54 protein-coding genes and 2 pseudogenes (2 of these 56 cut by a window edge) are annotated in these 57,671 nt (G+C 35.6%); 46 read left to right on the top strand and 10 right to left on the bottom strand.

Features of this window, described 5'->3' with window-relative positions; genetic code table 11:
- The 3 genes from ACPUVN_RS07375 to ACPUVN_RS07365 all read right to left on the bottom strand — a co-directional run.
- A protein-coding gene (locus ACPUVN_RS07375; protein WP_426358621.1) for an IS5 family transposase crosses the window boundary here: on the bottom strand, positions 1–655 show its 5' portion. The gene continues 95 nt to the left of window position 1, outside the view; 655 of the gene's 750 nt are visible here — the first part of the coding sequence; the start codon lies at positions 653–655; its stop codon lies off the left edge, out of view.
- 270 nt (positions 656–925) lie between these two features.
- Positions 926–2,044 carry a CobW family GTP-binding protein gene (locus tag ACPUVN_RS07370; protein ID WP_426370339.1) on the bottom strand — a complete coding sequence of 373 codons (1,119 nt, stop codon included), beginning with the start codon at positions 2,042–2,044 and terminating at the stop codon, positions 926–928.
- A gap of 53 nt (positions 2,045–2,097) precedes the next feature.
- On the bottom strand, positions 2,098–2,499 hold the full coding sequence (locus tag ACPUVN_RS07365) for a MerC domain-containing protein (protein ID WP_426370338.1): 402 nt from the start codon (positions 2,497–2,499) through the stop codon (positions 2,098–2,100).
- Between the two features lie 242 nt (positions 2,500–2,741).
- Here ACPUVN_RS07365 and ACPUVN_RS07360 point away from each other — a divergent pair, with 242 nt between their 5' ends.
- The 15 genes from ACPUVN_RS07360 (at position 2,742) to ACPUVN_RS07290 (ending at position 17,897) form a co-directional block, all read left to right on the top strand.
- On the top strand, positions 2,742–3,191 hold the full coding sequence (locus tag ACPUVN_RS07360) for a hypothetical protein (RefSeq protein WP_426370337.1): 450 nt from the start codon (positions 2,742–2,744) through the stop codon (positions 3,189–3,191).
- A gap of 288 nt (positions 3,192–3,479) precedes the next feature.
- Positions 3,480–5,309: a protein translocase subunit SecD gene (gene secD / locus ACPUVN_RS07355; protein WP_426370559.1), complete on the top strand. Its 1,830-nt coding sequence runs from the start codon at positions 3,480–3,482 to the stop codon at positions 5,307–5,309.
- Positions 5,306–6,226, top strand: a complete 921-nt coding sequence (gene secF, locus ACPUVN_RS07350) for a protein translocase subunit SecF (RefSeq protein WP_426370336.1) — start codon at positions 5,306–5,308, stop codon at positions 6,224–6,226. Before secD ends, secF begins: the two co-directional genes overlap by 4 nt.
- 809 nt (positions 6,227–7,035) lie before the next feature.
- Positions 7,036–10,068, top strand: a complete 3,033-nt coding sequence (locus ACPUVN_RS07345) for a chondroitinase-B domain-containing protein (protein ID WP_426370335.1) — start codon at positions 7,036–7,038, stop codon at positions 10,066–10,068.
- 319 nt (positions 10,069–10,387) lie between these two features.
- Complete coding sequence (locus ACPUVN_RS07340; protein ID WP_426357247.1) at positions 10,388–10,744, top strand: hypothetical protein; 357 nt, start codon at positions 10,388–10,390, stop codon at positions 10,742–10,744.
- A gap of 42 nt (positions 10,745–10,786) precedes the next feature.
- Entirely contained in the window at positions 10,787–11,344 is a 558-nt protein-coding gene (locus ACPUVN_RS07335; RefSeq protein ID WP_426357248.1) for a GNAT family N-acetyltransferase, read from the top strand.
- Between the two features lie 99 nt (positions 11,345–11,443).
- Positions 11,444–12,487 carry a patatin-like phospholipase family protein gene (locus ACPUVN_RS07330; RefSeq protein ID WP_426370334.1) on the top strand — a complete coding sequence of 348 codons (1,044 nt, stop codon included), beginning with the start codon at positions 11,444–11,446 and terminating at the stop codon, positions 12,485–12,487.
- Between the two features lie 237 nt (positions 12,488–12,724).
- Entirely contained in the window at positions 12,725–13,183 is a 459-nt protein-coding gene (locus ACPUVN_RS07325; protein WP_426370333.1) for a GNAT family N-acetyltransferase, read from the top strand.
- 249 nt (positions 13,184–13,432) lie between these two features.
- A complete protein-coding gene (nrtS, locus tag ACPUVN_RS07320) occupies positions 13,433–13,675 on the top strand; it encodes a nitrate/nitrite transporter NrtS (protein WP_426357250.1) in 243 nt (80 codons plus the stop codon).
- A 137-nt stretch (positions 13,676–13,812) separates the two neighbouring features.
- Positions 13,813–15,012: an alpha/beta fold hydrolase gene (locus tag ACPUVN_RS07315; protein WP_426357251.1), complete on the top strand. Its 1,200-nt coding sequence runs from the start codon at positions 13,813–13,815 to the stop codon at positions 15,010–15,012.
- A gap of 81 nt (positions 15,013–15,093) precedes the next feature.
- Complete coding sequence (locus tag ACPUVN_RS07310; RefSeq protein ID WP_426357252.1) at positions 15,094–15,441, top strand: DUF6176 family protein; 348 nt, start codon at positions 15,094–15,096, stop codon at positions 15,439–15,441.
- A 29-nt stretch (positions 15,442–15,470) separates the two neighbouring features.
- A complete protein-coding gene (locus tag ACPUVN_RS07305; RefSeq protein WP_426357253.1) occupies positions 15,471–15,833 on the top strand; it encodes a lactoylglutathione lyase in 363 nt (120 codons plus the stop codon).
- Positions 15,834–15,972: 139 nt separating this feature from the next.
- Positions 15,973–16,479, top strand: a complete 507-nt coding sequence (locus tag ACPUVN_RS07300; RefSeq protein WP_426357254.1) for a CreA family protein — start codon at positions 15,973–15,975, stop codon at positions 16,477–16,479.
- A 36-nt stretch (positions 16,480–16,515) separates the two neighbouring features.
- On the top strand, positions 16,516–17,376 hold the full coding sequence (locus tag ACPUVN_RS07295; protein WP_426357255.1) for a hypothetical protein: 861 nt from the start codon (positions 16,516–16,518) through the stop codon (positions 17,374–17,376).
- A gap of 80 nt (positions 17,377–17,456) precedes the next feature.
- Positions 17,457–17,897 carry a CBS domain-containing protein gene (locus ACPUVN_RS07290; protein ID WP_426357256.1) on the top strand — a complete coding sequence of 147 codons (441 nt, stop codon included), beginning with the start codon at positions 17,457–17,459 and terminating at the stop codon, positions 17,895–17,897.
- Between the two features lie 129 nt (positions 17,898–18,026).
- Here ACPUVN_RS07290 and nfsA read toward each other — a convergent pair whose 3' ends face one another.
- Positions 18,027–18,764, bottom strand: coding sequence for an oxygen-insensitive NADPH nitroreductase (nfsA, locus tag ACPUVN_RS07285; protein WP_426370332.1), 738 nt, complete (start codon positions 18,762–18,764; stop codon positions 18,027–18,029).
- A gap of 451 nt (positions 18,765–19,215) precedes the next feature.
- Between nfsA and hrpA the strand changes: the two genes are divergently transcribed.
- From hrpA to ACPUVN_RS07265, 4 genes are all read left to right on the top strand, one after another.
- The gene (gene hrpA / locus ACPUVN_RS07280) at positions 19,216–23,175 is read left to right on the top strand and encodes an ATP-dependent RNA helicase HrpA (protein ID WP_426370558.1); all 3,960 of its coding nucleotides are present in this window, start codon (positions 19,216–19,218) and stop codon (positions 23,173–23,175) included.
- Positions 23,176–23,260: 85 nt separating this feature from the next.
- The gene (locus tag ACPUVN_RS07275; protein ID WP_426370331.1) at positions 23,261–23,809 is read left to right on the top strand and encodes an NAD(P)H nitroreductase; all 549 of its coding nucleotides are present in this window, start codon (positions 23,261–23,263) and stop codon (positions 23,807–23,809) included.
- A gap of 422 nt (positions 23,810–24,231) precedes the next feature.
- Positions 24,232–28,266: an ExeM/NucH family extracellular endonuclease gene (locus ACPUVN_RS07270; protein ID WP_426370330.1), complete on the top strand. Its 4,035-nt coding sequence runs from the start codon at positions 24,232–24,234 to the stop codon at positions 28,264–28,266.
- A 70-nt stretch (positions 28,267–28,336) separates the two neighbouring features.
- On the top strand, positions 28,337–28,933 hold the full coding sequence (locus ACPUVN_RS07265) for a cohesin domain-containing protein (RefSeq protein WP_426357260.1): 597 nt from the start codon (positions 28,337–28,339) through the stop codon (positions 28,931–28,933).
- A gap of 202 nt (positions 28,934–29,135) precedes the next feature.
- Here the strand turns inward: ACPUVN_RS07265 and htpX are convergent, their stop codons facing one another.
- Together htpX and asnS are read right to left on the bottom strand one after the other, a co-directional pair.
- Entirely contained in the window at positions 29,136–29,975 is an 840-nt protein-coding gene (gene htpX, locus ACPUVN_RS07260; RefSeq protein WP_426370329.1) for a protease HtpX, read from the bottom strand.
- 419 nt (positions 29,976–30,394) lie between these two features.
- Positions 30,395–31,795 carry an asparagine--tRNA ligase gene (gene asnS, locus ACPUVN_RS07255; protein WP_426357262.1) on the bottom strand — a complete coding sequence of 467 codons (1,401 nt, stop codon included), beginning with the start codon at positions 31,793–31,795 and terminating at the stop codon, positions 30,395–30,397.
- A gap of 154 nt (positions 31,796–31,949) precedes the next feature.
- On the opposite strand from asnS, the gene ACPUVN_RS07250 reads away from it, so the two are divergent.
- Entirely contained in the window at positions 31,950–32,312 is a 363-nt protein-coding gene (locus ACPUVN_RS07250; protein ID WP_426357263.1) for a hypothetical protein, read from the top strand.
- A gap of 101 nt (positions 32,313–32,413) precedes the next feature.
- Here the strand turns inward: ACPUVN_RS07250 and bioA are convergent, their stop codons facing one another.
- Positions 32,414–33,724 (bottom strand): adenosylmethionine--8-amino-7-oxononanoate transaminase, encoded by a 1,311-nt coding sequence (gene bioA / locus ACPUVN_RS07245; protein ID WP_426357264.1) that lies wholly within the window; start codon positions 33,722–33,724, stop codon positions 32,414–32,416.
- 142 nt (positions 33,725–33,866) lie between these two features.
- Between bioA and bioB the strand changes: the two genes are divergently transcribed.
- The 10 genes and pseudogenes from bioB to ACPUVN_RS07195 form a co-directional block, all read left to right on the top strand.
- Positions 33,867–34,946 (top strand): biotin synthase BioB, encoded by a 1,080-nt coding sequence (bioB, locus tag ACPUVN_RS07240; protein ID WP_426357265.1) that lies wholly within the window; start codon positions 33,867–33,869, stop codon positions 34,944–34,946.
- 19 nt (positions 34,947–34,965) lie between these two features.
- Positions 34,966–36,114, top strand: coding sequence for an aminotransferase class I/II-fold pyridoxal phosphate-dependent enzyme (locus ACPUVN_RS07235; protein ID WP_426357266.1), 1,149 nt, complete (start codon positions 34,966–34,968; stop codon positions 36,112–36,114).
- Complete coding sequence (gene bioC / locus ACPUVN_RS07230; protein WP_426357267.1) at positions 36,104–36,889, top strand: malonyl-ACP O-methyltransferase BioC; 786 nt, start codon at positions 36,104–36,106, stop codon at positions 36,887–36,889. Before ACPUVN_RS07235 ends, bioC begins: the two co-directional genes overlap by 11 nt.
- Positions 36,882–37,553 carry a dethiobiotin synthase gene (gene bioD / locus ACPUVN_RS07225; protein ID WP_426357268.1) on the top strand — a complete coding sequence of 224 codons (672 nt, stop codon included), beginning with the start codon at positions 36,882–36,884 and terminating at the stop codon, positions 37,551–37,553. The genes bioC and bioD overlap by 8 nt, the downstream gene beginning before the upstream one ends.
- A 119-nt stretch (positions 37,554–37,672) precedes the next feature.
- Complete coding sequence (locus ACPUVN_RS07220; RefSeq protein ID WP_426357269.1) at positions 37,673–37,945, top strand: TMEM165/GDT1 family protein; 273 nt, start codon at positions 37,673–37,675, stop codon at positions 37,943–37,945.
- Positions 37,946–40,070: 2,125 nt separating this feature from the next.
- Positions 40,071–42,488, top strand: coding sequence for an N-6 DNA methylase (locus tag ACPUVN_RS07215; protein WP_426370328.1), 2,418 nt, complete (start codon positions 40,071–40,073; stop codon positions 42,486–42,488).
- A gap of 116 nt (positions 42,489–42,604) precedes the next feature.
- Positions 42,605–42,925: an immunity protein Imm33 domain-containing protein gene (locus ACPUVN_RS07210; protein WP_426357406.1), complete on the top strand. Its 321-nt coding sequence runs from the start codon at positions 42,605–42,607 to the stop codon at positions 42,923–42,925.
- A 232-nt stretch (positions 42,926–43,157) separates the two neighbouring features.
- Positions 43,158–44,737, top strand: a pseudogene (locus tag ACPUVN_RS07205) (transposase).
- A gap of 235 nt (positions 44,738–44,972) precedes the next feature.
- Entirely contained in the window at positions 44,973–45,536 is a 564-nt protein-coding gene (locus tag ACPUVN_RS07200) for a sugar O-acetyltransferase (protein WP_426357396.1), read from the top strand.
- Between the two features lie 232 nt (positions 45,537–45,768).
- A pseudogene (locus ACPUVN_RS07195) lies at positions 45,769–46,065 on the top strand (transposase); the annotation flags it as partial.
- Positions 46,066–46,126: 61 nt separating this feature from the next.
- Here ACPUVN_RS07195 and ACPUVN_RS07190 read toward each other — a convergent pair.
- Complete coding sequence (locus ACPUVN_RS07190) at positions 46,127–46,876, bottom strand: IS5 family transposase (protein ID WP_426358621.1); 750 nt, start codon at positions 46,874–46,876, stop codon at positions 46,127–46,129.
- A 184-nt stretch (positions 46,877–47,060) separates the two neighbouring features.
- On the opposite strand from ACPUVN_RS07190, the gene ACPUVN_RS07185 reads away from it, so the two are divergent.
- From ACPUVN_RS07185 to ACPUVN_RS07150, 8 genes are all read left to right on the top strand, one after another.
- Positions 47,061–47,432: a hypothetical protein gene (locus ACPUVN_RS07185; protein WP_426370327.1), complete on the top strand. Its 372-nt coding sequence runs from the start codon at positions 47,061–47,063 to the stop codon at positions 47,430–47,432.
- 321 nt (positions 47,433–47,753) lie between these two features.
- Positions 47,754–48,647 (top strand): DUF2608 domain-containing protein, encoded by an 894-nt coding sequence (locus ACPUVN_RS07180; RefSeq protein WP_426357394.1) that lies wholly within the window; start codon positions 47,754–47,756, stop codon positions 48,645–48,647.
- A gap of 137 nt (positions 48,648–48,784) precedes the next feature.
- Entirely contained in the window at positions 48,785–49,084 is a 300-nt protein-coding gene (locus ACPUVN_RS07175) for a hypothetical protein (RefSeq protein WP_426357393.1), read from the top strand.
- A gap of 112 nt (positions 49,085–49,196) precedes the next feature.
- Complete coding sequence (locus ACPUVN_RS07170; protein WP_426357392.1) at positions 49,197–49,538, top strand: hypothetical protein; 342 nt, start codon at positions 49,197–49,199, stop codon at positions 49,536–49,538.
- Between the two features lie 95 nt (positions 49,539–49,633).
- Positions 49,634–49,984, top strand: a complete 351-nt coding sequence (locus ACPUVN_RS07165; RefSeq protein ID WP_426357391.1) for a DUF5329 family protein — start codon at positions 49,634–49,636, stop codon at positions 49,982–49,984.
- A 116-nt stretch (positions 49,985–50,100) separates the two neighbouring features.
- The gene (locus ACPUVN_RS07160; protein WP_426370326.1) at positions 50,101–50,460 is read left to right on the top strand and encodes a DUF2306 domain-containing protein; all 360 of its coding nucleotides are present in this window, start codon (positions 50,101–50,103) and stop codon (positions 50,458–50,460) included.
- A 131-nt stretch (positions 50,461–50,591) separates the two neighbouring features.
- Positions 50,592–51,308: a L,D-transpeptidase family protein gene (locus tag ACPUVN_RS07155; RefSeq protein WP_426357389.1), complete on the top strand. Its 717-nt coding sequence runs from the start codon at positions 50,592–50,594 to the stop codon at positions 51,306–51,308.
- 19 nt (positions 51,309–51,327) lie between these two features.
- Positions 51,328–51,666, top strand: a complete 339-nt coding sequence (locus tag ACPUVN_RS07150) for a hypothetical protein (protein ID WP_426370325.1) — start codon at positions 51,328–51,330, stop codon at positions 51,664–51,666.
- A gap of 216 nt (positions 51,667–51,882) precedes the next feature.
- On the opposite strand, the gene ACPUVN_RS07145 is transcribed toward ACPUVN_RS07150, so the two are convergent.
- Both ACPUVN_RS07145 and ACPUVN_RS07140 read right to left on the bottom strand, forming a co-directional pair.
- Entirely contained in the window at positions 51,883–52,308 is a 426-nt protein-coding gene (locus ACPUVN_RS07145) for a putative porin (RefSeq protein ID WP_426370324.1), read from the bottom strand.
- Positions 52,271–52,582 (bottom strand): hypothetical protein, encoded by a 312-nt coding sequence (locus ACPUVN_RS07140; protein ID WP_426370323.1) that lies wholly within the window; start codon positions 52,580–52,582, stop codon positions 52,271–52,273. Before ACPUVN_RS07140 ends, ACPUVN_RS07145 begins: the two co-directional genes overlap by 38 nt.
- Before the next feature lie 305 nt (positions 52,583–52,887).
- Here ACPUVN_RS07140 and ACPUVN_RS07135 point away from each other — a divergent pair, with 305 nt between their 5' ends.
- The 8 genes from ACPUVN_RS07135 to ACPUVN_RS07100 form a co-directional block, all read left to right on the top strand.
- A complete protein-coding gene (locus tag ACPUVN_RS07135; protein WP_426357385.1) occupies positions 52,888–53,427 on the top strand; it encodes a hydrolase in 540 nt (179 codons plus the stop codon).
- Between the two features lie 62 nt (positions 53,428–53,489).
- The gene (locus tag ACPUVN_RS07130; protein WP_426357384.1) at positions 53,490–53,900 is read left to right on the top strand and encodes a hypothetical protein; all 411 of its coding nucleotides are present in this window, start codon (positions 53,490–53,492) and stop codon (positions 53,898–53,900) included.
- Positions 53,901–54,240: 340 nt separating this feature from the next.
- A complete protein-coding gene (locus ACPUVN_RS07125; RefSeq protein WP_426357383.1) occupies positions 54,241–54,588 on the top strand; it encodes a DUF2282 domain-containing protein in 348 nt (115 codons plus the stop codon).
- 4 nt (positions 54,589–54,592) lie between these two features.
- Entirely contained in the window at positions 54,593–55,498 is a 906-nt protein-coding gene (locus ACPUVN_RS07120) for a DUF692 domain-containing protein (RefSeq protein ID WP_426370322.1), read from the top strand.
- Positions 55,498–56,268, top strand: coding sequence for a putative DNA-binding domain-containing protein (locus tag ACPUVN_RS07115; protein ID WP_426370321.1), 771 nt, complete (start codon positions 55,498–55,500; stop codon positions 56,266–56,268). The genes ACPUVN_RS07120 and ACPUVN_RS07115 overlap by 1 nt, the downstream gene beginning before the upstream one ends.
- 32 nt (positions 56,269–56,300) lie before the next feature.
- Positions 56,301–56,849 (top strand): DoxX family protein, encoded by a 549-nt coding sequence (locus ACPUVN_RS07110; RefSeq protein WP_426357379.1) that lies wholly within the window; start codon positions 56,301–56,303, stop codon positions 56,847–56,849.
- Between the two features lie 165 nt (positions 56,850–57,014).
- Positions 57,015–57,227 carry a hypothetical protein gene (locus ACPUVN_RS07105; protein ID WP_426357378.1) on the top strand — a complete coding sequence of 71 codons (213 nt, stop codon included), beginning with the start codon at positions 57,015–57,017 and terminating at the stop codon, positions 57,225–57,227.
- Positions 57,228–57,249: 22 nt separating this feature from the next.
- Positions 57,250–57,671, top strand: partial view of a YgjV family protein gene (locus ACPUVN_RS07100; protein WP_426357377.1) — the 5' portion only. 88 nt of this gene lie beyond the right edge of the window; 422 of the gene's 510 nt are visible here — the first part of the coding sequence; the start codon lies at positions 57,250–57,252; its stop codon lies off the right edge, out of view.

The following is a 57,671-nucleotide window of genomic DNA, read 5'->3' as shown; positions in this document are numbered from 1 at the left end:
GTTTTAGCCTTGCAAATGCATTTTCAACTAAGTGCCTATATTTATACAAGCACCAATCAATATCACCATTACCTGTTTTTGAATTTTGCTTTCTCGGTATTATAGGGATTGAGTTGCGCTCTCGAACTTTATTTCTTATAGCTTCACTATCATAGCCTTTGTCTGCGATAACAAAATCACCTTGAGGTAATAATTCAATCAGCTCATTTGCCACTTTACTATCATGAACATCACCACCTGTAATAATAAATTCGATAGGCAAACCATAACTATCAACAGCTAAGTGAATTTTACTCGTATTACCCCCTCGACTTAACGCTATCGCTTGCTCTTGTTTAGATGCAGCACCTGTACTGTGTTGGTGTGCTTTAATATAGCTACCATCAATGAACTCCCACTCTACATCACTATTAGCGGATAACGATTTGAATAACCTCATCAATATTCCCTTTCTCGACCAAAGAAGGAACCTGCGATAAATGGTATTCCATAAACCAAAACACTCTGGTAAGTCACGCCATGGGCAGCCGACACGCAAGCGATATAAAATTCCTTCCATCGTTTGTCTGTGTTCAAGCTTGTTATAAACTCTATCTTCAAGCAAAATAGCTTTTAGCTTCGACCACAACTCATCAGTGAGCATTAATCGGGGCATGGTGATCTCGTAAGGTTTGTTTTTGGCGAAGTAAATTATACGAGATTACCGCTTACGTATAAAATTAAAACAAAGATCAACACCCCCTAGTAATAGTTTTAAAATCAAAGTTTTGTAATATTTATAATAACTTAAACCTGCACTGACAATTATTATTCAAACTATGAGTGATTAATAGGTAAAGTACGTGTCAGTTAGTACTCTTAGAATATGAACCATTGATGAATGATGGTTTCCAAATGAACGGGCTGACAATAACGGAAAGACAATCTATTTACTTAAACAACTTAGCAACTTTTCTTGCCAAATATCGTCAATTTTAGAACATATGATTTCTATACGGCTTTCATTACATTCAGTTAATTTACTTCCAACATTTATCTTGCTTTCAGTATCGTTTTTAAAAGCGATTAAGTCTATTTCAGTCAAGTTATATGCAAAGTTACCTTCGTTTGTTATAAAAACAGCTTTTAGGCGAGTAACATTTAAACTGGCGATAAAGTTATTTAACTTAGCACGGTCAAATATTTTATCCGCAGAAAAACGCCAGCCAATGCTTTGGAAACCTTCACCTTTATTGATCGCTTTAATAACACCTGATTTAGGTAGCGATTTTTCATTTAAGCTTTGATCATTTACAGTTTTTTCATTTAGAGGTGTAGTTACTATATCTTTAGCTAAATGGTCATTTCTATGCGAATTAGTGTGGTTATGAAGGTGTGTTTTGGCTTGGTTAATTCGAGAGTTAAGTTGACGTGTATATTGAGTTTTACCCGCAAGCAAACATATAGGTAATTCGCCATTCTCTATAAAAACAATATCTTCGAATTCTCTTGCTTCAGTATTTCCATAATCGATTAAGGCTTGCTTATCTTCAGCACGGTAAAGATCTGTTTTGCTTCCAACAATGGTATCGGCAATCAGTAGTTGCTGATTAAATATAACATGTTCGGTATAACGTTTATCTGCAAGGTTTCTGGCGTCAACTAAAGTGATGGTTTTCTCTAAGCTAAGCACATCTTGGTAATATTGGTTTGAAAGTACTTTTAGTACTTCGATTGGATGACCTAAACCTGTTGGCTCTATCAATAATCTATCGGGCTTGGCTGCTTTCAATAACTTATTTAGTGCTATTGGCATGGTGATACCAGACGAACAACACATGTAGCCGCCTGATACCTCTTGAATAAATACATTTTTACTATTTAAGGTCTGCGCTTCAAGCAAACTTCCGTCTACTCCTATCTCTCCAAACTCATTAACGAGTATTGCCCAGCGTTCATTTTCTGGTTTTTGCTTTAATAGATGCAAAATTGCAGATGTTTTACCCGCACCTAGAAAGCCAGTAATTATGTTAGTAGGTATTGAAGAGAGTTTTTTATTATTCATTTGATAAGTTTAACAGCAAGATAGCTTTAATCGTTACTTATTAACCATTATTGTTAATGGTGACACTTACAGTCGTCCGCTTTCTGACACAATTTAAAGTTTTTTACATGAGAGATAGCAATGATTATTGCGCCAATAACAGTAAGAGCCTTTTCACCTGTTTCTCCAAGTATACTGCCACCTAATGCAAAGGCTAGTAGTAAACAGCTTAATCCTAGAGCACCAATTAAAAATACAGAAATTTTAGCATGTTTCTTACAGCCTAATGCTAAAGAATAAATACTGCTTGGAATAACGGTAATTATCATCCAAAAGTGCATACTTTCAGACTCTAGACCTAAGGTAATAAAGCTAGGAATTAATACTGCCAAAATAGGAAATATTAAACAATGTGCAACACATAAGCTTGATATGGCAATGGCAAATTTATCAACAAGTTGTGAGTTTACGTTCATGGATTTAACCTGTGTTTTTTGTTAATGGCTGTTCGAACAAGTGGTAAGCATACGTTTGTGTATTTGTTGCTTTCTTTTCCGTTGGCTCAAGATTTTCAAGAGGTGTGATAATATAACACATAAGATTGTGATAATATAACACTTGTTGTGTTTTTCTTTATTTTTCATTTAATTGAATAAATAACTTGTATCGTAAAAGATGAGGAATATAATACCGCCAATCTTAGAGTGGGTTTATCTTCATGTGGCGTAAATTAACAATCTTATTGTTTTTATTAGTTCTAGCTAAAACAGCTAGTGCTTTGCCGATCTCTAAATTTTCTCATGACGATTGTTCAATCGCTCACAGTTCATCGCAAATAGAGTTTCAAACAAATCTTGCTTCTGATTTAGATATTGATTTCGACTCTAGTTTAGATACGGATGAACCTGAAGTTTTATATAACTTGCCAAGAACAACCAGACTTAACGCTTCGTTATTTTCTGTTGAAGTACAAAACACACCTGAATATGTATTAATTGTTGAGTTTTTCAAAATTAAACTTAACGCAGGTGTATTTAAGCATTTATCAAGCCCTCCTGTAATCACTCCATGGTTCGAGCAATTAAGCCATAGCAGTAATTCATCTCGACTTTCCGGTTGGAAAGACGGCAACTCTTTATATTCTTCTAGAACTACTTACCACAGTTAATTCATAAAATTTCGTTTATGCAAGTACACAGCTGTACTTTATAAACGTTCAAAATCAATGATGTAATTTTTTCCATACTGATGTTTACCATCAGTGACTTATCGTATTTTCGATCTATAAATCTAGCGTTTTAGCTGGGTTTTAATCGAGTTAAAGCTAGGCTCACGCTAATAAGTGAAGAGCTTTAGTTTCATATTTACAAAATACGGTGACATTTGATTTATACCAATTCCATTTCCTTATGATTTATTAAGGTGAATTGATGGGATTGAGATTAGAGATTTTATGATGAATTCACGTAACAAAAAGCACGTAAAACACACAAAATGGCAAAATATTGTCATTATATTCATATTGTTATTTATGATAGTTAGCGCTTTACCTAACTTATACTCTGATAAGTTAACGGTTAATTTAGTTAACAACAACAGCCAAGCTGAACAGGTATCTGCACAAGAAATTAATACCTTGCTAGCAAAGAACAACCTAGTGATTGACGAGATAAGAACATCTGCATCTACAACGTCTATCACGCTATCAAACGAAGCGGATCAAAAAGCCATTGAAAAGCTTTTAAGCACAGAGCTTAGCGATAGTTTTTCTATTGAAAGCGTTACTGAAAACACAGCGCCTACATGGTTGAAAATGTTACACGGACAACCAATAAAACTAGGTTTAGATTTAAGTGGTGGTGTGTTATTTGTACTTGATGTAGATACAGAACGCGCGCTATTCGATAAGTTAACAGGCATCGCTTTAGACGTTAAAACCTTAGCTATAGACAGTCGTATTCGTTTAAGCAAAGTAGCTCAGCCAGACAACAATTCCATCGTGATTAACTTCTCTTCTGCTAAGCAGTTAAGTGAAGGCACGTTATTGACTGAAATTAACAAAATGTACCCTGAATTAAATCAAAAGAAGCTTGATGATAACCAAGTTGTTTTAACGTATTCAGAAAAAGAACAAGTACTGTTTCGTCAAGAAACCATGAACCAAACCCTTAAAACCATGCGCGGTAGAATTGAAGAGTTAGGTATTACCGAAGCGGTAACTCAAAAGCAGGGTAAAAACAGAATTCGCATTGAATTACCCGGTGTACATGATCCTGAAGAAGCAAAAAGAATCATTGGTGCAACGGCTTCTTTAGACTTCTACCAACTAGCTGAAAACTCTAAAGCGGCTGGTATTATTCAAATGACAGATAAAAATGGGCAACGACTGCGCATGAACAGCCAAGTGGTGTTTTCTGGTAGCCACATTAAAAATGCACGTTCAGGCGTTGGCGAAATGGGTATGCCATTAGTTAATTTGACCTTAGATGATGTTGGCGGCAAGCAAATGTCTAACTTTTCTAAGAAGAATATTGGCATGCCAATGGTAACTGTTTTCTCTGAGTTTTATCGTGATGCTAACGATGTGATGGTAAAGAAAAGCAAGGTGATTAACGTTGCAACGATTCAGCAACACTTAGGTTCACAATTCAGCATTACTAATATGTCGAGCCCACAAGAAGCGCAAGAGTTAGCATTATTACTTCGCGCGGGTTCATTAACGGCTCCTGTAACAATTGTTGAGCAACGCAGTATTGAAGCTACTTTAGGTGCCGACAACATAGACAACGGTATTAAAGCATTAAGCATAGGCATAGGCATTACTTTAGTATTTATGTTTGTTTGGTATCGCAGTTTAGGTTTGATTGCTAACGTAGCTTTAGCTTTAAATTTGGTGAGTTTACTTGGGTTAATGTCTTTATTACCTGGCACAGTTTTAACACTTCCTGGGATTGCTGGTTTGGTGTTAACAGTCGGTATGGCGGTTGATACTAACGTACTTATTTTTGAAAGGATAAAAGAAGAGTTGAAACGCGGTCGTAAAGTACTTTCGGCTATCGAATACGGTTATAACAATGCTTTTTCAACGATTTTAGATGCAAACATTACCACTATGATCACAGGCATTATTTTATATGCCATTGGTTATGGAGCGGTAAAAGGTTTCGCCATTATTTTATGTTTAGGCATTTTAACCAGCATGTTTACAGGCGTATTTGTATCTAAAGCATTAACTAACTTTTCTATTCGTGAAAACAAGTCTCAGTTACTTGGAGTAAAACTATGAACAACTTCCTTTTAAAGCAAACAGAAACATTAAGTAAATTTCGTGTTATCAGCTTATATTTTGCCGCAGCGTTAGTTATTTTTTCTCTAGCAGGTGTATTTAGCAAAGGTTTGAATTTAGGTTTAGATTTTACTGGTGGCTACCTTACAGAGTTCACCACTCAAGAATCTTTAACTAAAGCAAACATGGAAACCTTATTAACTGACTATTTACCCGATACATTTGGCTTAGCTTCAGCCGAAAATGGTACCCATTGGAGCGTACAACAAGCCGATAACGATATTAGTTTAAAAGGTAAAACTTGGTTAACTGACTTTTCACAACAAAGTGGTTTAAACATTACACCGCAAGATTCTATCTACATTGGTAGCCAAGTAGGTGATGAGTTAATTGATCAAGGTGGGCTAGCTTTAATAACAGCTGTAATAGTTATATTACTTTATTTGTCGTTCAGGTTTGAATGGCGTTTAGCAGCAGGGTCGGTTATTGCTCTGTGTCATGATGTGATCGTAGTTCTAGGGTTATTCGCTTGGCTTGGTATTGAGTTTGATTTAACTATTGTCGCTAGTTTACTTGCGATTATTGGTTATTCATTAAATGACTCGATTATTGTTGGCGATAAAATTCGTGAAATTATGAAACGTAATTCAGGCGCTAGTATTGAACGTATTGTTAACTTAGCGATTAAGTCGACTATTGTAAGAACATTGATCACATCAGGTACAACTCTTGCGACTGTTATGGCGATATGGATATTTGCAGGGGAGTCGTTGTCAGGTTTTGCAATTTCATTGTTTACTGGGATTTTGATTGGTACTTTTTCATCAATTACCATTTCAGCAACCGTACCTCAATTAATCGGATTGTCTGCTGATTATTACAATAAAAAAGACGAAGAAATTTGTGCCTTACCTTAATCTGTTTGTCTTTTTTGTTGAATGGAGTGAATGGCGCGAGGGAAGTGAATGATAAATTTACGCTGGATTCAAATAATCGGTAAAAAATTTCTTTAATAAATAACTGGGCTTTTCTTTTTGATTAGCTCAGTAATTTATCTCTGTTTTTTCTCATATCTATTCTCATATCTACACTTACTTCTTACTCATACTTCAATTTTTACTCTGTTCAGATACGTCATATATCCCATATCCACTTTAAGATAAAAGCTTATTGCCTTGATAGATATGCTTATATCATAAGATTAACATTATTGTATTAATCACCAAGGTCATTATAAGTTTTGGTAAATCGAATTGGTAATGGCTTATTGAGTTGATCAGACCGAATTTGTTGTAAAGACTGATTGATTTTTTACTCTTTTATTTTGAAGTATTTAATCGACTCATTATCCTATCAAGGTATTACTCAATAAAACTCAAGTTATCGACATAATACTTTTATTATTATCACTTCAATTGCTGGTATTTTATTTTAATTACAAGCTGCTGATTATAAATACTAAAAATTAATTTGTTTAATTATTTATCATAGACTTTATGGTAACGGGTAACTTTTTTAAATTGTTTGATACATATAAAAAACTATTAAAGTCTAAATTAAATTCCATATCTGACTCTTGCATACAATTTTACCAATATTATTTATTTGGTAAATTTTATTTGATCTTTATTGTAAAGGTGCTAAGTTTTAAATGTTCGTTTTATCAACAAAAATAAAGTAATTGGTTAACCAATCGATAAGTTTTTATCATAAATGGATAACAATAATGCAAAAAAATAAGCAAACATTAACTAAAAAATTAGCATTGGGGATTTTAGTCGGCTCGTTAAGTGCCTGTGGTGGCGGTGGAGATGACGCAGTTGACCCTGTTGTTGATCCAGTAGTAGACCCAATTGTTCCAGCTGAGGTTACTAATGTAGCTGCAGTTATTTCAGGTGGTATGTCCGGAACAGCAACTGAAGATGTGATGATTGATACATCAGGTACATTATCTGTTGTAGACCCCGATTCAGGTGAAGATGCCTTTGTTGTTCAAACCGATATTCAAGGTGATTATGGTACTTTCTCAATAGATGCTTCTGGCGCATGGACTTATTCTTTAGATCATACCGATACAAATGTTCAGGCGTTAACAGCGGCTGATACTGTTACCGACACTTTCACAGTAACTACTGTAGATACAACTTCAGCCACAGTTACTATAACTATTACAGGTGCCGATGAAGTCGTAGTGGTTGTTCCGCCTCCAAGTAATAATGCAAATGGCTATTCTCAAGAGCAAGGTGGTAATAGCATAGATGGTTATACTGATGCTGTACCTGTTGTAAATTGTGATACGACTTATGATTCAATTAGCGCGCTAACAAGTGCTGCTTCAAACTCATTAGCTGCAGGTACAACTTTATGTTTAGCTGATGGTAATTACGATGATGATTTTGAGTTAGATTTTGGTGGTGTAGGGACTGCTGAAGCTAAAATTACTATTGCTGCAGAAAACCCTGGTCAAGCTGTTATCTCTAATAGCCAAGTAGACATAGTAATGAGTGGTGAGCATGTTGTGCTACAAGGTTTTGTATTTAGAGACGGAAGTGTCGACTTTAACTTAATTAAAACTTTTGGTAACAGCGTTCCATGTAACTTCTGTCGTATTACTGAAAATACTATTGTTGATATGGATGACGGTGTTAACGATACAGATGATTCTAAAAAGTGGTTTGAAATTTACGGTGCACATACACGATTCGATCATAACTGGATTTCAGGTAAAACATCTCGAGGTGCTTTACTTGTTGTAGACCGTTATTCAGATGGATGGAGTACGAGCATAGAAGCAGACTTTGAAGTAGATTACGCACAAATAGATTACAACTACTTTGGTGATCGTCCGCCAATTGAAGGTAAAGCTTATGCTGCTAGCTCAGACAATGAATATGAAGGTATTCGCATTGGTTTAAGTACTTCACATTCAGGTGATTCATTCTCTGTTGTAGAAAATAACTACTTTGAACGCATTCAAGGTGAAGCTGAAGTTATCTCTAACAAAGCAACCAACAACACTATTCGTAACAACACCGTACGCGATAGCTATGGCTCTATTGTAACTCGTCATGGTAACACTGCGACTATCAGTAATAACTTTGTATTAGGTGATGACCATCCATTTTCTGGTGGTATTCGTATTGTTGATGACAGTCATATAGTGACGAATAACTACATTCAGGGAGCTCGCTATTTAGCGTCTAACTGGAATGGTGGCATTGTGCTAACCACAGGTGATGGTTCTGGCGATAGTGAGAATGGTTATCAAGATGTTTCTAATGTTTTAGTTGCTAACAATACAATTGTTGATAGCGTAAATAGCTTGAATGTTTATGGTGGTAATGAAAATACAGCTCCAGACAGTGTTTATTTTATCAATAACATTATTGCAGATGCTGTTGGAGCGATTATTCGTAATGCCGATGAAATGCCAACCAACTCTATTTATGCAGGTAACTATGTAGATGGATTGGTGTTATCAGACGATGACGACGATGCAACAATATCTGGCTTCAATATGGTTGACGCTATGTTAGTTGCAGATAGCGATGGTATTTTTAGACCTAGCGCTTCAAGCCCATCATTAACTGCTGAAAGTAATGTGGCTATAGGAAGTTTCACTTTACCCACTATCGATATCGATGGACAAACACGTTCTGACACAACCACTTCAGGTGCTGATGAAGTATTAACAACAGACGCGACTCTAGCTTTATTAAGCTCTGCAGATGTTGGACCTAAAACGTATACAGCAACACCTGGTGAAGTTCATGTCGCTGTAGTTCCATTAGCAAACCATGACTTTGATTCAGGCGACTTTACTGGTTGGACTAATAATGGTGGTGTTATAGAAACGGATGCTGAAGAGATATTCTCTCGCGGAGCAAGCTTGAAATTAGACAGCAATGCAGCGAATGTAAGTCAATCAGTAAGTGTGACAGCTAACACGAACTACACCTTGTCTGCTTTTGTTAAAGGTACAGCAAAACTGTCTGCACTTGTGGGCGGTGTAACTTACTATAGCGATCAAGACTCAAGCAGCTATAAGTTTACCTCAGTAACATTTAACTCAGGTAGTGCAACCACTGCAGTTATAAGCGGTTCAGTAGATGATTTTGTACTTAACGAAGCGGTTTCAGATTCTGATTTAGTAGAATTTAAAGCGGGTGATGGAGAGTGGCAAACAATTGAAGGTACTAATGAAGGTGACGTTGGAGGGTCTAGTAACTCAGCTTCAGGCGCTGATGGTTCGGCTAAATTAGGTTACAACAAAGCAACGCACGACAATACTTCACCTGTACTATTTCAAGAAGTTGATGTTGATTTAAATACTAACTACGATTTTGAATTAGCTATGTTAGTTAAAAATGGTTCAAGCTCTTCAGTTACAGTTCGTATAGAAGGTGACTCAAGCATTATTCTAAACGACACGGTAGTGACTACCGCTGACCTAGTGGATACTGATTTAGACGATAGCTTTGAGTTGTTCTCGCTAAGCGGCTTGAATTCAGGTTCAAATGATTCAGCCACTATTTATATCACTTACAATGCACATACTATTATCGGAGATACTACGGTAGATTCAGATGGTAAGCTTTCAAGTGATGTTCAAAAAGCCAATGAATTGCGAATTGATAATGTTTCGTTCACATCGCAAGGTGCGCCTGCTAATGGTACCGAAGCTTACTTTGATAGTTTCCGTTTAGTATCACATGCGGATGCTCCAGACGGTTATTCAAGTAATGATCAACCTCAGTAAAAGCTCATCAATAATTAAAGCTTAACTTTTTAACTATATAAAGTTAGAGAAGAAGAGGAACCTACGGGTTCCTTTTTTATTTGTGTTGAAACCGTTTTGTAATTTTATATCTCAAATACATACCTTGTTATTTAAATGGCTTTCAAATAACAAAAAAAACTCAGTTAGCATAATAGATAATGAAATCTGTAACTTAATCACTTATATTGTCAGGCATTCATTGTTGCTTTCTTTATATAGATAAAAGACTAACAGCAATATTAGATACTATATTAGAGACAATATTTTAACGTTTTAAAGCACTTTATAAGGAAATAACATGTCATATTTACAAAATGCCTTCAGAGATTTAAGGATTGGGAAAACTGAGATAGAAGGTGACCAAACTAAAATCCGAGCGCATCAGAATGAAAGTCACCTTGATGTGTTATCTGAAAAGATTGATCAACTTTACGTGATGAATTTAGCTGCTTTAGAGCTGTTAGGTGATTTAGGTGTCAGTCAAACAGAAATCATGAGCAAAATTGAAGAAATAGATTTAAGAGATGGTAAAGCTGATGGCAAACTCGCATTACCAACAGAATGTTCAGATTGCGGACATAGAATAGCAAAACGTCGTACCCATTGTTTTTACTGTGGCTCGAAAGTGAATCAAATAGGTTTTAAAAAGGTTTAGTTTTAATATAAAAGTAATATGACTTAGTTCAAGGACGTATAAATGGAATTCCCACAACTTGAGACTCCGCGACTCATTATTAATCAAATGTCTGATGAAGATACACAAGCTGTTTTCAATATATTCACTGATCCTGATGTAGTTAAGTATTATGATCTTGCTGCTTTTACAGAGTTAGACCAAGCAACTAAGATCATCGGGTTTTTTAATAATAGGTTTCAAGAAAGTAACGGTATTCGTTGGGCAATACGCTTAAAAGATACAAAGCAATTGATAGGAACCTGTGGTTTTAATTCATGGAATATCAAGATGAAAAATGCCGTTATTGGTTATGATTTAAATCCAAAGTTTTGGGGCAAAGGATATTCAACTGAAGCTATTCACGCCATTGTAAGCTCAGCGTTTAAAGGAACTTTGGCTTGTGGTGTTATCAATCGTATACAAGCAGACACAGTATTAGGGAATGTCGCATCTGAATCTTTATTGCTGAAAGTTGGATTTAAAGAAGAAGGGGTTCGACGCCAAAGTGGTTTCTGGAAAGATAAATTTCATGATCTCAAATGTTTTGGTTTAATAAAATCCGATTACAGTGCTTCATAATTAATGACTAAGTTTTGATAAGTTTTATTCCAACTTAAATACAGTTTGTTCTACACAATACACCCAAAACATAATTACACAAACGAGAATACAAGTTAAATGATAGAAATATATGCAGGTAAAACGGCTTTAAAAACAATAAAAGAACAAGGCTTTAAGCAAGAGTTGTTTACTTCATTTTTAGGTGCGTCTGGTGGTCCAAAATGGTTTGTATTGTACTGTTTGGATAGATATTTATTTGGAGAATTTTTTAAAAGCAGAACAGAGCCTTTAAACTTAATAGGTTCAAGTGCTGGGAGCTTCAGAAGCTCTTGTTTTGCACAAAACGATCCTTTAGCTGCTATTGAACGATTAGCCACATCGTATTCAGAAACAACGTATTCGGCTAACGCTAATACCGCTGAAATTACTCGAAAAGCACGTGAGCTTTTAGATGGTGTTTTTGGTAGTACGGGCGGACAAGAAATTATTGATAATCCTATATTCAAAGCACACTTTATTGTTGCCAAATCTAAAGGTTTAACAGCAAGTGAAAATAAGCTGATTCAAGGTGCAGGCTTGCTGAGTAGTTATTTATTAAACCGCATTGATAGGAAATTATTAAAATCTCAATACGAGCGTTTTATTTATCAACCTGCAAGTAGCTCATTAACCATTAATGATAGCTACGGATTTAAAACTACGACTATACCTTTTACCCCTGATAATATTAAAGATGCGTTACTCGCTTCAGGTTCAATTCCTATGGTAATGCAGGGTATTAAAAATATTCCTAATTCGCCTAAAGGCATGTATCGAGATGGTGGGATTATTGATTACCATTTTGATTTTAAGGTTAAAAATGAAGGGCTGGTTTTATATCCACATTTTAGCTCAAATCCTAAAGCAGGGTGGTTCGATAAAAACTTAGCGCGAAAAGTGTCAGCTGAAAACTATTATAATGTTGTGATGATTTGTCCGTCACAGAAGTTTGTTGATTCTCTGCCTTACAATAAAATACCTGATCGCACTGATTTTACTGAAATGGATTCAGACACTCGAATTACCTATTGGAAAGCTGTGTTAGCTCAAACGGAACAACTAGCAGATAGCTTTTCATCTTTTGTTAATAATCAGTCTATTGAAGATATAAAAGAGTTTTAGTTAACCTGAAATCAGTTTAAGATGTTTTTAATTCATTGAAATTATTACTATTAAAATTTAACGATGAAGCAAGTAAAAGTAGTTGTTAGAGAAGAATATATTAAGCCGAGATCAGGTTTAGTTACACATTCTCTATTTTATTTATAGCGGGTATACGATATAAATTAATGCGGATTGAAAAATACACACTTTTTTCATGTACAGCTTTAATCAATCTAAGAACGTTTACCATTAAATATGAAGTTAATTAAACCGTTAAATAAACATTTACTCGAAATGACCCAATGGTTTGCTAATCAAGGTGAACTTATTGATTGGTCAGGCTCTACACTCGACTTTCCATTAACGGTATCAAGCTTTTCTGCTGAACTTAATATCAATGTATTAAGCTCATTCGTATTACTATCTGAACATTCTGATATGCTTGCCTTTGGTCAATTCTATTTAAGATTAAATCGTTGTCACTTAGCCCGCTTAATTGTTAATCCTTTACATAGAGGTAAGGGAATAGCGGCTAAGCTTATTGAAAAACTCTCTATCGAAGGTTGCAATGAGTTGGGAGTTAAAGAATGTTCTTTATTCGTTCTAGAGCATAACAAAAGTGCGATTAAAGCTTATAACAAATATGGTTTTACAGTAACGACTTATCCCGAAGTTCTACCCGAAGCACATTGCTTATATATGGTGAAAAACTAGCTTTTACGTATTTAAACGTCTATTTAATAGTAATTCAGCCTTTTTTGGGGATATCTGAAATTATTAATCAAAAACATGTGTCTGATACCTTAAGATTTTAACTATAGTTTTTATACACAGCTTTAACTATGTTTTAGCTCTCTGTGAATATAAACAAAAATAATTAAATCGCGCGTTTAATCTGAATTCGCGTAACTTTAATTTATATGAGCTTTTATAAAGCTAAGTTTAATAGGAAATATAATATATATGTCGGAACAGTCTACTACCTTTATTGCATTAGCCTTATCTAAAAAAGTTGTATCTTCAGCTCTTAAAGTGGCTCTTATTGTGGGGACTATACTTGCGGTTATAAATCATGGCTCAACACTTCTTGAAATGGATTTATCAGGTGAGAAGATCGCACAAATCCTACTGACTTACCTTGTGCCTTACTGTGTTTCAACCTATTCATCAGTGAAGGCAATTCAAGGCCATCAAAAACAAAATTAACTAAAAACGTTAATCGTTTAATCTCAAACGATTAACGTTTTTATTTCTCGGTACAAAGTAAGTGACTGTTAAAACTGAATTTAGTAGGTTACCTACTTATAACTACAATAATAATGATTTAATTGGAGACAATATTTATGCGTGAAAAAATACAATTTACCAGTGGTGGTAATCAATTAAGTGGGTTGTTAGAAACGCCTGAATCAGATATCAAATTTTATGCTTTATTTGCTCACTGTTTTACCTGTGGTAAAGATGTTGCTGCAGCTTCTCGTATTAGCAGAGCATTAACAGCTAAAGGTATTGCTGTTTTACGTTTCGATTTTACTGGCTTAGGTAACAGCGATGGTGATTTTGCGAATACTAATTTCTCATCTAATATTCAAGATTTAATTGCTGCCGCTGATTTTCTTCGTAAAGAATATAGTGCGCCAAAATTACTTATCGGTCATAGCCTAGGTGGCGCAGCTGTTTTAGGTGTAGCTCAAAAAGTTGAAGAATCAGTAGCTGTTGTTACTATTGGTGCTCCGTCAGATGCTGCACATGTAGCACACAATTTTGAAGCACATATCGATGATATTGAAGCCAATGGCGAAGCTGAAGTTAACCTTGCAGGCAGAAGTTTTAAAATACAAAAGCAGTTTTTAGACGATATTAAAAGTTACGGTAATAGTCATATTAGTAAGCTTAAAAAAGCTTTATTAGTGATGCATTCTCCAATAGATGCAACGGTTAAAATTTCTGAAGCTGAAAAAATTTATCAAGCAGCACTTCATCCTAAAAGTTTTGTAAGTTTAGATAATGCTGATCACTTACTTACTAATAAAAGAGATTCTGAATATGCAGCTGATGTTATCGCTGCATGGGCAAGTCGTTATGTGCCAACTGATGTAGAAACGTATAAAGCGAATGTTGCACAAGGTCATGTATTAGTAGAAGAAAAGAATCATAAGTTTGCTCAACATGTAAGTACAGCTAGCCATTACTGGTTAGCTGATGAACCGACACGTGTTGGTGGTAATAATACAGGTCCAGATCCTTACGAACACGTATTAGCAGGTTTAGGTGCTTGTACAGCCATGACATTAAGAATGTATGCTGACCGCAAAGAATTGCCAATAAAACATATTAAAGTTGATCTGACACATACACGTAATTATGAAGATGATTGCGAAAACTGCGAACAGCTAAACGGTATGGAAGCGATTGTGCGAAATATCAGTTACGAAGGTGAATTAAATGAACAACAAAAACAGCGGTTTTTAGAGATTGCTGATAAATGTCCTGTTCATAAAACACTGCACAATAATGTAAATGTTGTCAGTAAATTAGTGTAATATTTAAATAACTAAAACGAACTTTGTTTCGTTAATTTTAATCAAGCCTCTTATGAGGCTTGTTTTATTTTAGAGGTAAGAATGGAATCTAAACTGTTAAAAATAAAACTTAATAGCAATTCAAGAGCAAAGTTAGACGAACTCATCGTTTATATGCAAGAAAACATCGAATTTCCAAAAAATGAGATGGATCAAAAAGGTTATTACTGGGATTCTGTTTTTTATGAAAAGGACTCTGAATTTGAATATATTTATATTGTGATCAAATCTAACGACTTTTCTAAAATCATGCTTGATGAAGTTGGACTTATTGAGACTCCATTTAGAGATGTGTACAGCAAATTCAGAAATGAATGTTGGGCGCCTGAGCTTTATTTAGATGTTGAACCGGTGTTTTGTTTTAACTCGTCTATGACATTTTCAAACTAAGTTTAACGATATTTTAAAAAGGAGAATATATGAAAGTTGAAGACATTAGAGTGTTTATCCCGAGTAAGGATTACGAAGTATCTAAGCGATTCTATCAAGCATTCGGCTTTGCAATGGAACGTGCATCTGACGACTTATCTATATTTGAAAACAATGGCTCTACATTTTTCTTAAGTCGTCATTACAATGAAGACGTTAAAACTAATTTAATGATGCAACTAGCTGTATCTGATATTGATGCTGTGTATGAAAATCTGTCGACTTTAACTGATTTTGATATTAAATATCAGCCAATAATAGTAGAACCATGGGGAAGAGTTATTTATCTTACCGGGCCTTCAAGTGAGCTTTGGCATATTACACAATTTCACCCAATTGAAGGGGAGTCGTAGGTTCTTACTGGGTTATTTATTCTGAGTGTGTAGTTATTCTGGATATTCAACATCTTCATTTGGCCGAATACTAAAATCAGCTAACTTCCTTGCCTAATATGGTTTACTATTTGTTTATATTAACTCTTTGGTGAACCTTATGAAAAATTTCTCATTCTCTGCGATCTCAAAATCTGCACTTGTTCCATCTGTTCTTGCTTTAGGTTTATTGGCGGGTTGTTCAGACAACGTAGGTAAAGTCAGCTTAGGTTTATTTACCACAAAAGATGTTGTTATTGAGGCCAAGCAAGATCCTATTATTTCTGGCGTAACTTGTCATATTAGCCATGTTGAAGCGAATTTAGATTTTAGTGATCCGTCTGACATGTCTATTGCGTGTCGACAAACTGGACCTATAACTGAAGAGCAACTGAAACAGGTTGATCGTTCTAAAGACGGCGATATTGTTTTCAAGCAGTCAAAAAGTATTTTATTTAAAAGCTTAAAAGTACGTAGAATTTACGATGCTGAACACAAAACCTTAATTTACCTGTCTTATTCTACAAAGGAGTCGAGCGGTAGCCATCACCATTCGCTTTCAACTATTGCCTTATTTAATACGCAAGGTTGGAATTGGGCACTACAGCAGGCTAAAAAATCCAGTTAATAGAATGATATAAATTAAAGAGATACAAACATACTTATGATTTTAGACTTATTTAAAACCAAACCCGTAGTAGAAGATAGTGTTCATAATTGGATTGCTGATACTTATTCGTGGGCGATAACTCATCTGAACGGTGACTTTTTAAAAAACGAAAGCCAATTAATATTACCGACTAATGATTTTTTCCCAGGTAGGGTGACTAGCGTTCATGAAATGGCACAGCAAGTGTTTAGTCAAACCATTAAACATGCAGGTATGGAAAACTGGCCATTAGTATTAGTTGAGCCACATCGTGCATCTACTAACTTGATACCTAAGTTGGCAACAAGTCGATTATTGCGTGGTCCGTCTGCACTTGTTACGGTAGCAAATACTGATGGCTATGGCAGCGGAAATGCTGTTGAAGTGAGTTACGGTGGTGAGAGTTTATCTAAAGAAAATGCAGGTAATAATAAGGTTATTGAAATTAGCTATAACCCGTCACAAGTCAATCAACCACAAGACTTGGTTTCTTCATTTACACAAATTTTAGCTTCACTATTAGTGATGAATGCACCTGAGTTACCACCAGGTGGAAAAGAGTATACATCTCAAACAATTGATTTAGTTGCTTGTTTTATGGGCTTCGGTGTTATATTTTCTAATACTGCCTTTCAGTTTAAAGGTGGATGTGGATCTTGTAATAACAGACAAGCGAATAGACAATCTACATTAACTGAGCTAGAAACGGTTTATTGTTTAGCGATGTTTTGTAAGTTAAAAAATATCGATAAGAATAAGGTTTTACCTCACTTAAAAGGGCATTTAAAAAGTTCTTATAAAGGAGCCGTTAAACAACTAAACCAGTCAAACTCAGAATGTGAAGCGTCTGCGTTATTGTCTTTAATAAAACAATGAAGAATTAAGGAATTTTGCTTTAATTAGGTCTACAGTTAACTATATCGCTAATATAATAAAAACAATATAGGACAAATGGTATGGAATCATTACAAGTACAACATTATATGAATCACTATCCTGTAACCTTCACACCAGATATGGTGGTTCAAGAAGCGTCACTACGGTTTTTAAAAACTAAGCAAATAGGTGGGCCAGTGATTGATGCTAATAATCAATTAGTTGGTTTTTTATCTGAAAATGATGTGTTAGCGAAGATGTTAGACAGCATTTATCATAACAAGCATTTTGCCTACGTTTCAGAAATGATGCGCAAAGAGGTATTAACGGTTAAGCCTTACGATAGTGTGATGGAGCTTGGTCAGAATATGCTACAAAACAAACCTAAGGTTTATCCTGTTGTTGATGACGATGGCAACTTGTTAGGCACTATCTGTCGAAATGATGTATTACGTGCAATTGATAAACATGTGCGTTCTGGCGAGATAGCTGACAAATTAAGTCACAAATCAACGGCTTAACTCGTTTATATTAAAGAAAAAACTGAAATTAAAGTCTTTGAAAGCGTTAACACTGATTATTCTATATCAGCGTTAACGATTATTATCATGATAGAAGTCGGGTCAAAATTTGCTAAATATTAGGGTTAACTAACATTTAACAAACCCTTGTTTTTGTAAAAACTCTAACATATGTTCACGTTTCTTCTTTTGCACAGCTTTTGCTGTTTGTTCTGACCAATTACTTGAACGCTGGTTAGAGCCTCTTTCTTTATAATATTGTTCAATTTGCTCATCGTAAGCTGCTATGTCACTCGCTGTTTTATTTTTAGCGTAAGTTTCATCATGCAAAATCACATCAACAGGGAATCTAGGTTTTAGTTCTGGTACGGCATCTGGCCAGCCTAAACATAAACCAAAAACTGGAAAAACTTGATCTGGAAGCTCTAAAAGCTCAGAAACCTTTTCAGGGTCATTTCTAATTCCCCCAATAAATACCGCACCTAAACCTTCAGATTCAGCACCCAACATTAAGTTTTGCGCCATTAATGCCGCATCAACTGTCGCACTAATAAAATGCTCAGTATTTCCTTCAAGCGCGCCTAGATCTTGATTCACACAAGCCATTTCAACACGTCTTAAATCAGCACAAATAATCAGAAACTCTGCAGCCGACTCAACCCAGTGCTGACCACCTGCTAACGTTGCAATAGTTTGGCGACTTGCTTTGTTGTTCACTCGAATGATTGAGTAAGCCTGAATAAAGCTTGACGATGCAGCGCCCTGAGCATGCCTAACCAGTTCGTGCAAAAGTGTCGAGTCTATTGGTTTGTCAGTATACGAACGTATAGAACGATGATTTAACTGGGCTTCTAAAATAGGATTCATAGCGAGATATTTCTCCAATTATTGAAAGTAATAAGTTTTAATAACAAAAAGTTATGTAGTGTAAACGCATCATTATAAACACATTTAATTATGAAGGTCTTTATATTAACAAATCACTTTACAGGGTTACAGTTTAGTCATAATTGTTTGTCGCTTTTGGTTAAACTATGTTTAATCAATTTTGCTTGTTCTAAGCTTGCTAATGTAGCTCTAAGTTACTCAATAAATTAATCCGTTTGGTTTAACATCTAATATTTAACCCAAAAGATTATTTTTAACAGTAAATCAACTGATTATGATGCTTAACCTCATCACTGATAAAGGATGAAAGATAAAACAAATAAGGTGAACTTGCTGCCATTTTAGGTAGAAACTGATATTATATGCGCAATGTAAATAAGTATTAGAGCCTGTTGTGTCGTTAGAAATCAGTCCAAATCCCATCCCAGAAATTCAATCTCTTTTTGATCTATTAACCAAAATAAAAAGCTGCGATATAGGTCGTATTAAAAATAGATTAATTAATGCTAAAAAGCTGAGTGAAGGTGATAAAAGAAATAACGCGTTACTACAAGCAGCGTCTCTTATAGAAAAGTCATTAGCTAACAAACAATCTAAAATCAGTAAGTTACCTAAAGTTACTTATAATGAATCGTTACCTGTTTCTCAAAACGTTAAACACATCAGCGAAACCATTAAAAACAACCAAGTGACTATCATCGCGGGTGAAACGGGTTCAGGTAAAACCACTCAAATTCCTAAAATTTGTTTAGAACTCGGTCGTGGTATTGATGCCATTATTGGTCATACACAACCCCGACGAATTGCAGCACGTACTGTAGCAACTCGTATTGCCGAAGAGTTAAATACCAAGCTAGGGACTTCTGTTGGTTATAAAGTTCGTTTTAACGATATGGTTGATGAACACAGTCATATAAAGTTAATGACTGATGGTATTTTGTTAGCTGAAATGCAAACGGATCGATTGTTACGTCAATACGATACGCTAATTATTGATGAAGCTCATGAACGTAGTTTAAATATAGATTTCATTTTAGGTTACTTGAAGCAAATATTACCTAAACGCCCAGATTTAAAAGTTATTATTACGTCGGCAACCATAGATCCTCAACGTTTCTCAAAGCACTTTAACGATGCACCTATTATTGAAGTTTCCGGAAGAACATTCCCTGTAGATATATTGTATCGCCCGTTAAATGAACCACGTGCTGATGACTCAAATGAAGGCAGTTCACAACGTGATGATGCAGACGTTATTACCGGTATTTTAGATGCTGTAGACGAACTAACTGATGTAAGTAGCGGCGACATTCTTATCTTTTTGAATGGTGAACGTGAAATTAGAGACACAGCAAGTGCGTTAGAAAAAGCAAACTTACGCCATACCAATATTTTACCTTTGTATTCTCGTTTAACGGTACAAGAGCAAAACAAAATTTTTCAGCCTCACACAGGGCGTAATATAGTTTTAGCCACCAACGTTGCCGAAACGAGCTTAACCGTGCCAGGTATTAAATATGTAATTGACCCCGGTACTGCGCGTATTTCTCGTTATAGCTACCGAACAAAAGTACAACGTTTACCGATTGAAGCCATTTCACAAGCGAGTGCAAATCAACGCTCTGGTCGATGTGGTCGTGTATCTGCAGGTGTTTGTATTCGTTTATATTCAGAAGAAGACTTTTTAGGTCGTCCTGAGTTTACCGATCCTGAAATTGTAAGAACAAACTTAGCAACTGTTATTCTACAAATGCTTGCTCTCGATTTAGGTGATATTTCAGACTTCCCCTTTGTACAGCCACCTGATGGCCGTAACATAAATGATGGTGTTAAATTATTAGAAGAACTTGCGGCTATTTCCTATCAAGGAAAAGCCACAAGTAAAGATCAGTCAAATAAAAGCCAGTCAGCTAAAGCTCAAAACACAAAAGGTCCGGTATTAACTAAAATAGGGCGCTTGCTTTCAAAGTTCTCTATTGACCCTCGACTTTCAAAAATGATCCTTACTGCAATCGATTTAGGTTGTGTCGAACAAGTATTAATTATTGTTAGTGCGTTAAGTATTCAAGATCCTCGTGAACGACCGCACGAGAAACAACAAGCAGCTGACGAAAAGCATAATCGTTTTAAAGATCCTGAGTCTGACTTTATTAGTTTACTTAACTTATGGAATTATATTACCGATCAGCAAAAAGAATTAAGCAGTAATCAATTTAGACGTATGTGCCAAAAAGATTTTATTGCTTATATGCGTATTAGAGAATGGCAGGATATTCTTACGCAATTAAAGTCTACTTTCCGCGATTTGAAAACACCGATAACACGAATCGATTATGAAGGTGAAGGTAATCAAGATATTATTCATCAAGCTATACTTTCTGGATTATTAAGTCATATAGGTCAGCTTGACGAAAACCGTGAATACAAAGGTGCTCGTAGTAGTAAGTTTTATATATTCCCTGGTTCTGGTGTCGCTAAAAAGTCGCCGAAATGGGTAATGGGTGCTGAACTCGTTGAAACGAGCCGTTTGTTTGCTCGTATGGTGGGTAAAATTGATGCTCAATGGATTGAACCTTTAGCCGATCATTTAGTTAAAAAGAGCTATAGCGAACCTCATTGGGAGAAGAAGCAGGGTGCTGTTATGGCATCAGAGCAAGTATCTCTTTATGGTTTGATTTTAGTGGCTAATCGTAAAGTTAATTTTAATAAGATTGAGCCAGATACTTGTCGTGAAATTTTCATCAGAGAAGCTTTAGTTAACGCTGATTGCACCATTCAAGAAAACTTCTTCAAAGCGAACAAAGCACTTGTTGAAGAAATTGAAAACTTAGAGAAAAAAGCCCGACGTAAAGATTTCTTAATTGACGAGCAACACCTTGTAGATTTTTACTCATCTAAATTGCCTGAACACATTAACTGTCAACGTAGCTTCTTGTCGTGGTGGAAAAAAGAAAAGCAGCAAAACGGTAAGCTATTACATTTTACGAAAGAATTTTTGTTAAACGAGAGCTCAGAGGAGTTATCTAAAACCGAATACCCTGATACTTGGCAGCAAGACAACCTAACCCTGCCATTAGAATATCACTTCACACCAGGTGATGTAGATGATGGTATTAGCGTTATTATCCCTATTGGCATTCTGAACCAAGTACATGACCACGGTTTTGATTGGTTAATACCTGCTTTACGCTTCGACTTGGTTGTTGCCTTGATTAAAGGTTTACCTAAATCACTACGCAGGAATTTTGTTCCTGCACCTAATTATGCAGAAGCCTGTGTAACAGCAATGACAGACACGGATAAACCTTTAGTTGAAGTGCTTGAAAAACAACTACTAAGAATGACAGGCGTAAGATTACCTGAAAACTCTTGGGAACATATTGAATTACCTATTCATTTAACCATGAACTTTAAAGTGCTAAACGAGAAAAACAAACTGGTTAAACAAGGTCGTGATCTCGATTTATTAAAAGCTGAGCTGCAAGGCAAAGTTAAAGCATCGATCAAGCAAGTAGCAGATAAAGGCATTGAAAGAGCTGATATTGAAACCTGGGACTTTAAAGACTTGCCAACAGGCTACGAGAAGAAAGTGGCTAATATCACTATCAAAGCCTTTCCAGCTTTAGTCGATCATAACAAAAGCGTTTCGATTGAGTTATTCGAGCAACAAGAAATTGCCGAGCAAGCTATGTTAAAAGGTGCAAGCCGATTAATTTTACTTAACATTCCTTCACCGATTAAATATCTGCAAGAAAAGCTACCAAATAAAGCCAAGTTAGGTTTGTACTTTAATCCGTTTGGATCTATTACCGACCTATTGCAAGATTGTATTGTGGCAGCGTGTCAGCATTTATTGCTTACTCATGGACCTTTGCCACGTAGTGAACAAGAGTTTACTAAAGCTAAAGATTACATACGTGCCGAAATAGCAGATTGTGTTTTAGACAGTGCTATAAAAGTAGAAAAAGCGCTGAGTACTGCTCATGACATACGTAAAAAATTAAAAGGTAACGTGAGTTTAAACATCATTCAATCACATGGTGATATTAAACAGCATTTAGAGACACTGGTGTTTAAGGGTTTTGTAACTGAGTCAGGTCATAACAAACTTGATGATATAAACAGATATTTACAAGCTGTTATCAGACGTTTAGAGAAGTTACCTATTGATCCTAATCAAGACCGATTAAAAATGATCGAAATTGAGAAAGCTCAAACGGCTTATCAAACGGTATTAAGTAAGCAGAAGAAAGGGCAGCCATTATCGAAAGAGTTGTCGGATGTAACTTGGATGTTGGAAGAATTAAAGGTGTCGCTATATGCGCAAAACCTTAAAATGCCTTATCCTATTTCAACTAAACGAGTGTTAAATCACTTAAAAGAATTTTAATATATACATGTTCTTCGCTACACGGATTTAAGCTAATAATATAGGCTTAACAAATAGCACAATAAAATATGAGAATTGAATAACTATGAACAGCACTGAATTACTGTTAACTCGCCAGTCTAATCCACACTTATGTGAGCCAGCACCAGCAGGTGAAGATTTACATAATATTTTAAGTGCTGGTATGAGAGTACCTGATCATGGTGCTCTTACGCCATGGCATTTCACCCTTGTTCAAGGCGAAGGTCTTAACAAACTGAGTGAGTATTTTGTTAATGCTGTGCAATTACAAACTGATGACGAAGCTAAACTAGAAAAAACACGCAATATGCCTTTTCGAGCTCCACTTATCATTATTGTTAGTACTAAGTATCAAGAACATAAAGTACCTAAACAAGAACAGTTAGTAGCGGCGGGTTGTTGCGTTCATGCTATGCAAATGATGGCATTCAGTTTAGGTTTTGGTGCGGTATGGCGTACAGGAGAATTAAGCTACAACAATTCAGTTAAATATGCACTCAATGTGGATAGACAGGATGATATTGTTGGCTACTTATATATAGGAACTGAAAAAAAGGTTAGACCCGCTAAACCTGCTAAGCCTTACGAAGGTTGTGTGACTTATTTGAAATAATTCAAATGTGTAAATAAAAATATCTGTTAACATTTTTATTTTGTATATTTTCTTCAATTTATTGCTAATAGCCAGCACTGTCGGTAGCTGGCTTTTTTATGTCTGCTCTTTTATCACCGCACATGATTACACCACAATAAAATATCTATATTGATTAAGCCCTTTAATTACCTTGCCTAGAAGAGAATCGAATGATTTTTAAACGGACTTCGTTTATTGTCTATTTGGTTAGCTAGATGAAAATTATTCATGTGACATAAAGCTTACTTGCAATTATAAAGTAGACTATGTAGTCAGGTTTTTGTATTGTGTAATATATCAATAACATTAATGTAACAATTTCACGTCATTATTTACATCAGTACGGAGTTCGTGTTTTTACCTGATTTATATTTTAATTAAGTTATCATTTGGAGTGTTCAATGTTTAAGAAAAAGACTATTAAAGTCGATTCATTAGTACCAAGATCAACTCGGTTTATGCATACAAAAAGTAAAGTCGCTTTATGTATATCGTCAGCTTTATTAATTAGTTCATCTGCTTTTGCAGAAGATATCTGGAGCGAAAACTTTAATGATCCCGCATTAGATAATAAAGGTGCTGTTAACTCGACGATAGATTTGTCTGGCGTTGATCGTTGGTCTATCGACATTAGTAACGCTGCATTAACGGCAACTTCTGATTGGTTTAAAGTAACCAATGCAGTAATGGAAGCTAGAGATGTTGATGGTGTGGTTGAATGGATTTCTGAATCTATTGATATTGCTAATAAAACCGATATTAAATTATCTGTTTTAGCCTCTGAAGATGGTACACACGAAAATAGTGACTTTTTCGACCTATACTATTCTGTTGATGGTGCTGCGTTTGTTCAAGTACCAAACTGGGAAGGTTTAGGGAGCAGTGAACATACGTTAATTGATGACTTTACTTCTTCTACTGTAGAAGCTGATATTGCTGAAGGTTCAACCTTAGTAATAAAAGTCGCTATGCAAAACAACGCAGGTTCAGAATACATTAGATTAGATGATGTTCTTGTTACTTCACAAGGTAATGGCGACGGAAGTGATGACGGTGGAGATGATGGCGTAGACGATGGTACTGGTGAAGTTGATGAAACGCCAGATTCAGACATTATTACCGACGCTTGTTTTAATTGTCCTGATTTAACAAAAATTGCTGACGCATCAACATTTGATGGTTCTGTATATTATGAACAAGTATTTGATGCTGTAGATACCGAACAATCTCAAGAAATTATTAAAGAAAGAATTACTGCTGCAATTTCAGCTGATCACAAAAACCTTACTTATTCAGAAGCGTGGACTGCATTAACGCAAACTGATGAAGATCCTTTAAACAGCGATAACGTAATTTTATTCTACCGTGGTATTTCGCTAGCTAAGTCTTCAAACGGTAGTGGTTCACAATCTACAAATCAAGATAACTGGAATCGCGAACATGTTTGGGCTAAAAGCCATGGTTTCCCTGAAACAAGTGCTGAAGCTTATTCAGATATCCATCATTTGCGTCCTACCGATATTTCAGTTAACTCTTCTCGTGGAAATTTAGATTTTGATTATAGTGATAATGCTTTAGCTGAATCGCCAGAAAACAGAGTAGATAGTGATTCTTTCGAGCCACGTGATGCTGTTAAAGGTGATGTAGCGCGTATCGTTTTCTACATGGATACACGTTATGAAGGTAATGATACAACGCCTGATTTAGCAGTTGTTAATCGTTTAACATCTACTGGCGAAGCGAACTTAGGTAAGTTATGTGCCTTATTAAGCTGGAACGAAAGTGATCCTGTTGATGAGTTTGAACAAGAACGTAACAACAAAATTTATGAGTTTCAAGGGAACAGAAACCCGTTTATCGATCATCCAGAGTGGATTTCTAAAGTTTATACAGAAAGCTGTACTGATGAAGAAGTAACAGAGCCTACCGATCCTGAACCAACGGATCCTGAACCTACTGAACCAGCTCCAGGTGGTGCAGATTTATTCATTTCTGAATACATAGAAGGCAGTAGCTTCAATAAAGCGGTTGAAATTTATAACCCAACATTAGCAAGCATTGATTTATCAAGTTACTCATTCAAACTCTATTCAAATGGTAGTGTAACGCCATCAACAACACTTAGTTTAACGGGTCAGTTAGCATCAGGTGATGTTTTGGTTTTAGGTAATAGCCAAGCAACTGAAGAGCTGGCAAGTAAAATAGATGTATTTACGGGTGCTGCAAACTTTAACGGTGATGATTATATTGAATTAACTAATGGCGATACCATTATTGATTCAGTAGGTGTTTTCGGTGTTAAAGAAAGTTGGGGTGGTAACGTTACTCTAGTAAGAAAATCGACTATCACTCAAGGCGATGCAGACAGAACTGATACTTTTGTTGTTGATGATGAATGGGATTCTCTAGCGAGTGATACTTTTAGCTTCTTAGGCGCACATAATGCCGAGCCAAGCGAACCTACAGACCCAACTGATCCGACAGATCCTGAAGAACCTACAGAGCCTACATTACCGTTAGGTTCATGTAGCGACACCGCTGATTACATTAACGTCATTCAAGGTTCTGGTGATGCTTCATTATTCGCAGGCGAAACTAAAGTTATTGAAGGTGTTGTTACGCTAGTAGATACCTCATTAAATGGTTACTTTGTTCAAGAAGAGTCTGTAGATCAAGATGCTTCAACTGAAACTTCGGAAGGTTTATTTGTTTTAGACGAAAACTCTTCTGTAATGCCAACAGTTGGTAACAGAATTAGAGTACAAGGTGTTGTTGAAGAGTCTTTCGCAAGAACTCAACTAACAGCTTCTACTACTTATACTGATTGTGGTGTAGGTGAATCAATTAGTGCTCAATCAATTAGCTTACCAGTAGATAGCTTTGCAGATTGGGAAAAAGTTGAAGGCATGTTAATTACTGTTTCTCATGATTTAAATGTATCAGATTCATTCACATTAACGCGTTTTGGTGAATTAACCTTATCAAACGGTCGCTTACTTAAACCTACTAACGTATATGCTGCAAATAGTGCTGAAGCTATCGCTTTAACTGACAGAAACAGCCGTAACAGACTTATCTTAGATGATATGAATAGTTCGCAAAACCCTGAGGTTGTGCCATTCCCTTCATCTCCTTTAAGTTATACAAATACAGTACGTTTAGGCGATACAGTGAGTAATTTAACAGCTGTTATTGATTACAGTTTTGGTAGCTACCGTGCATTACCAGTAGGTGCTCCTCAATTTATCGCAACTAACAATCGTACTAATGAACCAGAGTTCTCTAACGTTGGTTCATTAAAAGTCGCTAGTTTTAACGTATTAAACTACTTTAATGGCGATGGTTTAGGTGGTGGGTTCCCAACGGAACGTGGTGCTGATACTGCAGAAGAATTTACACGTCAAAGTGATAAAATTGTTGCTGCATTAGTTGCTATAAATGCTGATATCGTTGGTTTAATGGAAATCGAAAACGATGGCTATGAAACTAACAGCGCGATTAGTGATTTAGTTACTAAATTAAACTCACAAATGGGTGAAGGTACTTATAGCTATGTTAATCCTAACATGTCTACTTTAGGTACTGATGCTATTGCGGTTGGTCTAATTTACAAACCAGCAAATGTATCACTTGAAGGTTCTGCGGTAACGACTACTGAATCTCCATTTAACACCAGTAACCGTCAACCTCTAGTACAAACCTTTAAAGAAATAGCGAGCAATGAAGTATTAACTATTGCTGTTAATCACTTTAAATCTAAAGGTAGCTGTGGCAGTGCAACAGGTGCTAATGCTGATTCAGGCGATGGCCAAGGCTGTTGGAATGAATTAAGAACACAAGCTGCTTCAACATTAACTGCATGGTTAGCAACACAACCTACAGGTACTGCTGATACAGATGTGATCATCATGGGTGATTTAAATGCTTATGCTAAAGAAGAGCCTATCCTTGAGATTGAAAATAACGGTTACCAAAACTTAGTTGAAAAATCATTAGGTCATAATGGTTATTCTTATAGCTTTGATGGTGAGTTAGGTTATTTAGATCACGCTCTTGCTTCAGACACATTAACTAGCCAAGTACTTGAAACAACGGTATGGCACATTAATGCTGATGAACCAGGTTCGTTTGATTACAACACTGAGTTTAAAACAGATAGCCAAATCAGTAGCTACTATGGCAGTGACGCATACCGTGCTTCTGACCATGACCCAGTTGTTATTTCATTAACGCTTAGTTCAGAACAAGCCTTAGTAGGCGACTTTGATGCTGATGGTGATATTGACCGTAATGACGTTATTGCTTTTACTTTGTTAGTAAGACAAGGCGAAGCAACTGATATGGCGAACGATTTTAATAATGACGGTGTTGTTAATACATCAGACGCTCGTTCATTAATGTCGTTATGTACACGTAGCCGTTGCGCAACTGAATAAAAAATAAAAATAAATATCCCCTCTATTTTAGAGGGGATTTTAATAACAAAAATATCCTTAGGAATATAAAATGAAAAAATTAATCGCGTTATTCGCAACAGCACTTATTTCTTTAAGTTCACAAGCAACATTATTAAGTATCGATCTTGATAATACTGACTACCAAGTAGGTGATACTTTACAAGCAAACGTAATGATTTCTGATATTGAACAAGACTCTTTAGGTTTTCAAAAGCTATTAGGTTCGTTTGATTTTGACCTATTATTCGATAGCTCTATGCTTGCTTACCAATCAACAACTTTTGGTAGCTCTTTAGATGTTGACCCTTTCTTTGCGAGTGATAAATTTGATGCTGATTTAGGTATGGGTGATTTGTATGTGTCTGAAATTAGTTATGCTTTTAGTGATGATTTATTTGCTGCTCAAGATGGTCAATCAAGCTTTCTTTTAGCTTCAGTAAGTTTTAACGTTTTGGCTGATGGTCTGAACACATTTAACTTTGCTGATATCCTTTTAGCTGATGACTTTGGTGATGATTTCTCATCAGTAAATTCATTAAGCGCAGAAGTTATTGTTGGCAAAGCTACATCTGTTCCAGAAATGCCTTCTTTAGCTATTTTTGCTTTAGGTTTAATTGCTCTTGTTGTTCGTCAACGTAAAGCATAAGACTTTAAATACAGTACAGATTATAAAATATAAAGATAAGTGAGTTAATCACAGATTCGTTAACTTATTTAACCCGAGTTGAGGTTATTTATCTAGCAGATATATTAAAGCCCTTAAGCTGATAACAGGTTAAGGGCTTTTTTTTTGTGCTTAGCTAAGTCAGATTATGTTAGTAAAATAAACATCAGGTTTATAATCTTTATTATTGGCTGTCACGCAGCGCTTTAATGCGAACATCAAGGGGCGGGTGACTGGCAAATAAACTAATAAACTTAGATTTGTTATTAATACCAAATGCCATCATTGATCCTTCTAACTGACTTTCTTGGCTGTGTTTTAATTTTTCTAATGCGCCAATATCAGCTCTAAATTCACGTTTTCTTGAGAACCAAGCCACAACAATACTGGCTAAGACACCCAATATCATTTCTAAAACAAACACCACAGCAAAGTAAGCGATACCACCTAATCCACCACCTTGGTTATTATTACCACGTGTAGCATTATCAATAACGCCAGCAATTAAACGTGCTAAAAATATAACAAAGGTATTCATTACGCCTTGCACTAAAGTGAGTGTAACCATATCACCATTAGCGACGTGGCTAATTTCATGTCCGATCACCGCTTCAGCTTCAGTTTGGCTCATGTTTTCTAATAAGCCTGTACTTACAGCAACTAAAGCATTGTTTTTATTAGCGCCTGTTGCAAAAGCATTCATATCAGGCGATTGGTAAAGTGCAACTTCAGGCATACCAATTCCCGCTTTATCTGAATAGCGTTTAACCGTATCTAGTAACCACTTTTCAGTATTATTTTGAGGTTGCTCGATCACATAAGCACCAACAGAACGTTTTGCCATCCATTTAGACATAAGTAGCGATATAAAAGCACCACCAAAGCCAAACACAAAGGCCAGCATTAGTAAGCCGCCTAAGCCTTGTCTATCAATACCAAAAACTGACATTAATATACTAAGGGTAACGCTGAGCACTAACATGATGGCTAAGTTAGTTAATAAAAATAATACAATACGTTGCATTTTTTAACTCCAAAACAAATGATTCAAAGACATAATATGTCTTAATTAAGAGAAAACAACTGTTTTTATAAAATTATTTTAAATAAGATCTTTAACAGCCTAATTCAAGAAAGCTAAATTTAAGAAGCTTACATTAAATAGAGAATGAATGAATTCAGTAGAGTGTGATTAAGTATCACAATAATAGAGTAGGTGAGTTGTAGCCTTCTTTTGTGAGTGTTTAATTAGAAGTAATACCAAACGGATTAAATTCTCGCCCTTCGGGAGTTCATTAAATTAGTCCGTTTGGTATAAGGTTATTTAAAAAGTTATGAATTTATTTTTACTCGATTTTAAAACAAAAAAAACGCCAATTAAGGCGTTTTTTATTTCATATAACAGCTACTTTTATAATAAGTCGTTGTTATAAAAGCAAACCATTAGAATGCTGCGTTATTCGGAGTTCTTGGGAATGGGATAACGTCACGTACGTTTTGCATGCCTGTAGCATATACAACTAAACGTTCAAAACCTAAACCAAAACCTGAATGAGGTACTGTACCGTAACGACGTAAATCGCGGTACCAACCATAATCTGCAACGTCTAAGTTCATTTCTTTAAGTCTAGCATCAAGTACGTCTAAACGTTCTTCGCGCTGGCTTCCACCAATGATTTCGCCTATACCTGGTGCTAAAATATCCATTGCAGCTACTGTTTTACCATCGTCGTTTAAACGCATGTAGAAAGACTTAATATCTTTAGGGTAATTTTGTAAAACTACAGGACCATTAAAGTGTTCTTCAGCTAAATAACGTTCGTGCTCTGAGTTTAAATCTACACCCCAGTCCACTTTGTTTTCAAACTTTTTACCACATTCTTGTAAGATAGTAATAGCATCTGTGTAATCTAAACGTACAAAATCGTTATTAATAACAGAATTCAAACGATCAACCACGGTTTTATCAACACGTTGTTGGAAGAATGCCATATCGTCAGCACGTTCATCAAGAACCGCTTGGAAAACATATTTCAGCATTTCTTCTGCAAGATCAGCAGCATCAGACAAGTCAGCAAAAGCAATTTCTGGTTCAATCATCCAGAATTCTGCTAAGTGACGCGTTGTGTTTGAGTTTTCAGCACGGAACGTAGGACCAAACGTATATACTTTAGATAAAGCACATGCGTAAGTTTCAACGTTTAATTGACCAGAAACCGTTAAGAATGTTTCTTTACCAAAGAAATCTTTAGTGTAGTCAACATCACCTTTATCTGTTTTAGGTAAGTTTTCCATATCTAATGTACTTACACGGAACATTTCACCAGCGCCTTCACAGTCACTACCTGTAATAAGTGGAGTACTTATCCAGAAATAACCTTTGCTGTGTAAAAAGCGGTGAACTGCTTGCGCTAACGTATTACGTACACGAGTTACTGCGCCGCCAATGTTGGTACGAGCACGTAAATGTGCTTGTTCACGTAAAAATTCAATACTGTGACGCTTTGCTGCCATTGGGTAAGTATCAGGGTCTTCAACAAAACCGTATACTTCAACTTCTGTAGCTTGGATCTCAAATGACTGACCTTGGCCAGGAGATTCAACTAAAATACCGGTAACTTTAACGGCACAACCTGTAGTTAATTTTAAAACGTCAGATTGATAATTTTCTATGTCACTAGAAACAATCGCTTGAATCGCGTCGAAACATGAACCGTCATGAATGGCTAAAAATGAAATACCTGCTTTTGAATCACGGCGTGTACGGATCCAACCATGTACTGAAACTGTTTCATTAACAGGCGACTTTCCTGCTAAAACGTCAGTAATTGATATGAGTGACATTAATCGACCTCTTTGTCTGTCAAAATTGCTCTAAAGTTAAGGTGTGATATGTTACCGTGCATAATATGATTAACAAGTAAAAAATGTTAATACCTGCTATAAAATTGAATAAATAGCCAAAGTAATAGTTAATTTAGAGCATTTACGAGCAAATATGGACAATAAGCAAGAAAACAGAAGAAAATCACCCGACAAATGGGTGTTGGTGGTTCGCACTTTAACGATAGTAAGTTGGGTGTTATTTATATTTGCTTTGGGGATGTCATATTACGCTGCACCCGAAAAAGACTATGGGCTTGTACGTTATCACAACCTAGAAATTCGCAAGTTTTGGCTAATACCTTTAACAGGCTATTTATATGCCGCACTTTGGTTAAGTGCTTTGTTTAGTTATTTTAGTTTAATTGTTCACAAATTTAGATCGAGACGCCAGTCAGACAGTAAAAAGTTTAACTTATTATTATTGATGGTGGTGTCTGTTGCTTGGGCGGTTTATATTTTGATTAATCTTAAGTAGCAAATATGATTTTTTGAATCAGCATAATAAGCGCTTATAAAAAAGATAAGCGGTTTACTCCATCATGATTGAATATGCAGTAAACCTTAATTTATTAATGGTTAAGCAAAACAAGCATCTTCATTTAAAACTGTCGCAATCGCTTTAACTAGTTTCTCAAGATCATCATTGGTTGAAATCAACGGTGGCATTATATAAATAAGCTTACCGAAAGGGCGTATCCAAACACCTAACTCAACAAAGCGTTTTTGAATATTTGCCATGTTTACTGGCGATAACGTTTCTACAACGCCAATACTGCCTAATACCCGCGTTGCATGAACACGCTTATTTTCACTCAGTGGTAAAAGTTGCTCTTGAAGACATTTTTCAATGCGATTGATGTTACCTTTCCAATCACTGCTTTCTAATAAACCAATACTCGCATTTGCAACAGCACACGCTAATGGGTTACCCATATAAGTAGGCCCATGCATAAAGCAGCCAGCTTCTGATTGGCTTATACCTTCAGCTATTTCGTTCGTACAAAGTGTGGCTGCTAATGTGATGTAACCGCCTGTTAAGGTTTTACCTAAACACATAATGTCAGGGCTGATTTCTGCCCATTCACAAGCAAATAGCTTTCCTGTTCTGCCTAATCCTGTGGCTATCTCGTCAGCAATAAACAGCACTTGGTATTGATCACATAATGCACGACAGGCTTTTAAATATTCAGGATGATAAAAACGCATACCGCCAGCGCCTTGAACAATCGGCTCAATGATAAAAGCGGCTATGTTGCTGTGATTATCTTTAAATAACTGTTCTAGCTCAGCAATATCATCGTTATTGCCGTTAGCATTCCATTCTTCATCAATACTGGTTTTAGGCGCTGGAGCAAAATAATGCTTTGTGAGTACCTGATCAAACATATGATGCATACCGTTAACAGGATCACACACTGCCATAGTGGCAAAGGTATCACCGTGATAACCATTTTTTACTGTAAGCATTTTATTTTTGTTCGATTGCCCTTTAGCCACCCAATATTGAATCGCCATTTTCATTGCAACTTCAACAGCTACTGATCCACTGTCTGACAAAAACACTTTATCTAAACCTTCAGGCGATAAACGTATGAGCTTTTTACACAACTCAATAGCAGGCTTATGGGTTAAACCGCCAAACATAACGTGAGACATGTTTTTACTTTGTTCAACTAAAGCTTCATTGAGCACAGGGTGGTTATAACCGTGTAGTACCGACCACCACGACGACATACCATCGGTAAGTTGCTCGCCTGACGCTAAATTAATGGTTACACCATTTGCTGACTCCACCATAAAACTTGGCAGTGGGTTAGTCATGGATGTGTAAGGGTGCCATATGTGATCTCGATCGAAGATCAAATCATCTGTATATAAATTAGACATTTGTTAACTTAATTCTCGTTAGTATGTTTACAAGTAAAAATTGGTGGTAGACTACGCGCAAATAAAAAGAGATGCAATATGCGCTAGCGCATCGATTACACCTCACCATTAGCAATTTATTACTAAGAAGAAAAGGTATTCTATGTCTGTCCAGCTTAATTCGTTAAATATGTTAAAAAAGTCTGACCAAGTTGTTCGTCACGATTGGACTAAAGAAGAAGTTCAAGCCTTATTCGATATGCCTTTTAACGACCTAATGTTCGAAGCGCAAACGGTTCACCGCAAAAACTTTAATGCTAACGAAGTACAAGTAAGTACGTTGTTATCAATTAAAACAGGTGCTTGTCCAGAAGATTGTAAATACTGTTCGCAAAGCGCTCGTTATAAAACAGACATTGATAAAGAAAGACTAATGGCTGTTGAGAAAGTACTAGAAGCGGCTGAAAAAGCTAAACAACAAGGTTCTACACGTTTTTGTATGGGCGCTGCTTGGCGTAACCCGAAAGCGCGTGATATGCCACTTGTTGTTGATATGGTAAAAGGCGTTAAAGCCATGGGTTTAGAAACCTGTATGACGTTAGGTATGTTAGATGAAGCACAGGCTGGCGAATTACAAGAAGCAGGGTTAGATTACTACAACCATAATTTAGATACGTCTCCAGAGCATTACAACCAAATTATTACTACACGTACATACCAAGATCGTTTAGATACGTTAGGCAATGTGCGTAAAGCAGGCATGAAAGTGTGTAGTGGTGGTATTGTTGGTTTAGGTGAAGACGCGAAAGACCGTATTTCATTACTTATTCAATTAGCCAACCTAGCTCCTCAACCAGAAAGTGTTCCAATTAACATGTTAGTTAAAGTTGAAGGTACACCTTTAGCTGATGTTGACGATTTAGATCATTTCGACTTTGTTCGTTGTATCGCTGTAGCACGTATTATTATGCCAAAAAGTCATGTACGTTTATCTGCTGGTCGTTCAGAAATGAATGAACAAATGCAAGCCATGTGTTTCTTAGCGGGTGCTAACTCAATCTTTTACGGATGTAAGCTATTAACGGCTGATAACCCTGAAACAAACTCAGATGTTGCCTTATTTAAGAAGTTAGGTATTAACACTGAAACGATTGATAGCATTACCGAAGAAGAACAAATACAAAAAGTTAAAACGGCTGTTGTTGATCAGCAAAATAGCGACATATTTTATAACGCTAATTAATGATTAAGTTGTAACCACAGTGACCTTTAGCTTTATTCAGCAAAAATTAGCGCAACAACGTGACCACGCTTTGTACAGAAGTACAAAGTGTGTTGAATCACAAAATGCGCGAGAAGTAACCATAGAAGGCAAAACCTACTTAAACTTCTCATCTAATGATTACTTAGGTTTAAATAATCATGCTGAAATTAATAAAGCAATGCAAGAGGGTGCTGACCGATTTGGCACCTGTGCAAGCGCTTCAAGTTTAGTTACTGGTTACCATTATGCTCATCAATCGCTTGAAAACGATATATGTACATGGTTAAACAAACCTAAATGTTTATTGTTTTCTAGTGGTTTTGCTGCCAATCAAGGTGTACTTGATGCATTAGGTGAACCTAATACCAATTATTGGTTAGACAAGCTTAGTCATGCCTCATTAATTGATGGTGCTTTAGCATCAAAAGCTCGAACTAAACGCTTTTTACACAACGACATGCAACAACTTGATACGTTTTTAAACTCGTCTCCAGATAAAGATAATGTCATCATATCTGAAGGCGTTTTTAGTATGGATGGCGATCAAGCAGATTTATTTACTATCAGCCAACTCGCTAAAAAACATAAAGCGTTAACCTATATTGATGACGCACATAGCATAGGTGTAAAAGGTCAGTTTGGTGAAGGTAGTGTAAGCCAAGCACCTTTAGACATTGTAATGGCAACCTTTGGTAAGGCATTAGCCACCAGCGGCGCGTTTGTTGTTTGTAATGAAGACATTCACGAATATCTAGTCAATTTTTCTCGGCATTATATTTATTCTACGGCTATTTCACCTGCACTGGCTTGGGCAACTAAAGCCAGTATTAAGCTAATTCAACAAGAACAGTGGCGAAGAGATAAAATTACTGAATTAAGTCATTTATTATCGTCTACACTTACTAACGACATAGAATTAATAAAAACTGAATCTTCTATTCATGCCATTGTTATAGGTTCAGCGAGCAAAACATTAAACACGAGTGAAAAACTGAAAGAAAATGGAATTTGGGCTACAGCAATTCGTCCTCCCACGGTTGCAAAAAACAGCTCTAGGTTACGCGTTACTATAACTGCATCTCATAATGCAAACGATATCAAGTATTTAGCAAATAATATTAACAAGGCTTTTTTAAATGGGAAATAACTTCAGTAGGACTAAAATTGCACGTTCTTTCAGTTCGGCAACTCACTCTTACGATGTTTCTGCACGTTTGCAACGTTACACAGGCAAACACTTAATGTCTAAACTACCTAAACGAAGCGACTTAAAAGTTGTAGATTTAGGTTGTGGTACTGGGTTTTTTACCAATATATTAGCCAGTAAATATAAACAAGTTATTGGCGTAGACATTTCAGCAGGCATGCTCAAATTTGCTGAAGACAAATCAACACATGATATAAAATGGATAGAAGCAGATGCTTTTAAACTTCCGTTAGAAGACGCAAGTGTTGACGTTATTTATTCCAACTTGATGATCCAATGGTGTAATCCATTAAGCGATTTGTTAACAGAAATGGTCCGCATACTTAAACCAGGCGGATTATTTGTATTTAGTACCTTAGTTGAAGGTACTTTGTTCGAGCTTAAATCATCTTGGAAACAAGTGGATGACGAAGCCCATGTACTCGACTTTCAACCACAAGATACGCTAATAAAAACCTTCGACGATTCTCAGTTTAAGTTATTAGAAAGTGGCGTAAAAGACATCGCGTTAGAATATGAAAACGTAATGCATCTACTACACGAATTAAAAGGCTTAGGTGCTAACCACGTGCCTAATCAAAAAAAGAAAGGTTTATCAGGAAAAGATAAATGGAAGCAAATGACAGAGCATTATGAAGATTTTAGAGAGCCAAGTGGCATATATCCCGCGACTTATTCAGCATTTTCAGGGGTTGCAGTTAAATTAAATGTCTAAATTATTTATAACCGCGACAGATACCGACGCAGGAAAAACATTCGTAGCCACCGCCTTAGTTAAAGCCCTAGTAAACACAGGTAAAACCGTAGCCGTATACAAACCTATTTCAGCGGGCTGCGAACTTGTTAATGGTGAATTAGTTAACGAAGACGCCTTTTTATTACAGCAAGTAGCTAACCGTAATCAAAGCATATCGAATGTTAATCCTATTGCTTACCAAGAACCTATTGCACCTCATATTGCAGCAGCCAAATCAAATCAAAGTATAACGGTTGATGATGTACTAAAGCATTACACAAACGTTACCTCACTAAATGCCGACATTACCTTAACTGAAGGCGCTGGTGGATGGCGTTTACCTTTAGGCAATGGGAAGTATTTATCTGAGTTTGTACAAAAATCAGATCAAAAAGTTATTTTAGTAGTAAATATGAAGTTAGGTTGTTTGAATCACGCCATCTTAACCTACGAAACTATATTAGCTGACGGACTAGAGTGTATAGGTTGGGTAGCAAATACCTTTGAAGGCATGAACTACTTAGAAGAAAATATTGCCGAGCTAACGTCTTTAATCAAAGCACCTATGATCGCACGATTAGATAAAGAAGAAAGCATAGACATAGCCGCAACTAAGTTTGATTTAAGCTTACTTACACGCTGAGTTATTAATTAATGTGTGGTTGATTTCATAAATACGCTAGTTAAAAAAGTAAATAAAACACATAATAAAAACAACAAATACCCAAATATATAATAGGGTAATTTAGACCGAGAGAACTCATGGATTGGAAAATATTTTTAACTATATTTGCTTCAGTATTTCTTGCTGAACTTGGCGATAAAACACAACTAGCCACCATGCTATTTGCCGCTGATAAAGAAGTAAGTAAATATACCGTATTTTTAGCCGCATCAGCCGCGTTAATTGTAGCAACAGCAGTAGGGGTGTTAGCTGGAAGTCTTCTGTCTGAATACATTAACGAAAAGTACCTACATTATTTCGCAGGTATAGGTTTTATCGTTATTGGGGTATTCACACTCTATAAAGCGTAATAACTACTAAGCTCAGTTCTTTAAAATAGAAAAAAATATAAACCGTTAGTTATGTCATGTAACAACGGTTTTTTTGTTCATACCATTTAATTTTCAATCAAAAAAACCTGTGAATTTATACACGCCGCCTATAATCCTGCTTTCCGCCGTAAAGAAGGATCTAATCTGCCTTTCTACAAAAGCTTTATTAATAAAAATTTAGTAAGTAATTGAGTAAACTAATTAAATTGGCTATATTGTTTTTAATTAAAATACATTAGGTTGATTCTTTTTGCGCTGGATAGCGTGATTGGGCCCTTCTAATAAACTGTTATGTGTTTCTTTAGAGTGGAGTAAAATGTCAACACAAGGTAGTCAAAATCAGATACGGCAATTACTTAGAATTCTTACTGGAGCACTGTGTTTATTTGGAGTATATGGTTTATATCTAATAATTATTGCTCAATACTATGCAATTTTGAGATTAGGCTTTAGTTTTAATATTCAACTGTCAGGGCTGATTGGGTTCATTCCACTTGTTATCTGGGTGTATGTGTTTGCTTATATTACAATTTATAGAAAATTACCGGGTAAACGTAAATCAGAACGGAAGTAAAAACACATAACAAGAAAATTAAGTGGGACTAATTACAGCTGGCTGCCTCACTTCGTTCGTTATTTTAGCCAGCAATAATTAGCCCCTTATTTGGGCGTTATGTGTATTTCCAGTTTGATTGCTGGTGTTAGCTAAAGATCTATTTATAAACGTTAACTTTTACATTAGCGGCTTCTCGTTTTCGCTAGCGTAGTTATCCAAAGGTCACTAATAGACTTTGCCTATTTAAAACACTTTGTGGCAAAGCCATTAATTCGTACTTAGTTTGGTTAGTAGCTCAAATTAAAGTTTCATTTAAAGCTTACGGTGTTTACAATTAAGTTTAGTAATTGTGGTAGGTTTATCAACCACATAACAAGAAATTCAACAAGGACTAAAAACAGCGGGCTGTTCGCTTCGCTCCATTTTAGCCCACTATTTTTAGCCTGTTAATATAGGCGTTATGTGTATTTTCCAGTTTGATTGTTGGTGTTTGCTAAAAGGTTTTTTATAAACTTATTGTTTTGTAATAGCTGCTGCCAGTTTTCGCTATTCTAAGTTTTGTTATGGTCACTAATAGACTTGCCTATTTAAAACACTTTGTTGGCAAGCCATTAATTCGTACTTAGTATTGTTAGTAGCTCAAATTGTTATTTCATTTAAAGCTTACTGTGTTTACAATTACCTTTAGTAATTGTTGTAAGTAAATCAACCACATAACAAGTTGCTCAAACGGACACATAAAGCTGGCTGTGCTCGTTCCTCGCAAATTATAGCCAGCATTATTTAGCCGCTTAGCAAAAGCGTTAGCAGTCTTATTCAGTTTGTATAAATCAGGGATTGGTTTTTAGTGAAAAGGTTTTACGTTTCAATTAACCACTCCTAATTAAAGCTTATTTAAAACTAAACATTCAGTGTTCTTTTCTTAGTGTTTATTTTTAAGTAAAGTGTATTTTAATTAATGCGTTGTATTATTAAATATTTACAGCGGTAAACCGCCAAAGCTTATCTTACACTGCTAACAAGGCAAAGCAGCAGGACTAAAAACAGCTGGCCGTTGCTCGTGCCTCGCCATTTTGGCCAACAATTTTTAGCCTCTGTTTGAGGCGTTATGAGTCTGCTGCTTTTTGTCTGTTATTTTTTTGTAAAACAGGATGGTTTTAACAAGTGAGCTTTGTGCTTGTTTCATACGAGTTTCGCTAGTTAAACTTTATCAAAGGTCACCAATAGTATTTGCTTTTGAAGAGACTTTTGTAGCAAATACATCGGTTCGTCAATGTTTATTGAGTAGCTCAAGTTGTAGTTCATTTACAAATTAGGTGTTTACTAATAGAGTCATGTTTTGAGTTAACCTAAGTTACTCATAACAAGGCAAATCAACAGGACTTTTACAGCTGGCTGTGCTCGTTCCTCGCAAATTATAAGCCAGCAATAAAAGCCCGTTATTTGGGCGTTAGCTTTCAAAATCAACCTATCGTGATTAAATTCAAATTTCAGTTGATATCTTTGATATAATTCGTTCTTTTGTATAAATATTTGGAGTAATAAAAAGTGGCAAAAAAAGAAGCCAAAACGGACCTTTGGGTACATGGTTTATTAAAAGAAGCTGGTATCGAATTAGAGCCTCAAGGAAGTACAATTGTTGAAATTGACAAGGCTTTAAAAACAGCATCAAAAAGCGGCTCAGGTAATGTTGGTTTCCCCGAGTTTGTTGGTGTAGTTAAGGACTTTATCTTAGTAATTGAGAATAAGGCTGACCTAGCTAACCATATTAAATTGGATAGTAAAGGTGTTATTAGTACTACTCCCAAAGATACAAAAGGTTTTGCCGTAAATGGAGCATGGTTTTATGGAAAACATTTAGCTGAAAATACATCTTATAAAAAGGTCATTGCTTTTGGTATTTCTGGAGATGAAAAGAAACACCGGATTAGCCCTATTTACGTAGATGAAACTGAATATTACAGAGAGCTCCCTGAAGTTGAATCGTTCATTACTTTTACTGAAGATAATATTGAAGAATATTATATAAAAGAAATCCTTGAAGAAGAAACTGATAAAGATAAAGAGTTGAGCGAGATTCTAAGAGACGCAGCTGAACTTCATGAAGATTTAAGAAACTACGGTAATTTGAAAGATATAGACAAACCTTTGATTGTTTCTGGTATTTTGTTAGCTCTTCGTGAAGCAGAATCTAAAAATTTTTCTATTGAAGATCTCACAGGGGATGATATTAACCCTGATGGAGACAAGATTTATAACGCTATAGAGGCAAACTTAAAAAGATCTCGAGTTTCTCCGGAAGTAAAAAGAGATAAAATATTAAGTCAATTTTCAATCATAAAAGACACCCATATCCTTAATGAAGTAAATAAAAGTTTAAAGAAAACACCAATTAAACACTTTACAGAATATCTATATGACAAAATATACCGAAGTATAAAGTATACAAGTTCTTCTGAAGATTATTTAGGTCGGTTTTATGGTGAGTTTATGTCCTATTCTGGTGGAGATGGACAAACGCTCGGAATAGTCCTTACTCCTAAACACATAACTGATTTATTCTGTGATTTAGTAGAAATACACCCTGATGATATTGTTCTAGATCCATGTGCTGGAACTGGAGGTTTTCTGATATCAGCAATGCATCATATGCTTTCTCAGGCTGATAGTGAGCGTCAAAAAAAGAATATACGTCAGAAACAACTCCATGGCTTAGAATTACAACCGTATATGTTTACTATTGCTACAACTAATATGATTTTAAGAGGAGATGGCAAAAGTAATTTAATTAATAATAACTTTTTAAATGAAAACCCTAATAAGTTGCAACTGAAAGAAGCCAATGTAGGAATGATGAATCCTCCCTACTCTCAAGGCTCAAAGAAGAATCCAGATCTTTATGAAATAGCATTTACAGAACATTTACTTGACTCCTTGACAGTAGGAGCAAAAGCTATTGTTATTATTCCGCAGTCTTCTGTTACAGGAAAAACTAAAGAAGAACAATCAATTAAGAGAAATATCTTAAAAAAGCATACGCTAGAGGGTGTTATAACGCTTAATAAAGATACATTTTATGGTGTAGGTACTATGCCTTGTATTGCTATTTTTACTGCAGGAGAAGCACATACTAATACCGATGAATGTAGATTTATTGATTTCAGAGATGATGGCTTTAAAATCAGTCCGCATATAGGGTTGATTGAAACAGAACAAGCAAAAGATAAAAAACAACATTTGCTTGATGTGTGGTTTGAAAGAATATCTGCGGCCACCAAGTTTTGCGTTAAAACGACTGTTAAACCTGAAGATGAATGGCTTCATAGTTTTTATTATTTTAATGATGAAATTCCATCAGAGGAAGAAATAGAAAAAACAGTCGGTGATTTCCTTTCTTTTGAGTTTTCAATGGTTATGAAGGGTAGAGATTATTTATTTAAGCAGTCTTCTCCATTAGATACCAAACGCCAACCAAAACTTGATGCTCAAGTTTGGAAGCCATTTAAACTTGACGAACTGTTTGATGTAGGGAAAGGGATTTACCTAAACAAAAAAAATATTACTAAAGGTAATAATCCATATGTTACTGCTAGTGCTTTAAACAATGGTGTAAGTGACTTTATAAGTAACCCTATATTATTTCCCAAAAACACTATAACTATTGAAAAGGTGAAGTTATCTGCTTTTTATCAGCCTCATGAATTTTACTGTTCTCACGATGTTTCCTGTATAAACCATAAAAAAATTAATCGTTATAGTGGTTTATTTATAGCTGCTATGATTAATAGACAAGGGGGGAAATACTCTTATGGTAGGCAGGCTCAGTTAAATGTCGTTAAAAGAGAAACTGTTTACCTACCAGTAGATAAAAAAGAAGAACCAAATTGGAATTTTATGGAAAAATTTGTTTATTGCCTAGAGAAAAAGAAACGGAAAGCATATCAGCGCATCTTAATTGAAAGCTAACAAGCTGTTAAACAAGGACAAAATACAGTTGGCTTTTTGTCACTCCGTTCCTTATTTTTAGCCAACTGCATTTTGCCTGTTAACAGGGCGTTATGCGTTCTTAAAGGTTTGGTGATATGAAAGATTTACAGCGTTCAATCTGTGAAAAATATGATTCCAAATTTTATGGCGTAGATATGAATTTGAAAGTCGGCATTGCAATTCAAAGCCTTCATTTAAAACCAATCCATGCGGTGAGAGTTAAACCCGAAAATGGTACAAATGGTTGGTACATTTATTGTGGTGAATATTCAGATGATAAGGATTTTTACAAACCATTATGTGCTTTGCATCTTGAAAAACATTGCCCTGAAATTATTAAATATTTGGCACTTGAACCTGAATTTAATGTAATTATTGATCGCGAAGGCTATGAGGATGTTTGGCGTGCAGAGTAAAAACGCATAACAAGCCACTAAAGCAGGACAAATAACAGTTGGTTTTTGCTCGTGCCTCGCTTATTTTAACCAACTGTCATTTGCCTCTTAGTGGGGCGTTGAGGCTGTAGAATTTCTCCAAAAAGGAACTATTTCACGTTCCTTTTATTACCTTTAGGTTGTATGTTTTTTAACCTTGTGCGGTGTTCTTATCTGTGATCTAATAGATATTATCCTGCTAAAGTTAATTAACATGGCTAACTACAAACCCGATTTATCCTGTCAAAGTAAGTTCATTCCCATCGATTTCTCACAGCAAATTATCCCTGGTACGTTTGAATATGCGCTTGCGCATATTGTTGAAAATCACCTTGATTTATCAGGCTTTGAACCGTGGTATCAAAACGATAAAGGCGGCGCAGCCGCCTATCCACCATCAGTGATGTTAAAGATTATTCTATTTGGCTATTCTCGTGGTTTTATCAGCAGTCGCCGCATTGCCAATGCCTGTGAAACCAACATTACTTTCATGAGTTTATCGGGCGATGTTCAGCCGCACTACACCTCTATTGCCGCATTTGTTACGCGAATGAAAGACCAAATTGAGCCGCTATTCACTCAAGTATTAATGATATGTGATAAGGAAGGACTCATTGGCCGTCACATGTTTGCCATCGATGGTTGCAAGATAAAATCCAATGCGAGTAAAGAATATAGTGGGACATTTGACGAGTTAACTCGCAAGGAAGAGAAGCTACGCAAAGCTAGCCAGCGCATTCTGGCAAAGCACCAAGCACAAGATGGTTTGAGTGAAGATGAAATCAACCATGACTTAAAACAAAAAGCGAAGCTTGATAACAGCGCCACAAAAATCAGTGATTTCTTAGCGACCAACGAAGAAAAGCACGGTAGTACAGGCAAGTCCGTTAAAAGTAATGTTACCGATAATGACAGCGCTAAAATGACCACCAGTAAAGGTACCATTCAAGGCTACAACGGCATTGCGATTAACGATGCTCGCCTTTCATTGCCATCCATGGCATCAAGGCATTAGTAAATCCCTTTACGTCAGCATCAAATCATTCTTCAAGCTCAAACTTGGGGCAGTGTTGGCGAGCAACAAACATTAAAACCCGCCATAGAACAACTCAACAATCAATTAAGTAAACTTGGTACACCAAACGCATTTGAAACCGCTAAGTTCACCGCAGATAGTGGCTTTCACAGTGAAGCTAATCTGGAATATATGGCGACAACAGGGTTAGACAGCTACATAGCTGATACGCAATTTAGAAGTCGAAATCCACTCTTTAAAACCAGTGAGACCTACCATACAGAGCAAGAAAAACGGCGATTAAAACGCAGTAAAGGCAGGCCGCGACGCTTTACACAAGACGATTTTAACTTTGACCCAACCAGCAATAGCTGCATTTGTCCTGCGGGGAAAACACTTTGGCGGCAAAGTACAAGTATCATCAGCCAAGGTAAAAGCTACGTCCGATTCACGGGCTATTTGAAAGACTGCCGATTTTGTCCACTGCAAAAGCAATGTATGCGAAAGCCGCCCAAATCAACCGGCCGACAAGTCCAGTTCTTAACGAACCTGGTACAAAATGTCAGTCACAGTGACCGAATGAAGGTAAAAATAGACAGCCCATTGGACGACGGCAGTACAGTAAAAGATTAGGGGCAATCGAACCGGTGTTTGGCAATATCACGGTTAATAAAGGCATGAATAAATTCACCTTGCGTGGGCAAGATAAAGTGAACACCCAATGGCAAATGTATTGCCTTGTTCATAATATTGAAAAGTTAAGAAACAATCTGCATTAGGGCCTAAAAGCCCAACATCACACGAAAAACCAGCCTCAAAACGACATAAACCACTTCATCATCACTCTTAATAAACCTTTAACGATGCACAAATAAAAATCGTCCAAAAACGTAAACGTTTTTGATTGTTAAAAGAAAATAATCCAGTTAGAGTATTTTGATTAAAAATTAAATAAAAAACGAGTAATTCTACAGGCTCGTTATGAGTAAAGATTGTATTAAGGAGCTTCGTCAAATGTCAGAAAGAACAAAAATGTTAGCGGGAGATTTGTATAACCCTAGCGATGATGAACTTGTTCAGATGAGGTTGAATGCTCGCTTAATGACGGAAAAGTTAAATCAAACTTCTATTGTAGACTTACAGGTAAGAACTAAATTATTAAAATCTCTATTTGGAAGTACAGGAAAAAATATACATATTGAATCAATGTTTCACTGTGATTATGGCTCTAACATACACGTTGGCGAAAATTTTTACGTTAACTTTGCTTGTGTTATCTTGGATGTTGCAGAAGTTAGAATTGGGAATAATTGTATGATTGCTCCTCAAGTAGGAATTTATACTGCAACACACCCCTTGGATCCAGTAGAGAGAAATAGTGGGTTAGAACTTGCCAAACCAATTACTATTGGTGATAACTGTTGGATTGGAGGACAAGCTACAATTAATCCAGGAGTGACTTTAGGCGATAACGTCGTTGTAGCATCAGGTTCAGTAGTTACAAAAAGCTTTGGTAGTAATATTGTTATCGCTGGTAATCCAGCAAAGGTAATTAAAGAAGTCGTAACCTCGGTGTAATTTACTCATAACAAGTAGCTCAAAAGAACAAAAAACAGTTGGTTTTTTCTCCTGCGTCGCTTATTTTAACCAACTATTTTTTGCCTCTTAGCGAGTCGTTGAGGCTGTAGAATTTCTCCAAAAAGGAACTATTTCACGTTCCTTTTATTACCTTTAGGTTGTATGTTTTTTAACCTTGTGCGGTGTTCTTATCTGTGATCTAATAGATATTATCCTGCTAAAGTTAATTAACATGGCTAACTACAAACCCGATTTGTCCTGTCAAAGTAAGTTCATTCCCATCGATTTCTCACAGCAAATTATCCCTGGTACGTTTGAATATGCGCTTGCGCATATTGTTGAAAATCACCTTGATTTATCAGGCTTTGAACCGTGGTATCAAAACGATAAAGGCGGCGCAGCCGCCTATCCACCATCAGTGATGTTAAAGATTATTCTATTTGGCTATTCTCGTGGTTTTATCAGCAGTCGCCGCATTGCCAATGCCTGTGAAACCAACATTACTTTCATGAGTTTATCGGGCGATGTTCACATTACGCTCTATGTAAATAATTAACAACTTGTAAAAAACACTAGGGGCTGTTGATCTTTCACATTGACAGCCAAATCATTGCGCACGCCAGTGCTAGCATACTCTCGAACTGTAATTTCAATTTATCATACCTTGTAGCTATAGAACGGAAATGTTTTAGCCTTGCAAATGCATTTTCAACTAAGTGCCTATATTTATACAAGCACCAATCAATATCACCATTACCTGTTTTTGAATTTTGCTTTCTCGGTATTATAGGGATTGAGTTGCGCTCTCGAACTTTATTTCTTATAGCTTCACTATCATAGCCTTTGTCTGCGATAACAAAATCACCTTGAGGTAATAATTCAATCAGCTCATTTGCCACTTTACTATCATGAACATCACCACCTGTAATAATAAATTCGATAGGCAAACCATAACTATCAACAGCTAAGTGAATTTTACTCGTATTACCCCCTCGACTTAACGCTATCGCTTGCTCTTGTTTAGATGCAGCACCTGTACTGTGTTGGTGTGCTTTAATATAGCTACCATCAATGAACTCCCACTCTACATCACTATTAGCGGATAACGATTTGAATAACCTCATCAATATTCCCTTTCTCGACCAAAGAAGGAACCTGCGATAAATGGTATTCCATAAACCAAAACACTCTGGTAAGTCACGCCATGGGCAGCCGACACGCAAGCGATATAAAATTCCTTCCATCGTTTGTCTGTGTTCAAGCTTGTTATAAACTCTATCTTCAAGCAAAATAGCTTTTAGCTTCGACCACAACTCATCAGTGAGCATTAATCGGGGCATGGTGATCTCGTAAGGTTTGTTTTTGGCGAAGTAAATTATACGAGATTACCGCTTACGTATAAAATTAAAACAAAGATCAACACCCCCTAGCAAGTTAAGAGAAAAACAAATGAGTACCGTTCCTAGCCTTATTGGTCAACGTGGTCTTTATGCCTAGTAATACGGTAACTGTACGGAGGGAGTTATGTTACTTATAGGAACATTTTTACTCATAGTTATAGGTATTTTACATTCATACTTAGGTGAAAAATTTATACTGACTCGTTTGTTTAGGCGCGACAATTTACCTAAATTATTAGGGAGTGATTGGTTTACTAAACGTGTTTTACGGTTTGCTTGGCACTTAACAACAATAGCTTGGTGGGGCTTTGCTGCCATATTGTATTTATTGTCAGCGCCAACTGATAACATTAACACTGAAATTATTATTGTAATTGCTTTAACTTTTATAATCAGTGGGATTATTTCATTTTCGTTTACTCGTGGTAAACATTTATCGTGGTTGTTCTTTTTTTGTATCGCAGCGACTAGTTTAGTTCACCTGAACTCGGTTTAAGATGTTTTTTAATTTATTGAAATTATTACTAATAAAATTTAACTTATACTCTAGCTTGATAGTTTTTCTTTCTTCAAGGAAAATTTCGCGTCAATAGCTAGCCTATAGCAAGTAAATTTAACGATGAAGCAAGTAAAAGTAGCTGTTGGAGAAGAATATATTAAGCCGAGCTCAGGTTAGTTAGTGTAATATACAGCTAACAATACATTCAAACAGACAAGCAACGTTTAGCTGTTGTTTGTTCATCAAATATTTTGGTTAACGTTTAAACATCTTAATGATATGAGTCGTTTAAACGTTAACAAATACCAAGGAATAAATATGAAAGTTTTATCTGTAAAAGCATTAGCGCTTGTCGCTTTTATGGCTACATCTGGTTGTTCAATAAATATAACATTATCTGATCTGCCAATTATGCAAAAAGAAATCACTTCATTTACTACCGTAGTAGAAGACGTTAATAAACTGAATGCAAAATATGGAAGCTCTAACGTTTTGATCGTTGTAGATATTGACAATACATTGCTCACAAGTTCGGTCGATTTGGGTGGAGATATTTGGTATCAATGGCAGCGCGGTAAATTAGATATTAAACCAAGTGAAGATCAACAAGTTGCTTGCCTTTTTGAAGACTCTATTGGCCTTCTTTATGAATTATCTCCTATGAACCTTACAGAAAATAATTTACCAAGCGTTATTGAACAGTGGCAATCAAACCAAAATACAATATTAGCTCTTACTTCTCGCGCTCCTATTTATAGAGCGGCAACTGAAAGAGAATTAATCAGAAATGGAATGAATTTAGAAGTTTCAGCCTTATCACCTGCAGGGCAAGATGCTCCTGTTTATAGAGAAACTCTTGAGAGAGAGTTGAGTTATATGAAAGGTGTAATGATGACTTCGGGTATGAATAAAGGTGAAATGTTAGACTATATTCTTGACAAAACAGGCCGAGAATTTGATGCCATAGTTTTTGTTGATGACTCGGGAAAAAATATAGTTAATGTTTACGAGCAATTTAAAAATAGAAGCCATATCGATCGAAACATTTATCACTATGTGAATATTGAGAAGCAAAGAGAAGCTGAATTTGGGGCTGTATTAACAGAATCTCAAGCAATCAAAATGTCTAATGATTGGATAGAACTTAACAATACTCTAAATACTGTATTTCCTCAGAGAGATATTTCAGCAGGGTGCCTAAGCGCAAATTAATGAGCACATCATAAGGTTGTAAATAAAGTTGTCTCAACCTGATGTTGATATTGATAAATAACTTACTGTTATTTACGTCTCGCTCATTTGTACAATAATTATACTTTCTGTTTTTGGTGTTAGGTAGTTAAGTGTTTATGAAGAAGTTTATTGGGTTTTGGTATACCTTTGTTGTTATTGTGATTTTTATTTCAGCTCTGCTGGGGTTGTTTGATCAGTATACGTACGAAGGTTGGAGTACCGCTCATTTAGTTGAAAAGATTGGTATACCAACAGTATTCATTACTTTTGTAGGTTTTTGGTTATTAATGCTAGAAGACTTTATGGAAAACGATGAAACTAAATATCGCTTTTTAATTGGGCTAAGTCTGTTTTTCTTACATTGTATCGCTATTTTGCTCTATTTTTGGATAGTTGTTTATCGCAGGAAAATTTGAAAAGAAGAGCTAGTAGTAGGATAACAATGAGGTATTGTATTTCTCTGGTTATTATAGCAAGCCGTTCATAGCCTTAGTTTGGGGCTTTATATCGCAAAAGGAATTTGTGTTTATGTCAAAAAATCTAGTTTTCTTAAGTATGTTACTTCTAAGTTCTCCTGCTTATGCTCACGGAGGACCGCCTCTTAGTATAGTATTAGGGTTATTAGCCGCTGTTATTGTTATTTATCTTTTACCTTCCATATTAGGTTGCTGGTTAGTTGGCAAAGAAAATCGATCCTGGTTTTTTAATGTAGCTCTGATCATTTACAGCATAAGTATTGTTTTACTTCTTTTATCACTAAAAAAAGCAAATAATATATTTGATTTAACTGAAATTACTCTTACCTTTTACCTTCTTCCGTTTGTATTAATTATTATTGCTTTTATTAAACGCAAGGCTCGTGCAATATAATAATCATATTAAATGGATAGAGGTTGACAGTTTTCAACCACCTAAATAAATTATTTACCTCTAAGCGAGGCACTATCATTACATGGAGAGTTACATTGAAATTCAATTACGTATTTATCATTATTACTTCAGTATTTTCTATTAACAGTTATGCATCAACACAAGATGAAATTGACCACTTATTAAAATTCGTGAGTGAAACTTCTTGTAGTTATGAAAGAAATGGAACTCGTCATAATGGACAAGAAGCTGTTGAGCATATTAATAAAAAATATAATTATTATGTTGATGATATAGAGACAACCGAAGACTTTATAAAATATTCAGCAACTAAAAGTAAAATGTCGGGTAAGTATTATAAAATTCACTGTGAGAGTAATGCGCCTGTTACAAGTAAAGAATGGTTATTGTTAGAGTTAGATGCTTATAGAACATCTAAAAAATAATGCTAACAATCCTGATAAGCTGTGGTTCCTAGTTAGTAGACATAACCATTGGTTTCCTTGATCTTTACTACTTTAGCCAATCGTTATATCTACTTAGTAAACCATGAGAGATTAGAGTGCATATAGATATTTATATACATCTTTTAGCTGTCATACCGTCTTTAATTTTTGGTGCTATAAATTTGGCCATGAAAAAGGGGACTTTACTTCATAAACGTATTGGAAAGTTTTGGGCTGTTTTAATGCTAATAGCAGCTGTTAGTTCTCTTTTTATAAGGCCAACAGGTAGTTTTACTTGGCTACATATATTTTCTGTTGTCGTTATAGTTTGTGTCCCTGTCGGTGTGTTTGCTATTAGAAGTGGTAATGCTAAACGTCATGTTTATTGTATGCTTGGTGCATATATAGGTACTGTTATCTCAGCTTATTTTGCCGTTGTAAGCCCTGGTCGGTTCCTATATGGTGTGCTTTTCTAGTAGATGCTTAATATCGAGTATTAAGTTCAAATAAATATCTCTCGGCTGTTGTTAAATGTATCAACTTTATTTGGTTTAACATTTTTAATTCTTTAATCAAACGTTGTTACTTGATATTACGGATCCTCGTTATGAAAAAATTTAAATACTTATTATTATTCCTTAATGCATGTATTTATTCTCTGTCCTTTGCAGGAGATATACCTACAAGCTCAAGAGCTGAAAAATCTATTCAAAATACAGAAGCAACACTGAAAAAAGAACTTGCTGTAAAAGGATTAGAGTATGGGTCGCCCATCTTTATCCGTATTTTTAAAGACCCAGGTATTTTAGAAGTATGGCTTGAATCTGACAGTGGCTCATTTGTAAATTTTAAAACTTATGATATTTGTACATTTTCAGGAAACTTAGGTCCAAAACTAAAAGAGGGCGATTACCAAAGTCCTGAAGGTTTTTATTTTGTAAATGCTTCACAGTTGAACCCATGGAGTAAATTTCACCTTTCATTTAATTTAGGTTACCCAAACAAATATGATCGAGAACATGGTCGTACAGGCAGTGCTTTAATGGTGCATGGGGATTGTGTATCAATTGGCTGTTACGCTATGACAGATAATTATATGGATGAGATATATTCACTTTCAGTAGCGGCTTTAAAAGAGGGGCAGCCCTTCTTCAGAGTTCATTCTTTTCCCTTTCATTTAGACACAAATACTTTAGATAAACATAAGTCAAATCAATGGTATCCATTCTGGAAAAACTTAAAGGAAGGCTTTGATCATTTCAATAAATATAGAAAACCACCCAATGTAGAAGTTATAAATGGCTTATATGTTTTTGAACGCTAGTACGTTTGCCTAGTTGAATATGATTATACTCAGCAGTAAAGAATTTAATACAGAGCCTATTTCATCAGAGCGAAGCTGTATATTTTTAAATAATGTGCAAACAGATAAAAATATTAACGGTAATTATATGGAACTGTGTATTAAAACAGACCATAAATATATTGTTTTTATGACGGATGATATTCCTCACGAAAATATGCTTCATATTCATCTTTTGGATCAGGGACTTAATGTTATTGATTCAGCGACCATTGGAGGTCCATACTCAACGGGTTCTTTTCGAAATTATAATATTCAAGAATCGAACATGTTAACTTTTTATTTTATAGATGAAACTGAATGGAAATTAGAGCTATAGGGTAGCAAGGCGTTTTTATTTCCGTTTATTGCGGGTATAAAGGGAATATCTAGAAAGTACGTATTTTCACAATATTTTAAAATATATGAGAACCAAAACTAACGATCTAATGAGTTATTTAACAAAAAATCATATTCCATTCGTTATATATATACTTGAATATTTCACATAAAAAAAGGGAGACAAATGTCTCCCAATTTATGTAATCGTTTAAGCTTAAAAACGACCAGTTAAACCTAATAAGAAACCATCATCACTGTCTTCTAATGAAACATATTCAAGACGAAGTGAAACAGCTGGGGTAAAAAAGTGTTGAGCACGGATTGTACCGTTAATACCTTCTTCAGTAGAAAGGCTTAAACCAACACTTGATTGAGCAGTCCAAAAATAATCTGCTGCTGCTGTAAAATCGTTATCAAAGTTAAGGTAAGAAACTTCTACGTTAACAAATCTACCGTTGCTTAAAGTAGCAATGTATTTTGTGTTTAATGCTAAAGAATCAGAGAAGTCTTCATCTGCTGCTGAAACTGAAACCATCCAGTTTGTATCAACAAAGTAACCAACTTCACCAACAAGACCCGTGTCATTGTCGCCGCCATCTACGTCAAAATAAGTAACGTCTAAACCAACAAAAAGAATCATTGTGGTAAAAGTCACCACCTAATACTACTTGGTATGCATCACTGTCAAAATCTGTGTAGCTTAAGCTAGCGCTTGTGTTTCTGCCCATAAACGCAGCTTCTGACCATGCTGTGTTATTTGTAGAAACGTTTTCTAGGTAATATGTGCCTTCAATTTTAATTGTATCGAAACTATCAACATTGAAATAATCTACATCAAGTTGAGTATTGTAATCATTAGCTAGAGCCGCTGAAGAAAGTAAAGATAAACCGAAGAGTGCTGCACGTGTTTTCATTATATAAATCCTTTATATGTTATGTTAATTCCCAAGTAAAATTTGAGGGAGAAAATGGATCGTTAATGCCAGCTAAACTGTATAAATTACAACCTATTAACAAGTAAAATCCATTTCGCGCGCACTATACTTATACTCAATTAAGAAAACAAGACTTTTAGTATAATTACAATAAATATAGTTAATTTTCTGTGGATAAATATATAATATTTAATGTTCACATGTTTTTTGTTCCGTAAGTAGACTGAGTATGTGTTAACTTTCATTATCAGATTTTAAGTTATGTTTTAGCCTAGGAGTTTACGATGTTAAACAAAGATAATACCGGACTTATTGTCGTTGATATTCAAGGTAAACTTGCACGTTTAGTTCATGACAGTGATGCATTGATCTCTAATTGTGAAAAGTTGATTGAAGGGGCGCAAGCTATTGAATTACCTGTCATTCTACTCGAACAAAACCCTGGTAAGTTAGGTTCTACCGTTAACGAACTTAATGATCTTCTTAATCATATAACTCCCATAACTAAGTTCACGTTCAATGCCTGTGAGTCCACCGACTTCCTAAACTCAGTTAAAGCTTCACATGTAGATACTTGGCTTGTTTGTGGAATTGAGGCCCATATTTGTGTGTATCAAACGGCAAAAGGTTTGGTCGAGCAGGGCTATAAAGTAGAACTTGTAAGTGATTGTATTTCCTCTCGTACATTAATTAATAAACAACTTGCCATTAGCCGGTTAAAAGATTGTGGTGTTAAAATTACGGGCTTAGAAATGTGTTTATACGAACTTGTTAAGGATTGTAGAATTCCTGAGTTCAAAAATATTTTAAATTTAGTTCGTTAGTTCAAGTATGTAAATAAGCCATGTAAGCCTCTTCATTTAGTATTTTAACAGGACGTTAAATTATGATGCATCGAGTAATCATAGTGATCTTTTGCAGTATTTTATCTTGTTTGGGATTGTTAATACCTTTAGGTATTTTATGGGAAGCACTTTCTTGCTTAACTGTAGGTTCATGCCAGTTAGAATATACGACTAACGAATTTTTAATGACTGTTACAATGATACTTTTAGCTGGATTATGGTGTTTTCATTTTTACATCTGTAAGTACTGGATAAATGACAAGGCGATAAATAAGAAAGTAAGGATGTTAGGTGCTTTGTTAGCTTGCGGGTGTATTTTAATAACTGCAGGTCAAATTTTAATCGTTACCGTGCCCAATGTCTGCTTAATACTTTATATACATTTTACAGCGCCTTATAAAAAAGAATCTGATGAATTATTAGAAACTTTGAATACAGCTAAAAAGGTTTAGTATTTTTATATCATTTATTAGATCACGTTATCAACCACCTGAAAAACGCATTATAAATTAAGCAAAACTATTCTTTATTTTTAATGGTCTATATTCTTTTCCTACCATCAATCTAAACATGATTTCTATTTATATTTCATCTGCTTTTCGACTCAATATTTTTTATAAATTTCACCTTTATTTAAAATACTTTGAAATATTATTTTACAAGTATAGGTCTCTTAAGTTGATAACACAGCGATATCGCTTATCCTTATAATACTTGTTTATATTAATGTGATGAAATTTATTAACACGTCACTGATGAAACAATAAAAAATTTTTAATCAGGAGCATAAAAATGAAAAAAGTAAACTTAACTAAAGCTTTATTAGTTGGCGCATCAGTAGCCGTTTTAAGTGCAGGCGCAACAGCAGGCGCAAATAGCCAATTAACAATTGCAGCTGATGCAGCACCAAAAGTACAAGAAAAACTTACTGGCTGGTTAGCTGGTGATAAAGCTCGTGGACGTAAAGATAAATGTTACGGCATTGCTTTAGCAGGTGAAAACGATTGTAAAGCTGGTGCAGGTACTAGTTGTGAAGGTACTTCAACTTCAGATTTCCAAGCTAATGCTTGGACATACTCTCCTAAAGGTACATGTGAATCTATCGTAACTCCAAATGGTAAAGGTTCGCTTGAAGGTTAATAACTTGCGCTCTCCTCAGCACATTGTTGCTGAGGATCATCTAGGTGCAGGTATAAGTTTAAAACCTGATCACCTTGATGATATTTTCGCATTACCCGAGCAACCATTGCCTCCAAATAATCTTTGGTTTGAAGTGCATACAGAGAATTACTTTGTAGCAGGTGGACCTCGGTTAAATTATTTAAGAGCTATTCGCGAAAACTTTAACATCAGCTTTCATGGTGTTGGTGGCTCGTTAGGATCTGATCATAAAACCATGGCTGCGCACACCAGACAGGTAAAAGCGTTGATTGATGAGTTTCAACCAGCACTTGTATCTGAGCATGCTGTATGGTCTAAATCAGATGGTAAATATTTTGCAGATTTAATGCCATTACCTCGTACAGAAGACGCCCTCCAATTTTTAATTGATGGCATTGATTGCTACCAGTCAGGTATAGGTCGATCTATCTTAATTGAAAACCCAAGTAACTATTTAGATTTTATAAGTGATATGGATGAACCTCAGTTTCTAGTTGAGGCCGCTAACCGTTCAGGTTGTGGATTAATCATCGATATTAATAATTTATACATTAGTAGTAAGAATACGGGTATTAATGCGTTGAACTATTTATCGCAAATCCCCGCAGAGCTTGTCGGTGAAATACATATCGCAGGGCATGATCCTGATCCTACTCTTGGGCAGTCGCTTTTAATAGACAGCCATGCTTCTGCTGTAGCGCCTTCTGTATGGAAGTTGCTGGAGCAAGCACTCGTATTATTTGGCAATAAACCCGTACTTGTAGAGCGAGATGCTAACATTCCGTCGTTTACAGAATTGATGAGTGAACGTCAAACAGCACAAAATTATTTAGATCAATGCGCGTTGAAAACAAGTTCAAATGTATCTTATAAAGAAGTGACTCGATAATGAGTACTCATCAATATATTGATGCTTTCACGAGCTACTTACGCAGCGGTGATTCAAGTGAAATGGAGCCTTTTTGTGAAGATCCATCACACATTAAACGATTAGCGATTTATCGCAACGGCTATTATAAAGGCTGTATTGATGCATTAATGGCTAATTTTCCTATGTGTGAAAAAAAAGTGGGTACTGATGATTTTCGTAAAATGGCTCGACTTTTTGTTGATTATTTTCCGCCTGAGCTAGGCACTTTAGTTGGATACGGTAAAAACTTTCCTGACTTTATTGAAAATCAGCATACATCATCCAATTTATTTACTCATTTAGTCGATATCGCACAGTTGGATTATATGTGGTTAATGAGTTTGATGAGTGCTGACTCAAGTGAAACATTAACAATCGAGATTGTTACTCATCTTATGGAGCAAGACACTGAGTTTACTGAACTTAAGGTGAAGCTTAATCCTAGTGTTTTATTACTGAAGGTTAATGAAGAAGCTTTTTTAGAATGGGTTTCTCTAAAAACAAATAATAATGACGCTGTTACTTCTGAATCGTCTAATGATGATTTTGTTATGTTATGGCGTTTGCAAGGTGCAGTACAAGCACGTTTGCTTTCTCCTGCAGAGGTTGCACTTATGCAGTCTCTTCAAGGTACAGGAAGATCGCTTGGCGAGGCTTTTGATGCTGCGTTAGCTGTAGATGAAAACTTTGAAGTGAGTGACGCTTTTACAGCTTGCTTACAAAATGAATTATTAGAAATAAAAAATTAATTAAAAAACATAATAAATATTAAGGAATAAACATGGGTATGGTTAAAAAATTACAACTGTTGTACGTACAAATGGGCGAGCAGTTATCAAGGTTCGTAGAACCCTTAGCACTATTATTTATGCGCTGTATGGTAGCTAAAGTATTCCTCGATTCAGGCTTAAGTAAATGGGACGGTTTTCTACAATTCAATGTAGATAAATACGACCTATTCAAATATGAATTCTTTTGTCCAGATCCAATTAGAGAAGGTGCATTACTTCTTTGTGATCCTCAAACATTAGATTATGTTGACGGATCTCTTACTGTTTCAATAATTGAATTACTAGCCGTTGTTGCTGGTGTTGTTGAAGTATTACTTCCAATATTACTGATTATCGGTTTGTTTTCACGCTTTGCTGCATTAGGCCTTATCGGTATGACATTGTTTATTCAGCTTGCTGTTTTCCCAACGTTAGATCATTGGATTAATCCAGCATCTTGGTGGGCAGCTTCATTGTTAATTATTTTTGCACGTGGACCCGGCTTTTTATCTGTAGATAAGTTTCTTGGCTTAGATGCTAAACGTATATCAACGAGTTAACTTTGATTTAGTCTTTGTAAATTAATGATTAAAATAACCGGCCATGAGCCGGTTATTTTTTAATATTAAATAACGCGCTAACTCTATGACTTGTGTTTATTTACATTAATCACTCTAACGTTGATCTTTTATAAACACATTCAGTTACCTAATTAGGAACTTCCAATGGAAATCGGATTACTCATTCTTCTTTTTTCAGTTATTACTTACGCTATGCTAGCCAAAAGGCTTTCTACTACTATATTAACTGCGCCAATGGTATTTTTAGGTATGGGATTTCTTATGTCTCAATCTGGATTAATTCATATTGGTGATGCCCATGAAACTGTTTATTTAATCACTCCTATAAAAACGTTATCCTGTATGGAGTTATATTAACATTCCATTTTTCAGTGAATTTATGCCCGATTTTTTCCTATCTCAAATTTTAGTTACTTTTACTCTCGTTATTGAGTGCTATGCTATGCAACTTAAAGACAAGAATCGGATCTTAGCGCTATTATCTGTAAGTTGTTTATTTAATGGATTTCATTATTTATTACTTGATCAACCTACAGCAGGATATATTTTTCTATTTTCTAGCATTCGATTTTTAATTTCTATTAAATGGAAATTTCAATGGATGGCTGCAGCTTCACTTTGTGTCAGCTTATTTATTTGTATTTATACTTATGTCGGACTTCTAAGTGTTTTAGGGTTTATAGCGACTATTTTTATTACCACAGGATCATTTAGTTCTAATGACAAATTCTTACGTATTATGATGATATTAGGTGGGTCGTTGTGGCTTATTCATAATGCTATTTTATGGTCGCCTGTAGG

The organism is Pseudocolwellia antarctica, assembly GCF_049933045.1.
Classification (GTDB): Bacteria; Pseudomonadota; Gammaproteobacteria; order Enterobacterales; family Alteromonadaceae; genus Pseudocolwellia.
Note: the sequence above shows the minus strand (reverse complement) of the source record. Positions and strands in the feature narration are given on the sequence as shown.

Bases quoted from the DNA above. Each gene is read 5' to 3' on its own strand.
- ACPUVN_RS07345 (WP_426370335.1), top strand. From the start codon at position 7,036: ATGCAAAAAAATAAGCAAACATTAACTAAAAAATTAGCATTGGGGATT.
- ACPUVN_RS07340 (WP_426357247.1), top strand. From the start codon at position 10,388: ATGTCATATTTACAAAATGCCTTCAGAGATTTAAGGATTGGGAAAACT.
- asnS (WP_426357262.1), bottom strand. From the start codon at position 31,795: ATGTCACTCATATCAATTACTGACGTTTTAGCAGGAAAGTCGCCTGTT.
- ACPUVN_RS07110 (WP_426357379.1), top strand. From the start codon at position 56,301: ATGGGTATGGTTAAAAAATTACAACTGTTGTACGTACAAATGGGCGAG.
- ACPUVN_RS07130 (WP_426357384.1), top strand. From the start codon at position 53,490: ATGATGCATCGAGTAATCATAGTGATCTTTTGCAGTATTTTATCTTGT.
- ACPUVN_RS07115 (WP_426370321.1), top strand. From the start codon at position 55,498: ATGAGTACTCATCAATATATTGATGCTTTCACGAGCTACTTACGCAGC.
- ACPUVN_RS07335 (WP_426357248.1), top strand. From the start codon at position 10,787: ATGGAATTCCCACAACTTGAGACTCCGCGACTCATTATTAATCAAATG.
- ACPUVN_RS07370 (WP_426370339.1), bottom strand. From the start codon at position 2,044: ATGAATAATAAAAAACTCTCTTCAATACCTACTAACATAATTACTGGC.
- ACPUVN_RS07360 (WP_426370337.1), top strand. From the start codon at position 2,742: ATGTGGCGTAAATTAACAATCTTATTGTTTTTATTAGTTCTAGCTAAA.
- secF (WP_426370336.1), top strand. From the start codon at position 5,306: ATGAACAACTTCCTTTTAAAGCAAACAGAAACATTAAGTAAATTTCGT.
- secD (WP_426370559.1), top strand. From the start codon at position 3,480: ATGAATTCACGTAACAAAAAGCACGTAAAACACACAAAATGGCAAAAT.
- ACPUVN_RS07270 (WP_426370330.1), top strand. From the start codon at position 24,232: ATGTTTAAGAAAAAGACTATTAAAGTCGATTCATTAGTACCAAGATCA.
- ACPUVN_RS07275 (WP_426370331.1), top strand. From the start codon at position 23,261: ATGAACAGCACTGAATTACTGTTAACTCGCCAGTCTAATCCACACTTA.
- ACPUVN_RS07155 (WP_426357389.1), top strand. From the start codon at position 50,592: ATGAAAAAATTTAAATACTTATTATTATTCCTTAATGCATGTATTTAT.
- ACPUVN_RS07170 (WP_426357392.1), top strand. From the start codon at position 49,197: ATGTCAAAAAATCTAGTTTTCTTAAGTATGTTACTTCTAAGTTCTCCT.
- ACPUVN_RS07210 (WP_426357406.1), top strand. From the start codon at position 42,605: ATGAAAGATTTACAGCGTTCAATCTGTGAAAAATATGATTCCAAATTT.
- ACPUVN_RS07185 (WP_426370327.1), top strand. From the start codon at position 47,061: ATGTTACTTATAGGAACATTTTTACTCATAGTTATAGGTATTTTACAT.
- ACPUVN_RS07315 (WP_426357251.1), top strand. From the start codon at position 13,813: ATGCGTGAAAAAATACAATTTACCAGTGGTGGTAATCAATTAAGTGGG.
- bioD (WP_426357268.1), top strand. From the start codon at position 36,882: ATGTCTAAATTATTTATAACCGCGACAGATACCGACGCAGGAAAAACA.
- nrtS (WP_426357250.1), top strand. From the start codon at position 13,433: ATGTCGGAACAGTCTACTACCTTTATTGCATTAGCCTTATCTAAAAAA.
- ACPUVN_RS07180 (WP_426357394.1), top strand. From the start codon at position 47,754: ATGAAAGTTTTATCTGTAAAAGCATTAGCGCTTGTCGCTTTTATGGCT.
- ACPUVN_RS07220 (WP_426357269.1), top strand. From the start codon at position 37,673: ATGGATTGGAAAATATTTTTAACTATATTTGCTTCAGTATTTCTTGCT.
- bioB (WP_426357265.1), top strand. From the start codon at position 33,867: ATGTCTGTCCAGCTTAATTCGTTAAATATGTTAAAAAAGTCTGACCAA.
- ACPUVN_RS07200 (WP_426357396.1), top strand. From the start codon at position 44,973: ATGTCAGAAAGAACAAAAATGTTAGCGGGAGATTTGTATAACCCTAGC.
- ACPUVN_RS07265 (WP_426357260.1), top strand. From the start codon at position 28,337: ATGAAAAAATTAATCGCGTTATTCGCAACAGCACTTATTTCTTTAAGT.
- ACPUVN_RS07175 (WP_426357393.1), top strand. From the start codon at position 48,785: ATGAAGAAGTTTATTGGGTTTTGGTATACCTTTGTTGTTATTGTGATT.
- ACPUVN_RS07140 (WP_426370323.1), bottom strand. From the start codon at position 52,582: ATGAAAACACGTGCAGCACTCTTCGGTTTATCTTTACTTTCTTCAGCG.
- bioA (WP_426357264.1), bottom strand. From the start codon at position 33,724: ATGTCTAATTTATATACAGATGATTTGATCTTCGATCGAGATCACATA.
- ACPUVN_RS07135 (WP_426357385.1), top strand. From the start codon at position 52,888: ATGTTAAACAAAGATAATACCGGACTTATTGTCGTTGATATTCAAGGT.
- ACPUVN_RS07290 (WP_426357256.1), top strand. From the start codon at position 17,457: ATGGAATCATTACAAGTACAACATTATATGAATCACTATCCTGTAACC.
- ACPUVN_RS07310 (WP_426357252.1), top strand. From the start codon at position 15,094: ATGGAATCTAAACTGTTAAAAATAAAACTTAATAGCAATTCAAGAGCA.
- ACPUVN_RS07250 (WP_426357263.1), top strand. From the start codon at position 31,950: ATGGACAATAAGCAAGAAAACAGAAGAAAATCACCCGACAAATGGGTG.
- ACPUVN_RS07365 (WP_426370338.1), bottom strand. From the start codon at position 2,499: ATGAACGTAAACTCACAACTTGTTGATAAATTTGCCATTGCCATATCA.
- ACPUVN_RS07190 (WP_426358621.1), bottom strand. From the start codon at position 46,876: ATGCCCCGATTAATGCTCACTGATGAGTTGTGGTCGAAGCTAAAAGCT.
- bioC (WP_426357267.1), top strand. From the start codon at position 36,104: ATGGGAAATAACTTCAGTAGGACTAAAATTGCACGTTCTTTCAGTTCG.
- ACPUVN_RS07150 (WP_426370325.1), top strand. From the start codon at position 51,328: ATGATTATACTCAGCAGTAAAGAATTTAATACAGAGCCTATTTCATCA.
- htpX (WP_426370329.1), bottom strand. From the start codon at position 29,975: ATGCAACGTATTGTATTATTTTTATTAACTAACTTAGCCATCATGTTA.
- ACPUVN_RS07105 (WP_426357378.1), top strand. From the start codon at position 57,015: ATGGAAATCGGATTACTCATTCTTCTTTTTTCAGTTATTACTTACGCT.
- ACPUVN_RS07300 (WP_426357254.1), top strand. From the start codon at position 15,973: ATGAAAAATTTCTCATTCTCTGCGATCTCAAAATCTGCACTTGTTCCA.
- ACPUVN_RS07145 (WP_426370324.1), bottom strand. From the start codon at position 52,308: ATGATTCTTTTTGTTGGTTTAGACGTTACTTATTTTGACGTAGATGGC.
- nfsA (WP_426370332.1), bottom strand. From the start codon at position 18,764: ATGAATCCTATTTTAGAAGCCCAGTTAAATCATCGTTCTATACGTTCG.
- ACPUVN_RS07125 (WP_426357383.1), top strand. From the start codon at position 54,241: ATGAAAAAAGTAAACTTAACTAAAGCTTTATTAGTTGGCGCATCAGTA.
- ACPUVN_RS07330 (WP_426370334.1), top strand. From the start codon at position 11,444: ATGATAGAAATATATGCAGGTAAAACGGCTTTAAAAACAATAAAAGAA.
- ACPUVN_RS07305 (WP_426357253.1), top strand. From the start codon at position 15,471: ATGAAAGTTGAAGACATTAGAGTGTTTATCCCGAGTAAGGATTACGAA.
- ACPUVN_RS07295 (WP_426357255.1), top strand. From the start codon at position 16,516: ATGATTTTAGACTTATTTAAAACCAAACCCGTAGTAGAAGATAGTGTT.
- ACPUVN_RS07325 (WP_426370333.1), top strand. From the start codon at position 12,725: ATGAAGTTAATTAAACCGTTAAATAAACATTTACTCGAAATGACCCAA.